Here is a 56,328-nt window from a genome sequence, read left to right on the forward strand (position 1 = left end):
GCAAAAGGAAATTAAAATGAGGACTTATAAAACAAAAAACAGAAGTAACCAAGAAGCTACTTCTGTCTAAAAAATTGTACTTTTATTATTATTAATCCTGTATCGTTATTTTAGGACTAGTCACTAATAGATAGAACACTTAGTCACCCAGGTGACATGAATATATCTACAACTGGTACTTCAGCAGCATCGCCACCGCTTCATGATACTCTTTTTCGGTTTCTAAAAAGCTGTTGAGGGCCGTATAGAAATAGCTGGTCTCCATAAAGTATTCCGTTGCCGAGATCTCGCCCAGGGCAAAAGCTTTGTTGAGCAGTACCCGGTTGCGGGACGATGTGTCGATCTTCGCGGCTTCGTAGGCTTCCATCATGTTCTTTTGGTTGGTATATTCCTCATACAAATGCTTGATGTGGAAAAAATGCTCGTTCACGTGGGCATCGATGTCCAGCTCGGCGGCGGTCACTTCGGCCTTGCGCTGCTGTATCACGTTCTTGTTTTCCCACAGCGGTATCGAAACACCGGTATGGATGCCATTATACGTCTGGCCTAATATTCCTTGGTAATGATAACCGACCTCAATCTTCGGCAGTGTCATCGACCGGCTTACCGAGAGGTTGCTTTGGGCCACCACTTTTTGCTGTTCCAATATCTTCCGGTTAGGGTCGCTTTCCTCATAAGCCTTTTCAAGTTCCTCAAAGGCCGGTATAGCAGGAATCATCGGATATAGCGTATCTTTAAACACGATCTCATTTCCCCCGTTCAGCTCTGTCAGCGTATAATTCAGCTGGTTGATCTGCGATACTGTATTGTGGTAGTCCCTCTTCAGTTCGATAAGCTGCAGGTTAGCTTTGTTGTAGTCCAGAATATTGCCGTCGCCTTTGTCTAATCGCACCTGGAAATTCTGTACCATTTTTTCGGCGTCCGCCAAACGCTTGGTCAGCTGTGTATGCCTTTTATTTTGGTAAACCAGCTGTATACAAGCTGTCTTTGCTTCCAAAAGGATGTCCTGCCTTGCCGAAGTAAGGTAGAAATCAGCCTGTTTCACCTGTTCATCGGCAAGGCGCTTTTTCCGCGAATATGCCGTGGGGAAATCAAACGCCTGAGATATCGTAAACACCGTTTGGTTTCCGGCACTTACCGGGTTCGAAAATAAATAATCGTACTCCACAGTAGGGTTGGGGGGCGTAAGCCCGGTATTGAATTCCAGTTTCCGCGCTTCCCATTCCTGCTTGCTGCCGGCCAGGGTCTTGTTGTTTTTGGCAATAGCCGAAAGCGTATTGTCCAGTGTCGACTGTGCCGCTGCCTGCAAAGCAAACAGGAGCACAGCTATGTGAAATACTGCTCTATATCGCATCTTCTTTCTTTTTTAGGTTAGACATGTAATACACCACCGGGACGATAAAGATGTTCAGCAGGGTAGAGGTAAGCAGCCCGCCCAGGATCACTTTCGCCATCGGGCTTTGTATCTCGTTGCCGGGGAGGTCACTCGCAACGGCCAGTGGTATCAGCGCCAGCCCTGCGGTCAGTGCCGTCATCAGGATGGGGCTAAGTCGGTCTTTAGAACCCTGTATTACCGTGTCGTAAAGCGAGTAGCCTTCTGCCTGCAATGTTTTATAATGCGATACGAGCAGGATGCCATTCCGTGTCGCTACGCCAAAAAGCGTAATGAACCCGATGATGGCCGGGATGCTCATGATGCCGCTCGTAAAGTAAATGCTGAGCACGCCGCCGATCAGCGCCAACGGAAGGTTTATTAAAATGATAGAGGCTGTCTTTATCTTTTTAAACTCCTGGAACAGTATCAGGAAGATGACCAACAGCGATAATAGTGATGCGATTACCAGTGTTTTGGACGCTTCAGCTTCCGCTTCAAACTGGCCGCCGTACTCTATGTGGTAGCCTTCGGGAAGGGTTATCTTATCGCCAATGGCTTTTTTGATATCTTCCACAACGCTCTTTTGGTCGCGTCCTGCCACGTTAGCCGAGACTACTGTTTTCCGCTGCACATTCTCCCGGCTGATGGTGTTCGGGCCGGAAGTGCTCACGATATCGGCTACATATTCCAACGGGATCTTCTGTCCGTCGTGGCTGTCTATTGTTGTATTGCGGATGTTCTCCAGCCTGCCGCGGTTCTCGTCATCAAATTTCAGGATGAGGTCGAAAGTGCGGTTGCCTTCGTATATTTCCGATACTTTTTCTCCTGCAAAAGCCACATCTACAAACTCATTGAATTGCCCAATAGTGATGCTGTAAAAATTCAGCATGTCGCGTTTTGGGCGTATCTGTATCTGCGGTATTTCTACTTGTTGTTCGGTACTTATATCAACAAGGCCTTCGATGTTCTGTATTTGGCTCTTCACCTGGTTGGATAAAGTGAACAGTTTATTGAGGTCCGAACCAAATATCTTGATGGCAATGTTCGCCCTGGTACCCGAAAGCATGTGGTCGATACGGTGGCTGATAGGCTGCCCAATTGTGATGTTAACACCGGATATCCCCGAAAGTTTTTCGCGTACGTCTTCCATGAATTCTTCACGGTCCCTCTTTTCCAAATGGAATGGCGCTTCGATCTCGGAGGAGTTCACGCCCTGGGTATGCTCATCCAGCTCTGCCCGCCCGGTCCTTCGTGTGGTCAGTTTTATTTCGGGTACCGAGAGCAATGCTTTTTCAACCTGCGTGCCTACCTTGTTGCTTTCGTCAAGCGATATTCCCGGAAGGGTCACTGCCGAAACAACGAGCGATCCCTCATTAAACTCAGGAAGGAAGCTGCGGCCCAACTGGGTCAGCAGGATCAATGCGATTATAAACAATCCGGTAGCAGTGCCAATAACGGTTTTCTTGTTGTGCATTACAAGGGTTAAGGCATTGCTATAACCGCGCTGCAGCTTTTCTACAAGCCAGCTTTCCTTCTCTTTCTTTTTCAGCATGGTGTCGCTTGTAAGCAGGTAGCTGCACAGTACAGGAGTCAGCGTGATAGAAACGATCAGTGAGGCAAACAGCGCGACGATAAACGCGATCCCAAGCGGGGCCAACAGCTTGCCTTCCATTCCTGTTAAGAAGAATAATGGTACGAAAGCCACAATGATTATGAAAGTCGCGTTGATGATGGATGTCCTTATCTCTAAAGAAGCATCGAATATCACGGTGAGCTTTTTCTTTTGCTGTTCTATGGGCAGGCGGGCATTTTCGCGAAGGCGTTTATAAACATTCTCCACGTCGATGATCGCATCGTCCACTAAGTCACCCACGGCGATTGCCATACCTCCTAAACTCATGGTGTTGATGGTAAGGCCAAGCCATTTCAATGTCAGGATGGCCACGATCAGCGAAAGCGGTATGGCGATCAGCGATATCACCGTTGCCCTCCAGTTCATAAGGAACAGGAATAGGATCACGACTACAAAGATCGTCCCTTCCATCAGTGTTTTCTGGATGTTGCTTATAGACGATTCAATAAAATCAGCCTGGCGGAATACATGTGTGTCCACCTCAATATCTTTCGGTATCGTTTTTTTCAGGTCGGCAATTACATCATCTATCTTTTGCGTAAGCTCCAGTGTATTTGTCGAAGGCTGCTTCTGGATGGTCATCACTACTGCAGACTTCCCGTTTTTCGAGGCATCCCCTATTTTCGGGGCGGCTGCGATCTTTATCTCCGCAATATCCTCGATCTTCACGCTGTTGCCTCCAACCACTTTTACCACCGATTTCCCGATCTCTGCAATATCACTGGTGCGGCCGGTGCCTTTGATGCTGTATTCATTCCCGAATTCGTTAATGAACCCGCCGGAAGAATTCCCATTAGCAGCCTTTGCCGCTTCCGATAATTCCGGCAGTGTGATGTTGTAGTAGCGCATCTTGTCCGGTGAGGCCAGTATCTGGTATTGCTTGTATTCCCCGCCATTCACCACTACCTGTGCCACCCCGCCGGTAGCGAGTAGCCTCGGGCGTATGGTCCAGTCGGCTATGGTGCGAAGGTCCATGGTCGATGTGGTATCTGCGGTTAGGGTAACGTACATTATCTCGCCCATGATGCTCGACTGCGGCGCCATGGTTGGGTTGCCCACGTTTTCGGGCAGGCGTTCGCTAACGGAGGCTATTTTTTCATTGATGATCTGTCGGGCGAGGTACACATCGGTATCCCACTCGAATTCAACCCATACAATTGAAAGTCCCGATGACGATGAGCTTCGTACCCTGCGTACATTGGTAGCACCATTCACTGAAGTCTCCAGCGGGAAGGTAACGAGTTTCTCCACTTCTTCAGGAGCCATTCCGTGCGCCTCGGTAAGGATGGCAACGGTAGGCGCTGTAAGGTCCGGGAACACATCCACCTCCATACGGGATGCTGTGACGGAACCAAATACGATAAGGAGTGTGCTTGCAATGACAACAATTAACCTGTTGTGCAATGCAAATTTGATTATTTTATTTAGCATGGCGTCCGGTTAATGTTCGTGTGAATGTGCCGGCATAGCGCCCGATGCAGCCGATAGCTTTATCTGGTAAGCCCCTTTCGAAACTACCCTTTCGCCTTCTGCCACCCCTTTGATTATCTGTACGTTTTTACCGTCATTGGCGCCAAGCTGCACTTCTCTTTTTACAAAGCTTTCGCCGCCGGTCTGCACATATACATAGTAAATGCCCTGTTCTTCCATCACTGCTGTAAATGGTATAACAAGCGCATTAGCGACGGCGCCCGACTTAAGGAATACCTGTACGGTCGAGCCTGAAATAAGTCCGCCCATGTTGTCGATCTCAAAGCTGATAGGAATGAATGCCGAATTAGCTGCCGCGCTCTTCCCGAACGATGCTACTTTGCCATTGAGGTCGCTGGTGTCGTAAGTCTTCCCGTCTGGCAGGGTAAAGTTGGCCGATGTAATGCCCGGCAGCTTGCTGAAATAGCGCTGCGAAACATTTGCCCTTAGCAATAATCGCTTGTTTTTAGATACGGTTGCCAATGGCATCCCGGCCTGTACGAATTGCCCATCGGTTACAGAAACCGAACTTATGAAGCCGCTCATCGGAGCCGCAACACCTAAGCCTTTGCCGGAATAGTTTTTCGAGACCGTATTATAGTCGTTACGTGCATTGTCATACGCAAGCTTTGTCGTTTGGAATTCCCTTTGCGAAATGATCTTGTCTTTAACCAACTCCGAAGCACGTTCGTAATCTGCTTTTAGCTTCAGGTACGTTGCACGCGATTCCCTGATAGAGGAGTCGACATTCTTTTGCGTGAGGTTGTCTCCCGAAATGACGAACAGCGGAGTTCCTTGCTGTACTGCCATACCGGCCTGTGCTTTGTTGCCCGAAAATCGCACGATACCGTCTGCATTTGCGGCAATGACCATTTCATCACCCGGCGCCGAAATCAGTTGCCCATTGGTCCGTATCACTTCATGGAACTCCTGCTTTGCTGCCGGGGCAGTTGCAAATTCGATCTTCCATGCCTGCTCTTTCGAGAAAGCAATGGCGCCCGCATCTTCGTCATGGTGACCCGCTTTCTGTGCCGCTTCTGCATTTGCGTAAACCACCACATTTTCAATAGTAATTTTATCAGTAAAATTTTTCGATTGTATATCCACTACCAAAGTCCCCTTGCCGGCGGCAGAAGGCTTCAGGTCGATAACGTACAGCCCTCCCGTTTTAGGGACGGTTGCCGTGTTTCGAACGCCTTTGCCGTTTACGATAAGGCTTACGGTGACTTTTGCATCGGTGAGCGGTTTAAAAATATCCCCAAGTTGGGTAAGGTGCGCGGCCAAAGTCGAAACTTCGCCAATAACCAACGGGTTGTACGCTACGAACAGTTCTGTCTTATCCGTATATAATGTCTGTGCTAAAGGTTCCGCTTCGGGACTTTTAGCTACGCTGGTGTTGTTGCTGTTGCAGCCCGCGAGGGTCAGCATAAGCAACAGCAGCGCTGTTATATGTCTTTGCATGTAACGGTTAGTGTTGGTGTCCGTCGTGAGAGTGCCCGTCATCGCTATGATCGTGGCCATCGTTATCAGTGTGCTTTACGGAATCGGTGCCCACGGTAAATTCTTCCTGGGAATGCGCGCCATCTCCTGACATGTCGTCTTTGCTATGGTCGTGGCCATCGCCTTCAAAATGTTCGTGGCCGCTGTGGTCGTGGCCTTCATGGTCGTGTGCGTCGGCTTTTTTGTTGCAGGCTGTCAGTAACGCCAAAGCAACTATCGATGGGATAAGTATTTTTTTCATTGTAATAAATATTGATTTATGCAAGTATTCGAATTCAGGGTTTATTAAACGCTGAATGCAGGCGGCCCCCGGAAATCAATATGTAGTAAATGAAAAGAGCTTGGCGTGTAATTACAGGAAATATAGTTTTTTGGCTTTGAAAAACTACTATTCTGAATAAAGGCAATATCATTAGCAAGTATCGCACTTTCTACATGCTTGTACTGCGACTGCTCTGTAGTGTGCTTTACCAGCGATGTAAAACAGTCGCTCGAATGGCAATGTGTAGTGAAAACACCTTTTAACCCGCCATCGGCTTCATGATCGTGATGGCCAACTATGCTATGTTCCTGCTCATGATGGTGCGGCACAAGCGCATGCGCAAGCAATATGGTGCTTGTAAGCAGGCAGACAAAATAGCTTAACAGTTTGTGGCGCATTTCGCAAATATAATGATTTTTGTTTTCGATACTTATTTTTATAAGCCTTTGGGAAATAAACATATCCGGATCGATTTATCGACTGGCATCATTCGGCAGTTTTTGTATTTCCGTAGAATGCAATTCTTCAAAAATAAAAGCAGGGTCGCTATAATCTATTGGTATATCGGGCATGTAAAAAGAAATGTTGAGGTAGCTGCTCTCCACGCCTTTCCCTAATAACAGCTTTCCATCCTTTTTCAATACTACAAACGGCGCCCTCTTTTTTTCGCCTCCCCCGTATGGCTTAAAATAGAATTCGCCCAACAGCGTGTCGCCTTTAATTTCACCCCTCACATCTCCTTTATCCCTACCGGATGCGCCATAGTGAATCTCATATTTTCCGTAAAAACGCTCTTCGCCCATAGAAAGGAATAAATAGGCGGTGTCTCTTTCCTTTATGGCCCGGTACTGGGTGCTGTTATCCTTAAATTCATTTTCTTTAGAATTACAGGCATATACCATAGGAATCAAAGTCAGCATATATAAGATGAAATGTCCTCTCCCTATTTGTTTCTTTATTTTTAAACGCTGCATTTTCGATGGTTTCAATGACTGGTTCTTATTCCTTTAAAATATTGTTGGTTGCATGAATTTTCTTATTTATAAACGGCATAGTATCTTAATTATTATGTTTATATCCCTGCGGTGGAAGTACGGACGAACAACAACTCTTGCCTCCCGGCATTTGCACCACACAAAATAGGTTGTGGTCAGGGTCGGCTAATACAATAAAATCGTCGGAGGGCTGGTACCGCCATGGGCAGCGTGTGGCTCCAAGCGTTACCAGCCTTTCCACTTCTTCCTGCTGGTTTTCGGTGTAAAGGTCAATGTGCAGCCTGCCCCTTTTTCCGTTACGCTTTTCGGGCACTTGCTGTAACGAGATATTGATGCCTTTTTCATTCGGATCTGTTAGCACCACCCAGCCATCACTTGCGGGTTCGCGCTCCGTATAATACAACGCTGCCGTCCAGAATTCAAGAATTTTTTTTCAAATTCAAACAGCGTATAACGATGGAGCCCGGCTTTATCATGGGGTAAATGATTTATAACTGAAATTACAAATATTAAAGGTTCTTTGCTATTTTTACAGGAATAAATTAATACATGAAGCATCTTACAATCCTGGTCGCAATACTTTTAACCACAGTTGCCAATGCCCAGCAGGTAATTCCGTTGTACGAAAAAGCCATACCCAACAGCAAGCCATCTCCCAATACAGAAAAATCTGAAGTGACAAGCGATGGTATCCTTATCGTCAGCAATGTCTCGATACCCACGCTGACCGTTTATAAACCCGGTACGCCTTCGCCAATGAAAAGCGCGGTGATCATTTGCCCCGGTGGTGGCTACGGCATACTCGCTTCCGGCCATGAAGGCACCGATGTAGCACGCGTGTTTAACAGCTGGGGCGTAACGGCTTTTGTCCTGAAATACCGCCTGCCGAACGATGCCATCATGAAAGATAAATCTATCGGGCCGTTACAGGATGTGCAGCGCGCTTTGCAAATGGTGCGCGAGCATGCGGCAGAATGGAATATCGATGCTTCTAAGATCGGCGTTATGGGTTTCTCGGCTGGAGGGCACCTGGCCGCAACAGCTTCTACCCATTTTGATAAAAGCGAAATCGACAACCCTAAAAATACATCGTTGCGCCCTGATTTTTCGATACTCATTTACCCGGTTATCAGTTTTTCCAACAGCCTGACTCATACGGGCAGCCGCGAAAACCTGCTGGGTAAATCTGCCAAGCCGGATCGGGCGATATATTACTCTAACGAGCTGGCGGTAACTGCCCAAACGCCTCCTGCCTTCCTGGTTCATTCTGCCGACGATGACCTGGTGCCTGTGGGCAACAGCATTGCTTATTATAAGGCGCTGCAGGAATATAAGATATTCAGCGAAATGATACTTTACCCTCATGGGGGCCATGGTTACGGAATGAATAATACGACCACGGAAGACAAATGGATGGACCGGCTTAAGGAATGGATGGTGGCTTCTAAACTCTTGTAGAACAAATTTTACACAAAACCCTTTAATGAGGATGCCAATAAGTTTTCCTTTTCAACCCCTTTAGCTTCTTTTACCTTATTCAGTTTATAATTCCCTTGCCTTTCATAATAGGCAAACCCAAGCCCGGGTATAAAGCAGTAGCTTTCGTTTTTGTCATTATCGATCCAGTCCAGTTCTATAGCGCCGCCAATTTCAGATTTAAACTCATAATCGCCGTTGGGGGTAAAGGCGATCCAGTTATTATGCATTGGCACAATATGAAGCAGTATGTTTCCTGACGTGATGTCACAAAAGCTAATGCCTGCGTTTGAGCATATACATAATAATTTATCGCTCAAGGGCTTAAATGTCCCTATATGGCCTGCATACACCGAAAAGTTTTTAATAAGATTGCCCGTGGCCCTGTCCCAAAGCTTAAGGGTTTTATTCCTGTAAGCATTGGTAAAAAACAGTTTATCATCTTTGCTGAAAGCCATAAGTACCACCTGTCCCGCGCCACTGAAAACTGTTTCTGCATCCATTTTCCATAATTCTTCAGGGAGTACGGCATCATCAATATCTTTTGTGTCAACTATTTTAAGTTGTTTTTTGTCTTTCCAATGTGATAATGCCAGCCATTTTCCACTACCTGAAAGTTCTTTCCGTATCAATTGGAACGGTGGATAGTCAGGTTCAAGCGCTACTTTGCCGGAGTTTTGTATTACTGCAAAACTTTCCAGGTCGATGGTCAAGGGGTAATATCCCGAGGTTGTACGGCTGAAATGCAGTTTGGTGCCTGCTTTTTCTATATGGTTATAATAGGCATTGGAGTTGGGGATAAGGTTTCGCACCCTGAAGTGTTCAAAGGCCGGATCGTCAATATATTTACCCGACTGCATATCCATGGCCCTGCTGCCGGTATGGTCGGCAATGTGCTGCACATAATCATAGTATGCCCCGGCATTGCCACAATCTTTTTTAATGTAGTCATAAGGAATATGAAAACTGATGTGGTTCACAAGGCCATGCTTTTCGGCATTTTCATAATCGCCCTTGTCAGTTACATGCTCGAGGTCAATTTCCATGTAATGGGACATACCCTTAATCATCCGAAGATTTGAAGCAGGTTCCAATTGTGTGTCGGGAAGTGTTTTGATGTGGTTTTTCAGCTCCTTATAATCTGTTGGTTTTAAAGAAATGGTAAGGTCGTAACTCATTAGTTGGATATTTGACGGCTAATTTATTAATTTCCGGATATATTGCTCCGCGAAATTAAAAATACTGAACATTTTCCTCGTCGGAACAAGATAATAAGGTTGCGGCAAACAGGTTCCCTGCCCAAAAGGCATACAATGTTTAGATCACTTACCGGGCTAGTTTTCCTGCCTGCTGTGGTCGCTATAAACGGCTAATACCTTTAAACGGCCGCTTTCAGCATCAAGTGCACGTTTAATGGAAGCCCGGTGCGCAGCAATCCATTTGTTAATAGACTCATGCTCGGTGTGGTGCGAGGTTGTTGTAAGGTGCACATCTCCCTGTGCCGTTACAACGGTGTAATCATAATTTGCCATGTAGTTAGTTTTAGTAAGGTTAGTGGTGTTAATGCTTTTTTAACATTTGGTAAATTTAACCGATGCAGTTGTAAGGATAACAGTGGTTTTTACCTGTTTTATTAAAACAGGTGTTTTTACCTACAATTAATGAACCACATAATCGCCTGCGCAAATGGGAATGCCGCGTAAACACTGTAAAATAAAGCTAAATCGTAAGGATGAAGTCAATAAGTTGATACTTGGAAGTAGTCAATTAATAGATATACGAAAGCGGATCATAATTAAAAATCTTAAAAGCCACCACCACACCTATAGCAAAAACGATGTGGCCTAAGAATAGCTGTATTCCGTACTCTTTCGAAGGGACATGTGGATTGCCATCCGGAAGGCGGTAGGTGAGCCGCCAGCAGGACACGCCTATGAATCCGCTGACGATACCGAAGACGATACCTGATACAAACCCGAATTCTACGTTCGTATAATGCCATATCGATTCATAAACGATTACAAATGCCACTACTATAAGGTAATGCGCGAACCAGCCGGAGAACTTTTTCACACCGCCTTTCAGGCTGATGCCCGCACCTTCCAATATAAAGTTCAGCATTACCGGTTCCTTAAACAGTTTCTTATAACTGATGGATACCAGATAGCTGAACGTCGTCATAATGTTGGTTGCCGAAAAGGCTGCTATAAGTATTTTATAGAAATTCATAGCTTTAGGGTTTAAATTCTCAAAAGAACGGTTCTAAACTTTCAGGCAGGGCTCATGTTATCCTTTAGGAATAAGTGCATCAATATATTTCAGCATAGTGCTCTTTACAGTTCCTTCGCTGAAATCCAGTTTTATTTCAAGGTTACGGTCACGTTCTGTAAATACGATTTCCTGACTGCTTATAAATTGTACATCTCCAACGACAAAAAAGCTGTAATTCTTTCCGAATGCGGCTTGGGATAATGCAATCTCCCACGGGTTTGACGGATTTACATTCAGCTCCCTGACCGGGAATATACTTTCGAGATTCAGTTTTGTTGTCCCGTCCGCTTCTTCCACAGAAATAAGTTTGCAGGCAGAGCGCTCTTTATTTCCTATTTCAATTATAGCATCCTTGTTTTCTAATTCTTTTAAAGTTTCTATCATTTGGTTTAATTTATTTATTATTTATTTCCCCTGCAACTTTCAGCAGCAATGCCTTCGTAGCCTTAATCCCGTCTTCTTCACTCAGCCTGCTTCCTTCGTATTCAATCCCGATGTGCCCGTTGTAACCTGCCTCTTTTACGATCTTTAGCATTTTTTTATAGTCGATGGTTGTCTCGTTGCCATTGGCACCAAAGTCGTAGGTCTTGGCGCTAACGCCATGGGCAAAGGGCATCAGTTCGAGTACGCCTTTGTATTTGTCATATTCGTCAATGCACGGGGCACCCCAACGTTCACCGCCTTCCCGCTTTACACAGAAATTCCCAAAATCCGGCAGCGTACCGCAGTTCTTCAGGTTGATGGTTTTGATTACATCTGTCAGTTTTTCTGCATCGGAAGATAATCCGCCATGATTCTCGACTATTACGTTGATCTGGCTTTTTTGGGCATATTCCGTAAGTCTGCCCAAACCGTCAACCGATGTTTCTTTCCATTTCGCAAAATCATTCTCAGCTCCTTTCCCGAAAAGGTTCACCCGTATCGAATGGCAGCCCATTTCCGCAGCCGCATCCACCCATTTGGAGTGCCTGGCAATGGCATCGTCCCTTTCGGCTTTTTCCAATGCGGCCAACTCTCCTTCGCCGTCTACCATGATCAATACATTTTTTACGCCCTGGTCGTGGCTGCGTTTTTTGAGTTCCGGTATAAGCTTGTCGATACCGTCCTTTTCGATCTCTTTATTATAAAGCTGGGTAACATATTCTACCGCTTCAAATCCAAGTTCGCGTGCTTTTTTGGCAAAGTCGAGAGCTGGCAACGTCTTGGTTTCGAGTATCGCTTTGTGTACCGACCATTGTGCCAAAGACAGTTTGAAGAAAGGTTTTAATGCTGTATTATTTTCGTTTTCCATAAGCCAGGAGAGTATCGGGTCGGCCATTCCAAGCGCGGCTCCTGCCATCCCCGTGTTTTTTATAAAAAGGCGTCTGTTCATTTCAGTTTGTTTTTTGGGAATTTAAAAATAGGAATAAATCTGTGCTATCGGTTATAATTACTTCGCAAAACTTTGCATCTTCTCCCACTTTTTAGCGCGGCAAGTTTAGCGTGGCTTTGCAGAATAGCTTTAAAATACTATTTTTAGGCTTCCAAAAACAAACCTATGGATCAAAAAATAATCCGCTGGGGAATAATCGGCTGCGGCGATGTGACCGAACGCAAAAGCGGCCCGGCCTATCAAAAAACAGAAGGTTTTGAGTTGCATGCCGTCATGCGCCGCGATGCTGAAAAAGCCGCTGACTATGCAAAAAGGCATGGCGTTCCAAAATATTATTCTGATGCGGATGCACTCATCAACGACCCTGAAGTGGATGCCGTGTATATCGCCACACCGCCCGACACGCATAAAATTTATGCACTAAAGGTTGCTGAGGCCGGTAAACCCTGCTGCATCGAAAAACCGATGGCGCCCACGTATGCTGAATGCGTCGCTATTTGCAATGCTTTTGAAAGTAAGGGATTGCCGTTGTTTGTGGCTTATTACCGCCGTTCGCTTCCTCGTTTTTTACAAATAAAGAATTGGATAGCGGCAGGTGAGATAGGTACAGTGCGGCATATCAGCTGGCACTTGGGGCGTACACCTTCGCCAAAAGATATTTCCGGTGAATACAACTGGCGAACCGATGCCAGAATTGCTGCAGGCGGTTATTTTGACGACCTCGCCAGCCATGGGCTTGACCTGTTTATATATTTGTTTGGAAATGTAAAAGAAGTTTCGGGAAGCAGCCTGAACCAGCAGGGATTGTATACTGCAAAAGATGCCGTTGCTGCATCCTGGCTTCATGATTCAGGTGTTACCGGTACCGGTAGCTGGAATTTTGGATTATCCGAAAGGGCCGACAGCGTAATTATCTACGGAAGTAAAGGCACGATAGCGTTTGCCGTTTTTGATGAGGTGCCAGTTGTACTAACCAACGACTCCGGCAGACAGGAAGTAATTATAGAGCATCCGGAAAACATCCAGCTGTACCACGTACGCAACATGCGGGAGCATCTTTTGGGAAATGCCGTCCATCCATCGACAGGGTTAACAGGGGCACATACAACTTTTATGCTTGACAAGATACTGGGGACATTAAAATAAAAAAAAGCAGCCCTAAAGCTGCTTCTTCATGTATGTAACCAAACAAACCATATTATTATCGTGCGGCAATAGTCTCAACGAACATTTTGTCATTGTAGGTCATAACAAGCGTTATTTTTTTTGCCGTAGTGCTGTTCATGTCAAACTTAGTTGTACGGGCAACTGTGCCGTTGTAAAGCTCCACATTGTTCTCGTCGTACATTTTAATGCCAACCGGTGTTTTACCTGCGGGCAGGGTCACGGTGACCATGCCGTCTTTGGCATTAAGCAAAGGCTTGTATACTTCAGCAACTGTTTTTTCCGAAACGATCACACCGTTGTTGGCGATAGTCACTTCATAGGTAGCTACTTCAGTGCCTGTTTCTGCCTCAAGGTAGTACGTTCCGTCAGGGAAAGCAGCCAGGTCATATGTCCTGTTGATCTTGCCCTCTTTGCTTTTCAGCCTTTCAGAAAAAAGAACTTCTTTATCTTTAGCTGAAATAGTTACGTTTACAGTTTTAATGTCGTTAACAGTGAAGTTTACCAGTTTACCCATACCAGTCCTTACATTTAAGGAAAGTTTGTTGTCGGCTGCATTAGCCACAAGGGCAGTAAGGAACAATGCCATTACCAAACCCATTTTCATTACTTTTTTCATACCTGTTTGATTTTTGATTGATGAATTTTTAATTGAATTTCTACAATGCTAAATTACTTCATTACACCGGGCAGGGTTACAGCAATATTTTCTTATATATGTGCTATATTAACTTTCAAAAACGTTGTATGATAAATTTGAGGAAATATTGTTGTGTTTTGAGTACTTTTGCACTGAGAAAAGCATTAGAAAATGAAAGTTGCCATTCCCACTTTTGAAGTCATCGAACCCACCTTTGGGAGTTCCTTCTATTATTCCAAATATGTGCAGAATGCCAATAGCAGGGCGCACGTGTGGCACTACCATCCGGAAGTGGAGTTGGTGTTTGTAAATGGCGGCGCCGGCAAAAGGCAGATAGGGAGCCATATCTCTTATTATACCGATGGCGACCTTATCCTCATTGGCAGCAACCTCCCGCATTGCGGCTTTACTGATGAGGCGACAGGGAATAAGAACGAGACCGTAATACAGATGAAGCCCGATTTTTTGGGTGATGCTTTTATGACGCTGCCGGAAACTACCGGATTGCAAAGCCTTTTCAATCGGGCGAGGGGAGGCATTGCTTTTAGTGGTGAAACAAAGAAACGTGTCGGGGAGAAGCTTGAGGCTATGGGAAGCCAGGATCCTTTTGAAAGACTGCTTTCGATGATAGCGGTGCTCAACGACCTGGAGCGCTCCGAAGAATATAAAGTGCTGAATGCCGAGGGCTTTGCCATGGAAACGCAGGTGCAGGACAACGACCGCATTAATATGGTCTTCAATTTTGTGAAGGATAGTTTCAGGCAGCCCATCGCGCTCGAAGCCATTGCCGGAATGGCGAGTATGACGGTTCCTTCTTTCTGCAGGTACTTTAAAAAGGTCACCAAGAAGACTTTTACACAATTCGTTAATGAGTACCGCATCGTGCATGCCTGTAAGCTCTTGGCCGAAAAGCATATTCCCATTTCGGACGTTTGCTACGAAAGCGGCTTTAATAACTTTAGCCATTTCAACAAAGCGTTTAAAGAATTTACCGGAAAAAGTGCGTCGCAGTATCGGAAGGAGTTGCGGGAGGTTGTTTCGTGAGGCTTTGCATTGGGACGAGGGTCGTGCGGATGTATATGCGTTTCTCTTTACAAAAATGGAATAGTTGTTCATATTATCCGGATGCACCAAATTATCTCCGTATTTCTATCGACAGAATTAAGAAAAAGCGCATAGTTCTAAAAAACAAGTTTTAAATTTGAATATTTATAAAATAAGGCATGAAAAAATTTATCTGTACTTTACTAATAGGGAGTTTTCTTTCGATAATGGTTTCCTGTGGAAGCGATGACAGCAAAGGTAGCAGCGACGGCGGCCCGGTGGCTGAAGACGATTTTATCCGCGGCGCAGATATGTCGTTCCTTCCTGAAATCGAAGGGACGGGATATGCATTTAAAAATAATGCAGGCCAGGCAGAAGATGCTTTGGTAACACTGAAAAATGCCGGTGTAAACACCATCCGGATACGCCTATGGAAAAACCCTTCAGGCCAACATTCAGGAATGGCTGAGGTAAAGGCGCTCGCTGCCAGGGTGAAAGCTGCCGGCATGAAAGTGTGGCTTACGGTGCATTATTCGGATACCTGGGCAGATCCGGGAGCGCAGGCGACCCCGGCAGAATGGACAGGCCTTAACCTTCAGCAGCTGACCGACCAGGCAATGCTTTACACTGCGAATATATTGGCAGAGATAAATCCCGACATCTTCCAGATAGGAAATGAAACCAATACCGGATTTATGTACCCGCTGGGTAACCTTACCGACAATGAAGCGGGTTACCTTCAATTGGTAAACGGCATCAGCGCTGTTATCCGCCAAAATGCACCTAATACAAAGATCATGATTCATTATGCGGGCATTGCCGACAGCGCCGACTGGTTCTTTAATAAAATTGCCGGTGTAGATTACGATTATATTGGCCTGTCTTATTATCCTGTTTGGCATGGAAAAAGCCTTGCAAATGTGCAGGCAAAAATGACGCAATTAGGCCAGGCGCACAACAAAAAAGTGATTATTGCCGAAACATCCTATCCGTTTACACTGGGATGGAACGACTGGACAAATAATTCGGTAGGGGCACAGGACCAGATCATTCCGGCTTATCCCGCTACACCTGAAGGACAGAAAAATTATATGATGGCGCTAAGGGGCGTTGTAAAGGACAGCGGTACCGGAATCGGCTTCTGCTATTGGGGTACCGAGTGGGTAGCCTTCAGGGGTGCAGAAGCTACCAATGGCTCAGCTGCGGAAAACCAGGCGCTGTGGGATTTTGATGGCAAAGCGCTTCCTGCAATGGATGTTTTTCATAAGTAGGCCTCACCATCCAGAAAAAACCTCAAATTAATTTTACAGACATCGCCCATTCCGTGAACCTCTCTCTTTTGGGTAGTTAACCCATGTCCACTAATAGCGTATAGCTGCACGGTAAGCGTATTTCTGTCATCCGTTTCAAGTCCGTTATAATCATAGTGCCATGTCTATTTGAAGCGCTTTTTTTATTTCCGACATACATACACATCCACTGTATTTTTAATAATTTTAAGTGCATAAAAAATGAGACATTATGGCTAAGAAAAAAGGCGACCAAAAGTCAAAGAACTATTTTGAGATATTCGCAGCGAAGGTTACTAAGGCATCCGGGAGTACGCCGGTATTTGTCACTGCATTCCTGATAGTCCTCACCTGGGGATTAAGCGGGCCCATATTTGACTATTCGGAAACATGGCAGCTGGTCATTAATACGGGCACCACGATCATCACGTTCCTGATGGTGTTCCTTATCCAGAAATCGCAAAATAAAGACTCACTTGCCATCCAGCTGAAACTGAACGAACTTGTGGCATGCAGCGAATATGCCAGCAACCGCCTAATCGATATAGAGGACATGACTGAGGAAGAAATGGAAGTTATTAAGAAATACTATAAAAAACTAGGCGACCTGAGTAAAAAGGCACAAAACCTGCATCAGTCACATTCACTCGATGAGGCTGAAGAAAAGCATGAAGAAAAGATAAAGCGGAATAAGAAAAAAGATAAAGGGGATGCCAAAAAGCCTGCTGCAAAATAGGACTTAGCCAGTAAGGCTGCAATCATGAGTGTTGGGAAGGCTATATCTTTCTGTTTTACAATAAATTAAAATCAGGCCTTACCAGTGATTTCTAATTGTTAGGACTCATAATATGCCCTCCGGAACTCTTTTACGTGTGAGCTATTGTTTGCTATAGCTATATCGTCCCTCCGGGACTTATGATCGTAGCCCAGCGGGGCGGTATGTTTATAGAAACATTGAATAGGAACGGTATGTAATTATACAAACTCTTCCCAACACTTATGGCTTGCAATCCTTTCATGCCAAAATAAAAAAACCTTCAGAATAAGTCCTGAAGGTTTTGCGGTTTATGCGGATTTTATCTTAGTAAGTGCGCATCTTATCGAAAGTGTGCTCTAAAAGGTGTTTCATTTTATCAGCAGCGCCTTTTATGGCAAGCTCTACCGATTCGGCATGATTTGTTACAGCTAAAGGGTTCATCCCGTTTACGCGCGCTTCAATCGTACAGCGTTTGTCGCCTCCTTTTGTTTTGTCTGCATTCTCGTCCCCAACATGTACCTCAAGGCTTGTTATTTTATCTTCAAAACGTTTCAGTGTGTTGTGTAATACTTCAGAGAAGTAGTTTTCGATTCTTCCGCTTCCCTCAATGTGGTTGTCGGTGTTTATGTTAATCTGCATAGTGTTTGAATTTTGTTATAAGTATAAAGTTACCCAATAAAAACCAATTTGAAGAAGGAATTAGCATAAGATTAGGATTTAAATTCGCGAAAATAAATACGATTTAATTTTGTATAGTATACCGATTGGTATAATTTTGCATTGTAAAATCATGATAATGACAAAGGCAGAAAAAACAAGGCAATTCATAATAGAGAAGACGGCCCCTTTGTTTAACAGAAAGGGCTATGCCGGTACTTCGCTTTCAGATATCACCGAGGCTACCGGGCTTACCAAAGGAAGTATCTACGGAAATTTTGCAGGCAAAGACGAAGTGGCGCTCGCAGCTTTTGACCATAACTTCGGATTGGTAGGTTCTATAGTTAAAAAGAGAATGGCAGAGAGGCCAAAGGCTGCTGACAAACTGAAGGTCTACCTGGATATCTATTCTGAATTTATGAAACTTCCCGCACTTAATGGCGGATGCCCCGTGCTTAATACATCTGTTGAAGCCGACGATACACACGATGCCCTGAAACAAAAAGCCAGTAATGCCATTGATGCCTGGTATAAAGCGATCCAGTCGGTTATAAAAGAAGGCAGGGAGAAAAAAGAGATCAGGCAGAAGTTTGATGAAAAAGAATTTGCCGGCGCGTTCATTGCATTAATTGAGGGCGGCGTGATGCTGGCAAAGGTAACGGGTAAGACGGGCGGGCTTAAAGCGGCGATGAAGCAGGCCGAAAAAATGATAGATGAAATAGCAAAATAAATTATTTGAAAGTAAATATACCAAATGGTATATGATAAAAAAATACCTTTAATTTAAAATATACCATTTGGTATTGAATTTATAAATATGAATCCAAACGCAAGAGCATTTTTAGAAAGTTATATTGGGAAAGAAGTGGAAAATTCACCTTCACCTTTTATGAATTGGCTGCGGCCAGTAATTGCAGCCGTAGAGGACGGTAGCCTCACATTTGAATATACGGTCAGGAAAGAAATGACCAATCCCTTTGGTACATTGCATGGCGGTGTAACAGCTGCCATGATTGACGATGCCATTGGCGCAACACTGATATCCTATGGCGAACCGTATTTCTACATGTCTATTAACCTCATAGTTGACTATTTTTCACCGGCACGCGAAGGCGATGTAGTAATAGCGAAAACGGACATACTAAAAAAAGGCAGCCAGATATCGAATGCGCAATGCGAGATTTGGAACAAGGACAGGACAAAACTGATCGCAAAAGGTTATACCAACCTGTTGAAAACACCCATTAAAGAATAATGATTATGAAAAGAGTAGCAGTTACAGGCCTCGGCGCGATAACACCGCTGGGCAATTCGGTGCCGGAATTCTGGAGTAATATCCTTGCCGGAAAAAGCGGGGCAGGACCCATCACTAAATTTGATGCATTAAAATTCAAGACACAGTTTGCCTGCGAGGTAAAGGATTTTGATATTGAAAAGTATGTCGACAGGAAAGAAGCGCGAAAGTACGACCTCTTCACCCAATATGCTATTGCCGCAACAGATGAAGCAGTGAGGGATGCCGGGCTTGATTTTGCCGTCATGCCACAATCGGAACGTTTTGAGGTCGGTGTTATCTGGGCATCGGGCAATGGCGGTATTGGTACCTTTGAAGAGCAGCTTAAAGAATTTTATGATGGTGATGGAACACCGCGTTTCAACCCGTTCTTTATCCCGAAAATGATCGTTGATATTGCTGCAGGTGCACTTTCCATCCGCTATGGCCTGCACGGACCCAATTATGCTACGGTATCAGCCTGTGCTTCATCCAATACGGCCATTATTTCTGCTTTCGATACCATACGGCTGGGCAAAGCGACTATCATGATCGCTGGTGGGAGCGAGGCCGCAATTACGCAATCGTCTATAGGCGGGTTCAACGCTTCGCACGCACTTTCAAAAAATAATGACGATCCACGATCGGCATCCAAACCTTTCGATGCCCAACGGGATGGTTTTGTAGCAGGAGAAGGCGCGGGTGCATTGGTGTTGGAGGAATGGGATCATGCCGTAGCCCGTGGCGCAACGATTTATGCCGAGATAGTGGGAGGTGGGATGGCTGCCGATGCCTATCATTTGACCGGTACTCCTGCCGACGGGCTTGGCGCTGCACTGGGGATGCGGAAAGCTTTGGCGGATGCCGGATTACAGCCTTCGGAAATTGATTATATCAATGCACATGCTACTTCAACGCCGCAGGGGGATTTGAGCGAACTGAATGCGATTGCCACGGTCTTTAAAAATATTCCCGTTCATGTTAGTGCGACAAAATCGATGACCGGGCATTTGCTGGGCGCGGCCGGAGCAATAGAAAGCATCATCAGCATACTGGCAATTAAAAATGATGTGATTCCGTCAACAATCAATACAAAAACACTGGACCCTCAAATACCGCAAGGACTGAATATACTACTTGGCAGTCCGGTGCACACGAGAGTCCGGTATGCTCTTAATAATACTTTTGGTTTTGGCGGGCATACTGCAAGTACCATCTTTAAAAAAGCGGAATAATTTAAAGTACCTGGATGTATGGTTTGAATTGTGGTAAGTTCGTGGAATTGGCAGCAGCCCGCTTTATCCTAAACACTGTCGGAACTCATAAAAATAGCGCAGCGGGCATACAAGTCTTGCTAAACTTTTGCATCTTTGTAGTATAACAATCCCGGTAAACCACATGATGCGGTACTTCTGTCTTTTAATAATGAATATTGTTTTCCTGACATCTTTTGCACAGGTGAACGAACGGCTGAAGGATTCTGTTGAAATTGACAGCGTTCCGGCCTTTGCTGATCCAAAATACAGGGAAGACCAGTTCTATACCACGATTACCTATAACATTATGCAGGGCAAGCCTGCGGGTTATTCTCAATATTCCTTTTCTACAGGGCTTTCTGCCGGTTTTTTAAGGGATATGCCCATCAACAAACGCAGGAACCACTCTATAGCGCTCGGGCTTGGCTATTCCTATAGCAATATCAAGCATAATCTGATTGTGGAAAAAGGAAGTGCGGGAAATATATATCATGTTGATGCAGAAGGCAGCTTTGACAAGAACAAGCTGGTATTGCATTACCTTGAGGTCCCGTTGGAACTTCGGTGGCGAAATTCCGATTCGATCAGCCATCAGTTCTGGCGTATTTATGCAGGGTTCAAGCTGAGTTACATGATCTATGATAAAGCGCAGTATGAGTCTGGTGAAGGTGGTACAATAAAGGTGAGGAAAGACGATAACATGAACCGCATTATCTACGGTGCCTATATTTCGGCAGGGTGGAATACATGGAATTTCTACGCCTATTATGGCCTGACACCCATATATAAAGATGCCCGCCTGGAAAGCGGCGATAAATTAAAACTTCAGTCGTTTAACCTGGGACTGATATTTTATATTTTATAAAGAAGGCATCAGCCAGAAATACCAAAGGCCAACCTGAGGAATGATCCCTATTATAGTGCCAAGTATAATTTGGCTCATACTTCCGTCATTGTCCTGCAGCCGCGAAGAGGCCACAAACCCCGAACAGACTATAAAGAAAGCGATAAGGTTTAGGAATTGTATATGATAATAGGCCGATATACCTATTATAAATAATGTAAGGGAAGAGATGGCGATCATGTGGAGGCTTACTTTACGGCCTGTCAATAATAAAGCAAGCGCAAGGACTATGCTTACCAGTATCCCGACAAAATAATAGTAAAGTTCCGGTATGACTACTACTGAAAAACTGTATTTTATCAATATGAACAGCAATAGGGAATAAAAGGCGAGTGGTAATTTGCGCTCTTTCTTGTCCACAAGCATTTTGGTCTTTACAAGGCTTAAGGATTTCAACAGGTAAAATACAGACATAGGCAGCAGGACCGTAAGGATGAGCACCTGTATGAAGACAAGGTAAATTTCCTGCTGGTAAAAAAAGTCTTTGGCGATTACGAAATAGAATAACGTGGCATACGCCGGTATAAAAAGCGGGTGGAAGAGATAAGAGAAAACAGGCAGCACCTTTTTCATGTGCTTATATTTTCTTCCTCATCCTGGCAACGGGAATATCGAGCTGTTCACGGTATTTGGCAATAGTACGGCGAGCAATAGGGTAGCCTTTGTCTTTGAGTATCTCGGCCAGCTTATCATCGGGAAGGGGTTTGCGCTTGTCCTCATCCTCGATCACCGTTTGCAATATTTTCTTGATCTCTATTGTCGATACATCTTCGCCCTGGTCATTTTTCATCGCTTCCGAGAAAAACTCCTTGATGAGTTTGGTGCCATAAGGCGTTTCCACATACTTACTATTGGCCACACGGGATACCGTTGAGATATCCAGTCCCACCATATCGGCAATATCTTTAAGGATCATTGGTTTCAGTTTGCCTTCGTCACCATCAAGGAAAAATTCTTCCTGGTAGTGCATAATCGCGTTCATGGTAACAAAAAGCGTTTCCTGGCGCTGGCGTATGGCATCGATAAACCACTTTGCCGAATCGAGCTTTTGCTTGATGAACTGCACGGCATCTTTCTGTTGAGAAGATTTATCCCTGCTGTCCTTATAGCTCTGCAGCATCTCCTGGTAGTCTTTAGAAACGTGAAGTTCAGGCGCATTACGGCCATTCAGGGTAAGTTCCAGTTCTCCGTCAACGATCTTTATAGCAAAATCGGGCACAACGTGTTCTACCGTTCTCGAGTTGCTTTCATAAGCGCCTCCCGGCTTCGGGTTAAGGTGCTCGATCTCATCAATGGCTTTACGAAGCTGTTCCTGCGAAATGTCGTATTTCTGGAGCAGTTTGTCATAATGCTTTTTGGTAAAAGCATCAAACTGGTGCTCTAATATGTCTATTGCAAGCTCTACAGAGCTTGTCGGGGTCTTACTTTTTAGCTGTAGCAAAAGGCATTCCTGAAGGTCGCGCGCACCAACTCCTGCCGGTTCCAGCTGGTGGATAATGTGCAGGATGCGCTCCACGGTCTTTTCATCGGTATAAATACCCTGCGTAAAGGCCATATCGTCCACAATGTCCGGTATGCTCCTGCGGATGTAGCCCATATCATCGATGCTGCCCACGAGGAATTCGGCAATATCCCTTTCGTTCTCACTAAGGATAAAAGTGTTAAGCTGGTCGGTAAGGTTTTGGTGGAAACTTACTGTGGCGGCAAATGGCATGCTGCGGTCCTCATCGTCGTCGCTGTAGTTGTTGGCCTGTAGCTTATAATCCGGGGTTTCGTCGTTGCTCAGGTATTCGTCGATATTTATTTCGTCGGCCTCAATGCGTTCGCCCTCAAAATCATCGTAGTCTTCGTAATCGTCGTTGTTGTCAAACTCATCATTCTCATAGTCAAACTCATCCTCCTTGCCGGTTTCAAGGGCAGGGTTTTCTACCATTTCTTCCTTTAAGCGCTGCTCAAAAGCCTGTGTAGGCAGCTGTATCAGCTTCATGAGCTGGATTTGCTGTGGTGATAGTTTTTGCGATAATTTTAATTGAAAATTCTGCTTGAGCATAATGAAGGCGATAATTTGTACAGGATAAAATTACAAAAAACAGGCATACTAATTGATGCGTTTTTGGATAAAATTATAAAAGAGTGGAATAAACTATTTAAGTTTCCTCTTAGGATCGTTTAAGCCTTTGGGGTTTTGGCGGGTATCAAAGACATCTGTTACGATTTCATTGTTTACAACACGGTAAACTATTTTATAATGTCCTTTAAGGAAATAACGGTGCTCCTGTAGTAAAGGTGAAAGTAATTGTTGCCTTTGCCCAGAGTGAGGGAAGTTGTTGATTTTTTTGGCTTCTGATACAATAGTTTTCCTGACTTTAGCGGCTATTTCAGGAGTTGCTATTTTATAGTAATAGTCATAAATATCCTTTATGCTTTCTATTGCAAATCTTGTCCATACAATTTTCATTGAAACTTACCAACTTTTCATTTCTTCTTCCAATTCTTCAGTCGTCAGCACACGACCAGCCTCATAATCCTCATTTGCTTTTTGAGCACGGGCTATCATTTCCTCCTGATTAAAAGGATCTTCAGTATCAACGTCTGATTTTATAAAAGATTCAATTTTATTAAAAATACTTTCATCAGTAACATGAAGAAGGTATTCAATTAAATTTAATTTTCGGCTCTTTAAGTCCATGGGAAAAGTATTTAAATCAAAATTACAAAAACTTTTGAATTGTAAATTTTCGGCGAAACATTTAACGTAAAATAAAAAACCTCCCGAAGGAGGCTTGTAATTCTTAAAACTCAGCGTTCTGCGGTGTCCTTGGGAAAGGGATCACGTCGCGGATGTTGCCCATACCGGTTACAAACAATACCAGGCGCTCAAATCCAAGCCCGAAGCCGCTATGCACTGCCGTCCCGAAACGGCGGGTATCAAGATACCACCATAATTCTTTTTCGTCAATGCCAAGGTCCGCTATCTTTTGCTGCAGCACGTCCAGGCGCTCTTCCCTTTGCGAACCGCCCACGATCTCGCCAATGCCTGGGAACAATATGTCCATCGCACGAACGGTTTGCCTGTTCTGTGGCGCATCATCGTTAAGCCTCATGTAGAAAGCCTTGATCTTTGCAGGGTAATCATAAAGGATCACCGGGCATTTGAAGTGTTTTTCAACAAGGAAACGCTCGTGCTCACTTTGCAGGTCGGCGCCCCATTCCTCAATGATATAGTTGAATTTCTTGTTCTTGTTCGGTTTGCTGTTCTTCAGGATGTCGATAGCCTCGGTATAGCTCACGCGTTTGAAGTTGTTCTCTAATACGAATTGCAGTTTTTCCAAAAGCCCCATTTCGCTGCGTTCGGCAGTAGGCTTTTGCTTCTCCTCATCGGCAAGGCGCTGGTTCAGGAAGGCAAGGTCGTCCTGGCAGCGGTCCATCGCATATTTTATAACGTATTGGATGAAATCTTCAGCAAGGTCCATGTTGGCATCCAGGTCGTTGAAAGCCACTTCCGGCTCTACCATCCAGAATTCAGCAAGGTGACGTGAGGTGTTACTGTTCTCCGCACGGAAAGTAGGGCCAAAAGTATATACCTGTCCAAGCGCCATAGCATACGTCTCTGCTTCAAGCTGCCCCGATACGGTAAGGTTAGTTTCCTTACCAAAGAAATCCTCTTTTTGTTTATTTAAATCAAATGAATTAAAAAAAGCAAAAGTTGTTAGTGTGATTGTCTTTGGTTTACGTTTTCTTTTAAAATTCCAATTATTCTGTTTACAAACGAATTTAATTTCACGTTCGAGTGAATTAAATACCTTATTGTATGAGTCAGAACTATCTAGTTTAGATACTATTTTTTTAAAAACATCCGAATTATTAATTTGATTTAATTGCGCTTTAGAAAATTTAAATTTTAAATCTTGAAGTTGATTAGGTTTTAAAATAAGAATATCTTCAAAACTAATGTTTTCAGAAAATTCATTTAATAAGGTATTTAAGGATTCTAAATGTTCAAAACCTACGATGTTTTTAAAATTGGTTATATATTGAGTAATTAATCCCTGAAATTTAGATAAATTAGTTTTTGATTCAAAATCAATCTTTTCGAACATTTTCCCGTGAAATATAGGTAAAGTTGTAACATGAAACATTTCCCCTGCGCCTTCAGCATCGCTACCAGTAATGATAGGTGTGTTCACGTATACGAAACCTTTTTCCTGGAAGTATTGGTGTATGGCAAATGACAGCACCGAACGCACCCTCATGATAGCTCCAAAAGCATTGGTACGTACACGGAGGTGTGCATTTTCCCTCAAAAATTCAAGGGAATGCTTTTTAGGCTGCATCGGAAATTTCTCCGGGTCGCTGTCGCCCAGGATCTCAAAGCTTTTTACCTGTATCTCATATTTCTGGCCTGCACCCTGGCTTGGTATTAAATTTCCTTTTATGGAAAGCGCAGCACCTGTAGTGATCCTTTTCAGTGTTTCGGCAGGTGTATTCTCAAAATCCACCACGCACTGTATAGTATTTATCGTTGAGCCATCGTTAAGGGCTATGAACTGGTTATTCCTGAAAGTCCTTACCCATCCTTTTACTAATACATCATCAAGCGGCTTTGCGCTGTTCAGCAGGTCTTTAACTTTGGTATGCTTCATTTTTAAAAAATTTAGTCTTTGTTTTTCGGAAACACAGCGCTATTTGCGCAAATGCCTGCAAATGTAGTAAAAAGCATAAAAAGAGCGAAATGTGTTTTGCCACGAATTGCACTAATTTTCACAAATTTCCTGTCCTCTCGCTAGATGATGGCTATCTTTGCAAAAATTATTAAAATGAACTGGACACTCCTCATTATAGCCGGATTATTCGAGGTTGGATTTGCTTCCTGCCTTGGTAAAGCCAAAGAAGCCACAGGTGCTGCCTATAACTATTGGATGGGGGGATTTCTCCTGTGCCTTACAATCAGCATGGCGTTGCTGTACAAGGCTACGCAGACATTGCCGATAGGTACGGCTTATGCAGTATGGACAGGCGTAGGCGCGGTGGGTACAGTACTTGTCGGTATCTTTATTTTTAAGGAGCCATCCGATTTCTGGAGGCTGTTTTTCCTGACTACATTAATTGCTTCAATTGTGGGATTGAAGTTTGTGACGCATTAAAACAAATTCAGCACGAACGATACCTTAACCGATATATTCCTGTCGAAATAGGGCAGGTGGTAAGGGCCGTACCGATAGAAAGCCGATAGCCCGAGTCCCTTAAATATCTCGTTGAATTCCAGCCCGCTTTCATAATAGCCTTTTTCGAGGGTGTTGTATTGCAGCCCAACATGATCTTCTTTATGGTTCATGTTACCCCACGCGAAACGGGTTACCAGCATGGGCGACAGCTTGAGGCTGCGGAAGATGGTAAATCTTGTAAGGCCATGCTTTAGCTGTACCATCATATATTGGCTGGAAAAGAATTCGTTGAAATACATGGTCTCGAAACTGTTTTTGCCGGCAAGGGTAATGCGTTCCAGTACACCGTCTTTATCCAGGTTGTTCGGCGAGGTACTGTACAGGTGTGTCAAAGGTGTATTTCCTACCGCAACCCCGGTTTGAATAAGTGCCGATGTCTTTTGGCCGTTAAGGTATTTCTGCTCAAATTCTCCCCTGAAGTCGATTTTGCCAAAAGTAAAGTCGCTATCAAGAAGCCCGGCAACCGACTGGGTATATTGGAATGCAAATTTCGGGAAGCGTTTTTCAATTTCAAGTCTTCCGTTCGGGGTTTGCATAAAATCACTGAAAGGGTTCCATTGCAATGCGACAGATGCCGTGGTGAGATGAAAAACAGAAAACGGATCGCCATTCGGGGCGTATGTATAGTTAAATTTCGGGTCGATACGGCTGCGGGTAAGCTGCCATACACTTTCGGTCTTCGGAATTATTTTTGTTTCAATATATCCCTGCCATGTTTGGTGGTTGTAGAAGGTGGAGATATTTATCGGGCGTGGATCGTATATTTTAAAGACCCTTTTATCAGTGGCAAAAGAGGTACTCGCAATTTCTTTTACATCATCTGTGTAGGAGCCGCCTATCCATGAATTCGAGAAGTTGCCCAGCCTTAAAGCTCCGCCCACGCTATATTTAAACTGGCCATCTTTCGTACCATAAGCACCATAACCGTTCATGCGGAAAATTTCGGAAAATTTATCATTGGTCACCCCGCCGAGGCCCACACGGAAGCCTTCGTAGTTGTTGTATTTAATAATCTGGCGAAGGTCGATATCAACAAAACCTACCGGCAAATAACCATTAACTATTTTCCTGCCAAGGATGATCCGCTGCTCCCAGTTGTCCTTTGCCACTATACTATCCAGGGCTACATAGGTCTTTATACTTCTGGCATCAAGAGTATCACGGCGGAAAGTATTCCAGTATTCCTCCGGTCGGTTGGTGGCCTGGTCCTGTATTTCGATGGCTACTGCAGTGCGTCTTATCGTAAGTGGTATGTTGAATTCCTTATCAAAGTTAGACGATTCAGAAAGCAGGTACACAAAATCCGAAGGCTCTTTTTCACGCCCTTTTTTGCTGCTGGTTACCGCGTCAAACTTTATGGTTTCGCCCAATATCTTAATGTCTTCTTTGTTGTTGCCCTTTACAATCTGCAATATCTTTTTATCAGGGAACCAAAGCTGTTGGTCTTTTTCGTAGGTAAAATAATGTGTTGAGGTAATATCTAGCATATTCCTTACCCGAAGCACTGCCTTTGCCACACCATACGTTTCGCTGTCTATATAGAGAATCCCTTTCAGTTTCTTTTTGCTGTTGCGCTTAGGGATGAAATAAACCATATAGGTGCTCCGGTTATCAATAGTAACCGTATCGAGTATCCTGTAGTTGTATTGTAACAGTGCATCTTTCGCAAGGGGCCCGGCATATTTTGTTTCGAAAAGGTCGATCTTGTCAGTATACACCGAATAGGATTGCAGCTTGAGGCCAATGAATTCGTACAGTGGTTTTTTAAAGCCTGCCATACGTGTCGCCAAAACCTCTTCTTTAAGGCCCTGCTCTTTATTGAATTTAAATTCAGATACCTTCTCAGTTTGGTAAAGGTGCTGCTTGTCGATTATCTTTTTGAATTTGAAACCTGCCGAATCGACTTTTTCAAACCGGCGCCCGATTCTTTCATAGGTAAATATAGAATCGATCTTCCCGCTTATTGAGTCGGGATTGGCGGTAATAATCAGCCTGTCGTAGGATTTGTATTTAAAGCTGCTGAGCTTTTGCTGCGGGTCGTTAATAGATTTCCGCCTGATAGCCCTGCCTATGATATCATTGGCAGGATTTGAAAAGTTTATTACAACTTCTTTCAGCTGCTCAGCATGCGGCTGTAGTTTTATCGTGTAAAATTTACGTTCAGCTGTGGGAGTAATTTTTTGCGATGTGAACCCTGTATAGCTTATGGTAACTACACCCGGCTGTGTGACTACAACTATGCCATCTATATCAGCGATCAAGCTTTTACCATTGGATTCGACGGTAGCAAAAGGGAGGGGGCTATTGTTTTCGGCATCTTTTACCGTAACCGTAATAGCGGTTTGAGCGCCAACGGATAAAGTGAAAAAGAAAAATAATAGTGTAAGGGTTTTCATGTGTTTTCCTAAAGAATTGTTCTTTAGTTTGGAAATCTTAGGATTACCAGGTTTCCATATCTTTTAGTAATTCTTCATGGGTCATGTAGCGTCCTTCTTCAATATCACTCATACCTTTATCGGCTTTTGCTTTATATTGTTCAAGGGTTAGCGGTTCTCCCAAAACAGTATAGGCAACTATTTCATCGGATTTCACTTCATCAAGAAAATCATCGTGTGATGTAGTGCGCCCTTCTCTTGCACCTTTCAGGCCTTCATTTACATGAGCCCTGTATGCATTTGCATCCAACGGTTCGGCAACACTACTATAGGCTGCCGTCCCATCTTCCGACTCCGCCTTCAAAGCAAGCAGTTTCTCAAACATAGCATTATCCCTAAGGTGCATTATCCAGTCCAGCAATTCCAGTTTTTTTGCGGCTATATCCATCGTGATTTGAATTGATATGTAAATATAACGACTTTTCCCATACTTTATGATATGAAAAAACCCCGATTTATCGGGGCTTGCATTATACTTTCATGATCTCTGCCTCTTTGTGAACCAGCAGTTCATCAATCTTTTTGATAAAGTTATCGGTAAGCTTCTGCACATCATCTTCTGCGCTTTTACAAACGTCCTCGCTCATGCCGTCCTTCTCCAGTTTTTTGATATCTGTGTTGGCATCCTTACGGGCGTTTCTTACGCCGACTTTAGCATCTTCCGCTTCGCCTTTAGCCTGTTTTACAAGGTCGCGCCTTCTTTCTTCGGTAAGTGCCGGAACGCTGATAATAATGTTATCACCATTGTTCATCGGGTTAAAACCCAGGTTAGCTATCATAATAGCCTTCTCTATTGGGTGGAGCATACTCTTTTCCCATGGGGTGATGGTTATGGTCCTTGCATCGGGAACATTGATGTTGGCCACCTGCGAAAGTGGTGTGGCCGCCCCATAATAATCTACCTTCACGCCACCCAGCATAGCAGGGCTTGCCTTGCCTGCACGGATGTTAAGGAATTCTTTTTCAAGGTGGGCCAAAGAGCCTTCCATTGATTCTTTTGTGCTGTCTAAAATAAAATCGATCTCTTCCATGATAATTCTTATCGGTAAAAATTAAACATTTACAGTAGTACCTACCAGTTCGCCTTCGCATATCCTTACCAGGTTGCCTGCTTTATTCATGTCGAAAACAATGATCGGCAGCTCGTTTTCCTGGCTAAGGGTGAAGGCTGTAGTGTCCATTACATTAAGGCCTTTTTTCAATACATCGTCAAAAGTGAGCGTATCATACTTTGTGGCAGTTGCGTCTTTTTCCGGGTCGGCGGTATAAATACCGTCCACACGCGTGCCTTTCAATATTACATCGGCATGCACTTCAACGCCTCTCAAAACGGCAGCGGTATCTGTAGTAAAGTACGGATTTCCGGTACCTGCGCCAAAGATTACGATGCGGCCTTTTTCAAGATGGCGCACAGCTCTTCTTTTAATATAAGGTTCGGCTATAGCTTCAATTTTTAAAGCGGTCTGCAGGCGGGTCGGCATACCGGCATCCTCAAGGGCGCCCTGTAGTGCCATGCCGTTTATCACGGTAGCCAGCATCCCCATATAATCGCCCTGTACCCTGTCCATACCGTTGCTCGCACCGGCCACACCCCTAAAGATGTTCCCGCCGCCTATCACAACTGCGATCTCTACGCCTTTATCGTGTATCTGCTTTATCTCGTTGGCATATTCGGCAAGCCTCTTTGGGTCAATGCCATATTGCCTGTCTCCCATAAGGGCTTCGCCGCTTAACTTCAACAGGATTCTCTTATATTTCATAGGGTGTATTTTGAATGGTGCAAATATAGTAATTAAAGTTTTTCGTAAAATAGAAATTTAACAATATGAAAAGTTGACCTCACCCCGGCCCTCTCCAAAGGAGAGGGAGGAGCTTCACTCGATTTCACTTGCCGATTTGACTCATTTTCTTTCGAAAGAATTTCGTATGAGTAAGCGCGTCATCGTTCCCCCTCTTTTGGAGGGGGATAGGGGGAAGCCTATATCAAATCTCCATACGACTTCTTTGCCGACTCATATCCGATATTGAATATTTCATCCATCTTGGCTTTGTTGGTCTCGAAAGTACTGTACAATGCCAGTTCGTCAGGACTAATAACCCAGTCGCACAGCGTAAATTTCTGCATGTTGCTATTGGCCGAAAGCAGGTCGTATGCCCTTGTGGTGACTGATTTTATGGATTTCAGGTCGGCTGCCTCAATCTTTTGGATGGGGCTCACATAGATACCGATTAGCGTTTCGCACCTGCCCTGTAGTATATCAGTAGGGAAGTGGTTGATAATCCCTCCGTCGCTATACAGTTTGCCATCAATCTCGTAAGGCGATATGATACCTGGAAATGCCGAAGAGGCTAATACGGCATCGGCAATTTTTGTCTCGGCACCAAATATCTTCAGTTTTCCCGATACAAGGTCGGTTGCGGTAAGGTGCATTTTATAGGGCATATCGCCAAGGGTGGCATCTTTGAATATAGTGGTGAAGTAGTCCCGGAAAGCCTCTGAATCAATGAAGCCTGCCTTGCGGAAAGTGAAGTGCTTCCAATGAAAAAAATAAATGGACTTGAAGAATTCCAGTATCTCTTCGGGCTTTTTGCCCCAGGCATACAGAGCCGACACTATGGCACCCGAACTGGTTCCTGCTATCTGGGTTGGGACAATGCCCGCTTCATCAAAAAATTTAAGTACACCCGCATGGGCAATGCCTTTAGAGCCGCCCCCCGAAAGAATGAGGCCTATAGTGCTTCCGTCAAATTTCATTTGTAAGGTATTAACCTGACTAAATTACAGTTTTTTGCCGTATGGCTCTCTTTTTGCAGGAATAAAGTATCGTTAATTTGACACATAACTATGAATGTACGAATCGAACAAAGCTTAGCAAACAGCTATAGCTACGCCGAATATAGAAACCATGTATCGCAACTGCTTCTCGAAGGGCTTTCTACAGGCGCTACCCAAAGCGAAGACCTTACCCACTACAGCACACTGAATGAGGTGCGCATGAACCGTCTCGATAAGACCATTAAGATACCGCAGGAGGTACAGGAGAAACTCGGTGATCTAAAAAAAGAGCAGACCCTTTTGGTGATTTCCGAAGGCTGGTGTGGCGATGCAGCCCAGATACTGCCTGTACTAAACAAGCTTGCCGAAGCCACTGATAAATTGGAATTGCGCATTGTATTGCGTGATGATAATACGGAACTGATGGATAATTTCCTTACCAATGGTTCGCGCTCGATTCCAAAACTAATCCTGATCGAACCGGAAACAACTACTGTAAGGGGAAGCTGGGGGCCGAGGCCGCATGGTGCAGTACAGCTTATTTTGGATGCCAAAGAAAAGTTCGGGCATATCACCCCAGAAACCAAAGCCGACCTGCAAAAATGGTATTTACAGGACAAAGGAATAAGTACAATGGAGGAGGTTGTATTATTGCTGAACAATACCGAGAATATGTAAAGCTTTTAGCCACAGTCATATTTCGTCCCGCTCGGACTCAGCAGTGGAAGCCCCAGCGGGGCGGTATGTTTATAGAAATATTAAAAATGAGTGGCGTAGAACTCCGGAGGAGTGGTATGTGAATTATTCACAACTCTTCCGAATACTTATGTTTTAAATCTTTGGGGTCTTTTTATAAGAAGACACGAGGCCTGAAAACTGCGACTGTGACTTAAAACTATAAACTCCCTACCAGCTCAATCTTATCCGATACCGACATCCCACCCGGATTACACCCCGGCAGTCCTTCCGGAATCGGTTTGCTGATTGATTTATAGTATTCCACCCAGGCAGGGAAAAATTCATCAGTGCCGGGTTGTTTATACGTCATAGGGAAAAGTTCGAAGAAAGGCTTGTTTTTATTTGCCAATTTAAAAGCATCGTAAATAAGTTCGGAGCAATAATAGCTTCCGTTATCATATACATACTCATCGTCATAAGGCACGCCAACCTGCTTTAGCGAAAAAGTGATTGCTGTAGGTATCAGCTTCCTGTATTTATTTTTCAGGCGAAAAACCGGCATTGGCTTGTTGGTGTTCTTAGAGAATTTTTCAAGCGTTGAAAGCCTTACCGCGCTGCCTGCAGCCTCAATAATATATAAGGTGTCGTTGCGGAAATATACCATTCCCATGTGGCTGAAGTCATTGCCATTATAACCTTCGGTCACCGCTTCAATCGCATCACACAGCGCGCCGCAATCCATATCCTGGAAAATGAGGTCGCCGTCTTTCAGGAAATTTATGGAATCGCCTTCCGATTTTTGCGCGGAAACAACTGTTGTGAAAACTAAAAAAAGTAGTGCAAGATATCTCATAATCCAAAATTAGTAATTGCGACTCCAATACTAATGCTGCCCACATACTTATATTCATACAACGGAAAATCACTCGAACTGAAATCAAGGAAAATGGAACCTGTATTGTCAAAAATCAGCCCAAGCCTGTATTTTTGGTATGCTCCTGAAAGGTTGCCCCTGCCGAGCGCGTAGCTCCATCCATATCCCACCTGCATATATACATTGGTTTCCTCCCATATCTGCGGGGTAAAAAGGATGCTGCCATATACAGGTGCATACACTATTTTTTCGGTAGCGATCCAGTCAATGCCTGTGTTTGCGCTGACGCCTATCCACGATTTAAGGTGTACACCGAAGCCTATATTGGCGCTGAGCCCATCCGGAATTACATAATCCAGTACAGATGGTTTATATTCTTCACCTCTGGCTGCATAATCTTCCTGTATTTCATCACTATATGGATTGGCACGTACAGGTACAGATATAGAGATTTGCCCGAACAAGAATTCCGGTGCCACTTTATCGTCAGGATTGGAGTGGGTAATAAATACGGTTTCCTTTTTTTCATCGTCCTGCGCACTGCAGTAAAAAGATACTATAAGTAAAAGACAGCTAACAACAGTTTTGAAGTTATATGCCATTGACGGTCAGTTTAAGCAGGGTGGTTTTCAATGCCATTTTCAAAAGCTTCAGGTGATATAGCATCTTCAACGGAAAATGCACCAATTTTCGTACGTCGCAATGCTGTTAAATGCGCTCCTGATTTAAGTGCCAATCCAAAGTCGTACGCCAGTGACCTTATATAAGTTCCTTTGCTGCACACCACCCTGAAATCCACTTCGGGTAATGCAATGCGGGTAATTTCAAATTCATGAATGGTGGTCTTGCGGAATGCAATCTCTACTTCTTCGCCTTTTCGGGCATGTTCGTACAGGCGTTTGCCGTCTTTTTTAATGGCCGAAAACACAGGAGGCTTTTGGTCAATTTCACCTATAAATTGCGGGAGCGTATCGTGGATAAGCTTTTCATCAATATGATCGGTTGGGAAGGTTGCATTCACTTCGGTCTCCAGGTCGTAGGATGGGGTAGTAGCACCCAGGTAAAATGTGCCGGTATATTCTTTTTCCATGCCCTGCAATTCAGAGATGCGCTTTGTGAATTTCCCTGTGCAGACAATCAGGAGGCCGGTAGCCAACGGATCCAGCGTGCCGGCGTGGCCCACCTTTATTTTTTTGAGGCCAAGGTGCTTTTTCAGGCTCCACTTGACTTTATTCACTGCCTGGAAAGAGCTCCAGTGCAATGGCTTATCTATAAGGACTACTTTTCCTTCCTGGAAATCTTCGGGTGTGGCCAATGGGATCTTATTTATACATTGTAAAATAGGCCAATAGTGCCGATCCTGCTACGATCCTGTACCAGCCCCACGGTTTGAAGCCGTATTTTTTGATAACGCCAATAAAGCCTTTGATAGCAATAATAGCGACTACAAACGCGATGATATTGCCTATAGCGAACATCTTTAAGTTATCGCCCTGCATTAAAAGCTCATAGCCTTTTTCGCTGGCTTTTCCGTATTCTTTCAGGAAAATGGAATAAGTGGTCACGGCAAGCATGGTAGGCACGGCAAGGAAAAAGGAGAATTCGGCTGCTGCCTTGCGGGTAAGCCCCTGCTGCATACCCCCGATGATGGAAGCTGCCGCACGGCTGGTGCCCGGCATCATGGCAAGGCATTGCCAAAACCCGATAGTGATCGCTTTTTTAACCGAAATATCTTCTTCTTTAAAGACTTTTGGTTCTTTAAAATAATTGTCGACAAACAACAGCACAATTCCGCCTACAATAAGCACTATCGCAATAGGTATAGGGTTGCCTAGTACTTCTTCAATCATATCGTCGAACAGTTTGCCTAACAGCAATGCCGGAATTACGGCAAGGGCAAGCTTTAAATAAAAGCTGAATTTGCTAAAATCAAAAAACTTACGCCAGTATAACGCTACTACCGCAAGGATGGCACCGAATTGTATGGATACCTGGAACAGCTTTACAAAAGGATCGTCCTGTATGCCATAGTAGGAGCTGGCAAAAACCATATGTGCGGTGGAAGAAATAGGCAGGTATTCAGTAAGGCCCTCAATAATGGCAATAATGATCGACTGGATAAAATCCATTTATTTTTTCTTTTTGGTGGTAAAATTCTTGATCGGCTGGTCTTCTACAAGCCTGTCGTTAGACGGTGCAGGCTGTCCGGCTTTACTGTCTTCTTTTAAAATAGCGGTTGGAGTACCTGCCGGATTTTTCAGTATCGCATAAATGGTAATACCGAATCCAATAAGTACAACCGTTGGCGCAAGCCGTATCCTCCTGAAGTTGAAAATAGCATCGCTGAACACTTTCGGGTCATCGCTGCCGCCGCCCGCCATCAGGATAAAACCAAGGGCAATAACGCCAATGCCTATAAGCAGTATCGTATAATTTACCTTCTCAAAAAGGAAATGGGTTTTTATTTCGTTGTTATTCATTGTTTCAGGTTTAAAGTTTCAGGGTTTTTGACCGTTCCCTGCGTTTGTTATTTGATGCTTGTCATTTGGAATTTTAATAAAGGTCATCTGTTCTCAAGTTCAAAAACCTTTGCGTGGCAAAAAACGTGCTTATCGCGGCAATGATGATCCCAAAAACCAGTACGCCTGCCAGCACGATTGCCGTAGGGATCCAGTCTTCCCAGATATGCAGCGCCGGGAATTCTCCATCAAGCCAGTAAACGATATACACTAAAGCGAGGATAGCAAGGATAGACCCTATAAAGCCCAGCCTCATGCCTTTCCAAACATAAGGCTTACGGATAAACGATTTTGTTGCGCCCACCATTTGCATGGTTTTGATGGTAAAACGGTGCGAGTAGATAGATAGCCTTAGTGCGCTGTTGATAAGCAGCATCGCAATGATGGCCAGCACCCCGCTGACGATCAGTATCCAAAACGTGATCTTCTGTATGTTCTCGTTGGCCATGCCTACCAGTGTGCTGTCGTAACTCACATCACCCACGATCGGGTTGGTACGCAGTTTTATTTCAATTTCCTTGATGCTGTCGGGCTGCACATAGCCGCCTTTCAGGTGGATGTCGTAGGAGTCAAGCAAGGGGTTGTTATCCAGAAGGGTTTCGTAGTCGCCTACGATATCCGGATTGTTTTTGGCAGCCTCTTCCTTGGAAACATATACCTGGTCTTTGATGAATGCCGAGTTTTTCAGTTCGGTGCCAAAAATCTGTTTGAGGCTGTCGGGCACATCCCTTTTAAAATAGACCGTTAGCGGAATGTTCTCCTTTACATGGCTCGATATCTTATCGGTATTGATCACGAAAAGTCCCAGTGTACCCAAAAGGGTAAGCACGATGAAAATGCAGAGTATTACCGAAAAATAAGAGGTGATAACGCGCCTTTTCTGGAATTTTTCAAAAGATGATGCCATAGGTTCTATTTTAGCGGTAAAAATAAATAAAGAATTTGTAACTATCTGCATTTTTTAAGAATAACTGACCGTCTAAAAGCACTATATAAGGACAATTTTTTAACCACATAGAAACATAGGTTTTTAATGGCCCAGTAATTAGGTGCTAATAGCACACAGAGTTTGAAGCGTCGCTTCGCTATGTGCAGTTATGTTTCTTCAAAGTCTAAATTCAAGGCTAAGAGCTATGTTTCTATATGGTTAAATTAATAATAGTTTATAACGGGCAAAGTTTTGACTTTCGTACAATAAGCGTAAATTTGCGTTCCGCAAGGTGCTTAGGCACTGAGGTGCTGAGGTGATTAGACACAACCCTGTCCTAAGTCACTAAGGTACTCAGAAACTAAGAACCTCAGAACCTAAGAACCTTTTCAGAAAAAATGAGATACAACCCGAATGAAATTGAAGCCCGCTGGCAAAAATACTGGGCAGAGAACGGCACTTTCCGCGCCGAAGACACAAGCGATAAACCCAAGTACTATGTGCTTGATATGTTCCCGTACCCATCAGGAGCGGGGCTGCATGTCGGCCACCCGCTGGGCTACATTGCCAGTGATATTTATACCCGCTACAAACGCCACAAAGGCTTTAACGTACTCCATCCGCAGGGCTACGACAGCTTTGGCCTTCCGGCAGAGCAGTATGCTATCCAGACCGGACAGCACCCTGCCATCACCACCGAAGCGAACATTGCCCGCTACAGGCAGCAGCTCGACCGCATCGGCTTCTCATTCGACTGGGACCGTGAAGTGCGCACCTCCAACCCCGAATACTACAAATGGACACAATGGATATTCATCCAATTGTTCAACTCATGGTACAATAAAGATACCGACAAAGCCGAGAGCATCTGCACACTTATCGCAGAATTTGAAGCCAACGGCAATGCTAGTGTCAATGCCGTTAGCGATGACAATATTGCCGTCTTCACTCCCGATGCCTGGAAAGGGTACAGCAAAGAAGAGCAGGAGCGCATCCTGTTAAAATACCGCCTTACGTACCTTGCGGAAACAGAAGTGAACTGGTGCCCGCAACTCGGAACCGTACTTGCCAACGACGAAATAGTAAACGGCGTTTCCGAACGTGGCGGCTACCCCGTTATCCGCAAGAAAATGACGCAATGGAGCATGAGGATATCGGCCTACGCCGAAAGGCTATTGCAAGGCCTCGAAACCATCGACTGGACGGAATCTTTGAAAGAAAGCCAAAGGAACTGGATAGGGAAATCGGTGGGGGCGAGTGTGGTGTTTGATGTTATTCCATCAGACCTCACCCCCAGCCCCTCTCCGAATCATATCCTCCCCCCGGCCCCCTCCGAAGGAGGGGGAGACGGAACGCGTACTCACTCAGATTTGAAAGAAAGCCCAAAATATTTGACCGGAAATAGCGCTAATATCGTAGACCTATTGCACAATGCAAAGGTTATGCGTAAAGAATATACTGTTGCTGAAGGAGCTTTATGGGAAGAACTACGAAGGAATAATTTAGGTGTCAGATTCAGGAGACAACATCCGGTTGGGAACTTTATTCCTGATTTTGTTGCTCTTGAAAAGAGGCTTATTGTTGAGGTTGACGGCGGATACCATTACGAAGCGGAACAAGCCGAATTGGATGAAGCAAGGACACTCGAACTAGAACAAAAGCATTTATTTAAGGTACTTCGATTCTCGAATGAAGATGTGATGTATCATGTAAGTGATGTTATATCACAAATAAGGATAGCGCTGTCAAATCGCAAATCCTATAAAAATGCTGATAACGCAGAAGATATTTCAGATAACGATTTGCCTTCCCAGTCTCCCCCTCCTTCGGAGGGGGCCGGGGGGAGGATTCAAACCCCGGAGGTAAGGATTCAAGAGCCAGACGGCCTCGGCATCCGCGCTTTTTTCCGCGACATCTTTTCCGAAGTAGGCGAGGAAGAAGAAAGCCAATATAAAATAGAAGTATTCACGACCCGTCCTGATACCATATTTGGTGTGACATTCATGACACTGGCACCGGAGCATGAACTGGTAGCCAAAATAACAACCCCGGAGCAAAAAGCAGCTGTTGATGCCTATGTAGAAGCCACTGCAAAACGCAGCGAGCGCGACCGGATGTCTGATGTGAAGACGATATCGGGCGTGTTTACAGGGGCGTATGCCGAACATCCGTTTACAAAAGAACCGATACCCGTTTGGATAGGCGACTACGTACTGGCCGGTTACGGAACAGGCGCTGTTATGGCCGTGCCTGCGGGTGACCAACGGGATTACGACTTTGCAAAACATTTCGGGATCGAAATAAAAAATATCTTCGATGATGTGGATATTTCCGAAGAGGCCTATGGTTCCAAGGACAATGTCAAGCTGATGAATTCCGATTTCCTTGATGGAATGGGTTATAAGGAGGCGACCAAAAAAGCCATTGCGGCATTAGAAGGCATCCAGCAGGGAAAGGGCAAAACCAATTACCGCCTGCGCGATGCGGTGTTCAGCCGCCAGAGGTATTGGGGCGAACCGTTCCCGGTATATTACGTGAACGGTATGCCGCAGATGATCGACAAAGCACACTTACCGATACGCCTTCCCGAAGTGGAAAAATATCTCCCAACAGAAGACGGGCAGCCGCCATTAGGGAATTCCCGCGAATGGGCGTGGAGCACTGCTGAAAACAAAGTGGTTTCGAATGACCTGATTGATGATATAACGGTATTCCCATTAGAACTCAACACCATGCCGGGCTGGGCGGGAAGCTCATGGTACTGGCTGCGGTATATGGACCCGCACAATGATGATGAGATGGTGTCGGATAAAGCAGAAGCCTACTGGCAGGACGTCGATTTATATATTGGCGGAAGCGAGCACGCCACAGGCCACTTATTGTACAGCCGTTTCTGGAACAAGTTCTTAAAAGACAGGGGTTTTATTACTAAGGAAGAACCGTTTAAAAAGCTGATCAACCAGGGAATGATATTGGGGATGAGTGCAATCGTGTATCGAATTTCGGGAACTAATAAATATGTATCTAAAGGACTTAAAAAAGATTATGAAACAGAAGATTTGCATATTGATGTGAACATGGTAAATTCTTACGATGAAATAAATATTGAGGAATTAAGGCAATGGCAACCCCAGTTCAATGATGCAGAATTCATATTGGAGAATGGTAAATATATTGTAGGGCGCGAGGTTGAAAAAATGTCAAAGCGTTGGTATAATGTTGTCAACCCAGACGACATCTGTGAACAATATGGTGCCGATACACTTCGCCTGTACGAAATGTTCCTTGGTCCGTTAGAACAGGCCAAGCCATGGAACACTGCCGGTATTACGGGTGTTTCCGGGTTCCTGAAAAAGCTTTGGAAGTTGTATTTTGATGATAATGGACTTATCGTGACCGCTAACCCGGCCAGCGCTGACGCCCTGAAAATACTGCACCGTACCATCAAGAAAACACAGGAGGATATCGAGAACTTCTCGTTCAATACTTCGGTGAGTTCGTTTATGATTGCGGTGAATGAGCTTACAGCCATTAACTGCCATGAGCGTTCGATACTCGAGCCACTTGCTATCCTTATATCGCCCTATGCGCCGCATATTGCCGAGGAGCTTTGGCACCGACTTGGGCATCAGGGCAGCATTTCACAGGTGCCATTCCCGAAATTTAACCCGGAGCATTTGGTGGAAAGCAGCAAGGAATACCCGGTGTCGTTCAACGGCAAGATGCGCTTTAAGATCGAACTGCCGATGGACCTGTCGGTTGCCGAGATCGAAGCCGCGGTTATGGCCGACGAAAGGACCGTGCAGCACCTGAACGGCCAGCAGCCTAAGAAAGTGATCATAGTGCCCGGCAAGATTATAAATTTGGTGGGGTAACGTAATTCTATGTCATTCTGAACGGAATGCAATGAAGTGAAGAATCTCATTTATAAGAGATTCTTCCTTCGTCAGAATGACAACCCGATAAACTCCGGAGAGATGATTCTTTCCGGAGTTTTTGTTTTATAACGTTTCCGATCTCCACGATTACATATGCTATTTCGGCAGCAAAACCGTCAAATTGGCATTAACTATTCCTTATGAAACATTGGCGTACAATTTGATGATTCTATACTAAATCAATAAACGAGAAGAAAATGTACGGAGATATTTTGTATTGGATTATCCTGGGCGCTATTGCCCTGGTAAGTTTTGCCGTCAGCTCAAAGCTGAAAAGCAAATTTGAATATTACTCGAAAGTCCACCTGCGCAATAATATGAGCGGGGCAGAGATCGCACAGAAGATGTTGCAGGATAACGGTATTTATGACGTGCGGGTTATCTCAACTGCCGGGCGTTTGACCGACCACTACAACCCGGTCGATAAAACCGTAAACCTTAGCGAGGCAGTGTATAACCAACGGAATGCAGCGGCTGCAGCAGTTGCGGCCCACGAGGTAGGCCATGCGGTACAGCACGCCACCGCTTATAATATGCTGGCCTTTCGCTCTAAACTGGTGCCTGCAGTGAATGTGGCTTCTAACTTATCGCAGATACTTTTAGTATTAGGTATTGTGCTTGCAGCGGGCTCCGGGCTTGGCTTCGGGTTTTATATGGCTGTGGCGGGACTGGCGCTGTATGCTTTGACCACCGTGTTTACTTTCATTACCCTGCCTGTAGAATATGATGCCAGCAACCGTGCCCTGGCGTGGCTGAAGGGTAAAAATATGCTTACCCAACAGGAATATGCCGGCGCAGAAGATTCACTTAAATGGGCCGCGCGTACGTATGTTGTAGCTGCGATTGGTTCGCTTGCGATGCTTGTGTATTTTGGACTAAGGATATTCGGAGGTTCAAGGAATTAATTTCCGCAGCCCCCTAACCCCCGAAGGGGGAATTCCACGATTGCTAAATCGTTTTGAGTGGAGTTCCCCCTTCGGGGGTTAGGGGGCCTACAACTGTATCTGCCTTTCTATCTGCTGTTCCAGCGAGATAAAGGTTTCCGTGCGCGATACCCCGCTGATGGGCTGTATCTTGTGGTTGAGTAGCTGCATAAGGTGCTCGTTGTCACGGCATATAATCTTGATGAGGATAGACCAGTCTCCTGTAGTATAGTGGGATTCCAACACCTCGGGGATCTTGCGGAGCTCTTTCACAACTTCCGGATTGTTGGATGCTTTTTCGAGGTAAATGCCAACAAAGGCCATTGTGCTGTAACCTAACACTTTTGTATTGACGATAAACCGTGATCCTGCTATAACGCCGGCCTGTTCCAATTTACGCAACCGCTGGTGAATGGCTGCTCCGGATATGCCTATTTTAGCCGCTATCTGGAGGATAGGCTTCCGTGCATCTTCCATCAGGTAACGGAGTATTTCTTTGTCGATGCCGTCTATTTCTATTTGAAGGGAATTGATCTTCATGGGTTTTAATTTGTAACCAAATATAGAAATTCAATTTTAATATGAAATAAAGGCTTCTGTTTTAAATTTCACGCAAAGGCGCAAAGCCGCCAAGACTCAGGCCGGAAATTGTATGCGTTAAGGCGCAAAGTCTTGCGATGCAATATTTATTGGGTTCTGAACTTTGCGTCTTTGCGCCTTTGCGTGAAAATCTACTCATTTGCCTGCAAAAAAATCCTGCGCTCTTATATAAATTATGGTTAATTGGTCAGGAATATAAAAAGTGAAACCTCCCGTAGTTGGCGGGAGGTTTCGGAGTTTGGGTTAGTTAAGTGAGGTTAGCTTGCTACATTATTTGGGTTGTAACCCATATACGGAACATGCTTTTCATTGAAGACAACCCCAAATTCTTCGAGTTCTTTTAATATCGGTAAGTACACTTCGCGATTAATCGGAAGCTGTACTCCCGGAGTGGTTATATTTCCGTTGAGTATCTGCAGTGCAGCCATCGCTACGGGCAGGCCTACTGTTTTTGCCATCGCAGTGTAGGTCTGGTCGTCGCCAATGCATACCATGGTAGCATCAATCTGCTGCTGGTGGCCGTCAAGTACGTAGCCTATTTTGTGGTACATCACGATCATGTCTTTGTCGTCCTGGTTCAGTGTCCATTTGTCTGACAGTATCTTTTCGAGTATCTGGGCCGGGGTCGCATCGCGCAGTCCGACAATCTTCGTATCGTCAAAGAGATCGAGTTCTACCAGTTTATCCCACTGGATATCGTCATGATCTATTTTCAGGATATGCCTTAACTTAAGCTCAACCGAATCCGTCGGGTGATACGGCAGGAAAGAGTTGGTGAACTCGCGGTAGCTCATGTTCTCAGAGTCCTCCATTACATACGTATCATCGGTCATACCGAGCTGGATGAACATATTCCACGACTTGGAATAGCCCACTCTTCTTAAGGTTCCCCGGTAAAGAGTCAGTGCATCGTCAAGGCCGTAAATACTACGGTATTTAAGTGAATCGCGGTTGGCATAACCTTCGAATCGACCATAGCCTTCTACATCCATAAACTCCGTCCTGCGGAAAAGTTTATTGTACGGTATATATTTATATGTGCCTTCCTGAATGAATTTTGCTGCCCCTCCCTGTCCGGCAAGGACTACGTTTCGAGGATTCCAGGTAAATTTATAATTCCATAGGTTGTTATCACTTTCCGGGGCAACAAGGCCGCCGCAAAACGATTCAAACAACAGTACTTTGCCACCTTTGTCCCTTATATCCTCAATGATTTTCATGGCGCTCATGTGGTCGATGCCGGGATCGAGCCCAATCTCGTTCATGAAAATAAGGTTGTTCGCCTTCACCTGTTCGTCAAGGTCCTGCATGGCCGGGCTGATGTAGGAAGCCGTAACCATGTGCTTTTTGTAGGTAATGCAGTCTTTGGCTACCTCATAATGCAGATGTGCGGGCAGCATGGATATTACGACATCAGCCTTGCTTATCTCTTCTTTTCGTTGGTTCTCGTCAAAAATGTCAAACGTAATGGCCGAAGCCCTTGGATGCCCTTTGGTCTTGCGCTGCGCAAGCTCTGCCGAAAGGTCGCCTATCGTTATATGAAGGTTTTCAGTCTCCGATTTGTTCAACAGGTATTCTATTAATGACGAAGCGGAACGGCCTGCGCCAATAATCAAAATATTCCTCATAGTAGTGTTTTCCCAATTATAACACGAAAGTAGTCAAATGTTGTTTTTCTGAAAACTTTTTCGGTGTTAATTATGCTAAACTTTTTAACTTTACATTCTAATCAAAATAAAATGGACAGGAAAATCGTAGCAATTGCAGGGGTTTTAGGTGCAATCGGAATTATACTTGGCGCTTTTGGGGCCCACAGCCTCAAAGAGTTGCTGGCTCCGGAACAGCTGGCTGTGTTTGAAACCGGTGTCCGCTACCAGATGTACCACGCGCTGTTTTTACTTTTTGTAGGGATGACCCCAATGGTGTCTCAAAAAGCAAAAAGGCTGATTTTAGGATTGGTATTGAGCGGTGTGCTGTTTTTTTCCTTTTCGATCTATTTTTTAGCGTGCAAATCACTTTTTTCAGTCGACGTTACGATAATCGGGCCTGTCACGCCAATTGGAGGATTATTACTTATAGCGGCATGGGTTGTATTAATTTTAAATATAATGAGGCGAAAAGGATAAAAATTTTTCAAATTCTTATTTTGTAACAATTTATTTTTTACTTTTGCCCTTTGAAACAACTCAACTTATTCTAAAAAGTATGGATAATTACGGCCTTTTTACGAAAACGATTTCGTTAGAAAACTTAGGGATTAAAGATGCTAATGTAAGATATCAGTTGTCTCCGGACGAGCTGCATGATATTACAATTGAAAAAGGTCAGGGCGTTGAAAGCGCTACAGGTGCCCTTGCCATCAATACGGGTGAATTTACAGGAAGGTCTCCTCAGGATCGTTTTATAGTAAAAGATAGTATTACCGAAGATAAAGTGTGGTGGGGGAATGTGAACATTCCGTTTGACAGCGCTAAATTTGATGCACTTCATAAAAAAGTAGCAGCCTATTTATCCGGTAAAGAAATATTTGTACGCGACAGCTATGTTTGTGCCGATGAGAATTACAGGCTTAATGTAAGGGTGGTTACCGAAACTGCCTGGTCGAACCTGTTTTGCTACAATATGTTCCTTCGTCCTGAAGAATCAGAACTGGAGGATTTCACAGCCGACTGGCATGTAGTGTGCGCTCCGGGCTTTATGGCAGATCCTGCTGTAGACGGGACACGCTCGCACAACTTTGCAATACTTGATTTCACAAGGAAGATTGCCCTAATAGGCGGTACAGGTTACACAGGCGAAATGAAAAAAGGCATATTCTCTGCGCTTAACTTCATACTTCCTGTATTTAAGGATACCTTCCCGATGCACTGTAGTGCGAATGTGGGTAAAGATGGTGATACCGCTATTTTCTTCGGGCTTTCGGGTACAGGCAAGACTACGTTGTCTGCCGATCCGGAACGCAAGCTGATAGGTGACGATGAGCACGGATGGACCAATGAGAATACAGTATTTAACTTTGAAGGCGGCTGCTATGCCAAGGTAATTAACCTTACCGAGGAGAACGAGCCGGATATCTTCAGGGCTATCAAAAGGGGCGCGATACTGGAGAATGTAATCTTCAAGCCGGGTACGAACGAGGTGGATTATACTGATATCTCTATTACTCAGAACACCCGCGTTAGTTACCCGATATATCATATTGACAACATACAGCCGGGTTCTATAGGGTACAATCCTAAAAATATATTTTTCCTGAGCGCCGACTCGTTCGGTATCCTGCCTCCGATCTCTAAACTGACACCGGGACAGGCTGCTTATTACTTCATTTCGGGCTATACCGCTAAAGTTGCCGGAACCGAAGCAGGTGTAAACGAGCCTCAGCCTAACTTCTCTGCATGCTTTGGTGCGCCGTTCATGCCGCTGCATCCTGCAAAATATGCAGAGATGCTTATCAAAAAAATGAAAGATGCCGGCGTAAACGTTTGGCTTATCAATACCGGATGGTCTGGTGGCGCTTATGGCACCGGCCAAAGGATGAAATTAAAATATACCAGGGCAATGATCACCGCTGCCCTGAATGGCAAACTTGACAATGTAGCGTACAAAGACCATACGGTTTTTGGCCTTGCGAAGCCGCAAAGCTGCCCTAACGTGCCTGCTGAGATCCTTAATCCAAGGAACACATGGGAAGATAAGGAAGCTTATGATGCCAAAGCCCTTGAGCTGGCTGAGGCGTTCAGGAAAAACTTTGCAAAATTCGAGGAATTTGCCAATGAAGAGATTATGGCCGGCGGACCGTTGGCATAATGTGAATTTTAGAATAGATGTTTTTTGGAAAGAAAGGCTGCCCCGTAAAAAGGGCAGCTTTTTGTTTTGGGATTTTTGCTACTTTTATGCCAATAAATAATAAACCGATTATGAGAAATATATATTTAGGACTTACTGCTTTATCATTTTGCCTTTTTCTTGCTGGCTGTAGATTTAACGCAACGCGCACAGGCCAGCTAAGCGATAAGTCAGATGGTGATGCTGTTGCCAATAAATTGTTTAGTGCGCTTAGCGACCATGATTACAGCCGGGCAGATAAACTGTTTGGAGAGGAGTTTTTTAAAGCGACCCCTTTAGATTCATTGCATCATATTTTTGATATGACCACGAAGAAACTGGGTGGGTTCAAAAGTAATAAACTTCTTGACTGGAACACAAGTGAAATATCCGGGACCGATGAAAGGACAGAATACCTGTTTGTTTATGAGGTTGAATATGAAAAATATTCCGCAAAAGAAACGATACGTATGCTCAAGAAAGCAGATGAAGATGACATAAAAATTTTAAGATACGATATAGACTCGCAGGGTTTTATTAAATAAGGTGTGTGTTGTTCTAATTTGCAAAAGTTCAATATTCCTGCAATATGTTTTCCGGAACTATTTATGACCGTAAAGACTTAAAATTGTACAGAATTCCTGTAAATTTGTATATAAATGAAAATGAAATGGATATTCAAACCAGAAAAATAAACTTTGTACAGGAATTTCTCAAATTGCAAAATGAGGAATTGATTACGCATTTGGAAGATATCTTAAGTAAGGCAAAAACGGTTAAACAGCGTTCGCCCATGTCGATCGATGAATTCAACGCAAGGATAGACCAGTCACTGGAAGATTCTGATAACGACAGGGTTATTCATGTAGATGACCTGCTTAGTGAGATTGAAAAATGGGAGTAGGGATTTATTGGACTGTCTTTTCAAGAAAACAGTTAAGGGATATTTTTTATTACTACCGTGACAATGCCAGTTTTCCAGTCGCTCAAAAACTTATTTCAGGGATTGTTCAGGAGACGAAAAAGTTGGGTGAAGGTTATGAAATTGGGCAACGGGAAGAACTACTTATTGAGAGAAATAAAGATTTCAGGTATTTAGTTTTCAGGAATTATAAAATTGTCTACAGGTACAATCCTGAAAAGGAAAGGATTGATATTGCAGACGTTTTTGATACCAGGCAAAATCCAGTTAAGATAACACGTAAAAAATAACAGTTCTTATATTCCGTCTCTGCATATACATTTTTTATATATGAAACCCGTGTACTTTATGTTTTTAATAATCTTTGTTTTAATAAACCTCTTTGCCTTATATCTTTATATAGATGGATATATTATAAATAAAGGGATTAAAACCTTGAGTTTAGTCGACACGATCTGTCTGTTGTCATTTGATGTGGTCGTTATTTCGGTAGTATTTAGCTTTAGAAAATATATTCGAAAATAAAAACCGCCCAATAAATCAGGCGGTTTTTGTATTTATAAAGTAATATTCTCTATTTTTCCTTATTTGCTTTAATTATATATTTTTCCAGTGCCATTGTCATAGACGGCGTTTCAGGTGTAGGAGCCATGATGTCAACCCTAAGGCCGTGTTCCAGCGCTTCTTTTTGCGTGGTAAGGCCGAAAACTGCTATACGTGTGTTGTTCTGTTCGAAATCCGGGAAGTTCATAAATAATGACTTGATTCCGGTAGGGCTGAAGAAAGCCAGTACATCATAGTACACATCCTTCAGGTCGCTCAGGTCGCTCATAACTGTTTTGTAGAAGGTACCCGGTGTCCAGTCCACTTTAAGGCTGTTGAGTGTTTGTGGCACATCAAAGTTCAATTGATCCGATGCCGGGAGCAGGAATTTTTCGTCCTTATACTTTTTGATAAGCGGGGAAAGATCGGTGAAATCTTTCTGTCCTACATAGATTTTCCTTTTTCGGTATACCACATATTTTTGCAGATAAAAGGCAATAGCCTCACTTTGGCAAAAATACTTCAGGGTTTCAGGAACTTTAAAGCGCATTTCTTCGGCCACACGAAAAAAGTGGTCGATGGAGTTCTTGCTGGTAAGTATTATCGCGGTATAGTTATTAAGGTCTATTTTTTGCGCCCTAACATCTTTTGCGCTTACACCCTCAACGTGAATAAATGGCCTGAAGTCAACCTTTACTTTTAATTTTTGCTGAATTTCAAAGTAGGGGGAATTATCTACTTTAGGCTCAGGCTGCGAAACCAAAATCGTTTTCACTTTCATATACTGCAATTCTTTACTAACTTTTTGTAAACCAATAATACATGAAATAATAGGGTGCTATTTCAAGTGCGCAAAGATACAAAATAAAATAAAACAATTTGCCCAGTATCAAATTTTGATATAGCCTTAACGATAAGAGGTAAGAAATAATGCTTGCAACCAGTATAATCGCAATGATTCCGTACAAAACATACGGATGGATGTCGTCATTATAAAATAACACAATGTTAACAGGGAGCAGCAAAAGGCCGATATAAGTCCTGTAATTTACCTTATGGAGGTTGAACTGCTCATTAAATTCTTCGATATTGAACGATGTGGCGATTATTTTTTCAATCAGGTATTTTGCCAGTATAAATACGGCTATAAGGGTAAATAACTGTATAAACGATATCCAGTTCGTTTTTTCGGCCAGGTCAAAGTAATGCAGCAGGAACTGAAGCAGGAAGGTGAACGAAATAACCTGGATAAAAAAGAAAGATATGGTAAACCAGCTCAGAAGGTTGCCCCCGTCTTTATATATCTTCGTATATTTGTCTGATACGGCAAGCTTTATAAATTCGGTAAAGCGGGTTTCAAACACAGCCCTGTTGATGGCAATAAGGCCAAAACAAACCACAAACAGGATGGTGGCCCAATCCTTGCCGCCTACTGCCCTAATGTCTAAAACCAGTTCTGTCATAGCTGCAAAATTACTATTTTTTGCATTCGGTTATTTTAATTATACTTTAATTATGCTTCAGACGTTAGAAATACATTATTTTTGCACAAAAATTCAGCGGACCAGATGAGTGATGGGATAGTTATAATTCCGACTTATAACGAAATTGAAAATATAGAACCTATCATAAGGGCAGTATTATCGCTTGATACCGCTTTTGATGTACTGATAGTGGACGATAATTCGCCGGATGGCACCGCACAAAAGGTAAGGGAACTGCAGCAGGAGTATGCCGGAAAACTTTTTCTTGAAGTAAGAGCGGGAAAATCCGGATTGGGTACTGCTTATGTGCATGGTTTCAAATGGGCCATCAGCAGGAAGTATGAATATATTTTTGAGATGGATGCCGATTTTTCGCATAATCCCAATGATCTTGTACGATTGTACGATGCCTGCAAAAAAGGCGCTGATATGGCTATAGGATCACGGTATGTCACCGGGGTAAATGTGGTGAACTGGCCGCTAAGCCGTGTGCTTATGTCCTATTATGCCTCGGCTTATGTGAGAACAATCACTGGGATGACGATACGCGATGCAACTGCCGGCTTCATCTGCTATAAGCGAAAGGTGCTGGAAAGCGTTAACCTCGACAGGATAAAATTTGTGGGGTATGCCTTCCAGATCGAAATGAAATACAGGGCTTATGCCAATGGCTTTAATATTACAGAGGTGCCGATCATATTTACCGATCGCACCATGGGCGAATCAAAAATGAGCGGTGCCATATTCAAGGAAGCTATTTTTGGGGTAATATCGCTGAGAATGAAAAAAATGCTAAACAGACTATAAGAGATAAATGAACAGGATTTTAATTAAGAATGCCAAAATTGTAAATGAAGGAGCCATTTTTGAAGGCGATCTTTTAATTGAAGACAAGTTTATTAAAGAAATTGCCGAGAGCATCAGTGCGAAATTTTCGGATGTAAAGATCATCGATGCCGAGGGTAGCTTTTTGATCCCCGGGGCTATTGATGACCAGGTGCATTTCCGTGAACCGGGGCTAACGCATAAAGGCACCATTGAAACCGAGTCGCGTGCAGCGGTTGCCGGCGGAATCACTTCGTTCATAGAACAGCCGAACACAGTGCCGAATGCCGTTACTCAGGAGCTGCTTGAGGAGAAATACCAGAGGGCTTCGGAAACATCGTATGCTAATTATGGCTTTATGATGGGTGGTACCAATGACAACCTTGAGGAGCTATTGAAAACCAATCCGAAGAATGTACCAGGGATCAAATTATTCCTTGGGTCATCTACCGGAAATATGCTGGTTGACGATGAGGCCGTGCTCGAAAAGATATTCAGCAGCACCCAGATGCTCATAGCAGCGCATTGCGAGGATGAAACGACGATACGACAGAACCTTGAAAAATATAAAGAAGAGTATGGCGATGATATCCCTGTAAAATTCCACCCGCTGATACGCAGTGCCGAGGCATGCTATATCTCGTCTTCCAGAGCTGTGGCGCTTGCCAAAAAAACAGGGGCAAGGCTGCATGTTTTCCATGTGTCTACTGCAAAAGAGCTTGAACTGTTTACCAATAAGATTCCACTCGAGGATAAAAAGATAACCGCCGAAGTGTGCATTCACCACCTTTGGTTCAGCGATGCCGATTACGAAAAGAAGGGCGCGCTCATAAAATGGAACCCGGCTGTTAAGACAGCTGAAGACCGCCAGGCGCTTTGGGATGCGTTGCTTGACGACAGGATCGATGTTGTTGCGACCGACCATGCCCCACATACATTAGACGAAAAGAAAAACCCTTACACAAGCTCGCCTTCGGGAGGGCCATTGGTGCAGCATGCCGTTGTGGCAATGTTTGAGGCCTACCACCAAAAGAAGATATCTGTAGAAAAGATCGTGGAGAAAATGGCGCATAACCCCGCCAAATTATTCCGTGTAGAAAAGCGTGGTTTCGTCAAGGAAGGTTATTATGCCGACCTTGTTATTGTAAATCCAGGGCTTCCGTGGAATGTGAAAAAAGAAAATATTTTATACAAATGTGGCTGGTCTCCGTTCGAAGGGGTTAACTTTAAATCAAGGATTACCCATACCTTTGTAAACGGCAGCCTTGTATATAATAACTTTAAGGTGAAAGATATCCGCTGCGGCGAAAGGCTTTTATTTGACAGGTAACCTATGAGAAATATAGCATACATATTACTATCAGTACTTCTTGTTTCCTGCGGGGAAGAAAAAGCGGAAAAGCCGAAACACCTGCTGCAGGAAGATGAAATGGTGAATATACTGTATGATATTACCCTCTTGCAGGCTATAAGCTCGTATACCCCAAAAGCGCTTGAAGACAGCAAGATTGATAACAGGAACTACATCTATAAAAAGTATAAGACCGACAGCCTGACGTTTGCCCTAAGCAACGAATATTATGCCTCTGACCTGGATGTTTATGACGGTATACAAAAGAAAGTTGCTGCAAAAATAGAGCAGGATAAAATAAAATACGGATTAAAAAAGAATACGGTTACACCAACAGCAAATGTTACCGGCACCGGGCCAAAGATACGGCCAAGGACAAGGACTATAAAAGCTGATTAGAGTACTGCGCAGCCAGTTCCTTCAAATAAGGTTTCATAGGAGTAAATACGTAACCCAGTTTTGAATTTAGTTTTTCGCTGGTATATTTATCTGTGGCGTAGGAAGATCTTGCCATGCCTTTTGTAAGCATCCGTTTCCGCATAAGCACTTTTGAGATAAGCCAGTCTATGCGCCATCCAAAAGCAGCCATAAGCTTTGTTGCATAAACCGAAGGGCGTTTCTTTTTCATCCCATCGGCAATGGTGTCAAGGATTTTCTTGTAAGAAAGATTGTCAGATGCCACGATGTAACGCTCCCCGGAAATATCGGAAGCCATAAGGTGTATCATAACATTTACCACATCTTCCACTGCAACAATGCCGCAGGTGCCATGGGTATAAAAATACTGGCCTTTGTCAACGGTACGCAGCACTGCGCCGCTTCCCTGTTCCCAAAAGCCATAGCCAAATATGAGCCCGGGATTTACAACTACCACGCTCAGGCCTTCCTGCCACGCACGCCACACTTCCATTTCCGCGCCATATTTCGCGATGGCATAATCGCCGTGCTTTATTTCCGGGTTCCACTCGGTTTCTTCGGTAATGGTTTCGCCGTCCTCTTTGGTGTCGCCCAACGCGGCAATAGAGCTGATGTGGCAGAATTTTTTTATACCATAGGCCAGGGCAATGTTCACCATATTGGCAGTACCCTCAATATTTACTTTTCGTAATTGCTCTTCATCGCGGGGATCGAAAGAGATGAAAGCGGCGCAGTGATACACGTATGCAACACCTTCAAAAGCATCCTCAAGCGAAGGCACATCAATAATATCGCCCTTAACCCATTCGATTGTATCGAACAGTTCCTGCTTTTTATAATGAGTAAAAAGATTCTTTGTTTTTGCAAGGGATTCGGCGCTGCGGTACAAAGCACGAGCCCGCTCGCCATTGGCTGTAAGTTGCAACAGCAAATGGGCGCCTACCAATCCTGTACCGCCGGTTACTAAAATCATAGATGCAAATGTAATTTTTACTGCGCATTTATCCTTATTTGTTCCCGTTTTTTCACACAGGTTTGTATTTTTGCAGCTTATTAAAACCAAACATGAAAAATTTTGTAGAAGAACTGAGATGGAGGGGCATGGTACACGACATTATGCCGGGAACTGAAGAGCAACTGAATAAGGAAATGACTACGGCCTATATTGGCTTTGACCCGACTTCCGATTCACTGCACATCGGCAGCCTTGTTCCTATAATCATTTTGGTGCATCTGCAAAAATGCGGACATAAGCCTATCGCATTAGTTGGCGGCGCTACCGGGATGATAGGCGACCCATCGGGCAAATCAGATGAGCGTAACCTGCTTGACGAAGCTGCGTTGGAGAAAAACGTTGCCGGCATCAAAGGTGTGCTGTCGCGCTTCCTTGACTTTAATTCGGCTGATGCCAATGCCCCTGTACTTGTGAACAACTACGACTGGATGAAAGAGTTCTCGTTCATCGGGTTTGTGCGCGATGTGGGCAAGCGTATCACGGTGAACTATATGATGGCAAAAGATTCGGTAAAGAAGCGCCTTACAGGTGAAGCCGGGTCGGGGATGTCATTTACCGAATTCACCTACCAACTGATACAGGGTTACGATTTTTACCACCTGCACAAAGAATACAACTGCCTGCTGCAACTGGGCGGTAGCGACCAATGGGGCAACATAACAACAGGGACGGAACTGGTACGCAGGATGAACGATGAAGGCGCGAAAGCCTATGCCATGACCTGTCCACTTATAACGAAAGCAGATGGCTCTAAATTCGGGAAGTCCGAAGGCGGCAATATCTGGCTGGATGCCGACAAGACTTCGGTATATAAATTCTACCAGTTTTGGCTGAATACAAGCGATGCCGATGCTGAAAAATACATAAAGATATTCACGTTCCTTCCTAAAGAAGAGATCGATACCCTGATAGAAGAGCACAACACAGCGCCACACGTAAGGGTGCTGCAAAAAAGGCTGGCCGAAGAAGTAACGACTTTCGTCCATTCAAAAGAGGATTTTGAAGAGGCCGCTAAAAAATCGGTTTTTGCTTTTTCGAACTTCAGCCGTGAGGATCTGGAAAGCCAAAATGAAGAATTTTTTACCGATATCTTCGGTGAATTCATGGGTGCTGAAATTACACGCGAGCAGCTACAGGAAGGTGTTGATATTGTACTTGCCCTGGCTGATACGACCAATATATTCCCGTCACGCGGAAAGGCAAGGGAAGCGGTATTAGCTAGTGCTATTGCTATTAATAAAGAGAAAGTAGCTGAAGGTTACCTGCTTTCAGATAAAGATATCATACTTGGAAAATATATCCTGGTACAGCATGGTAAAAAGAAATACTTTGTGATCACAGTAAGATAATGAAAGGAGCTGAAAGGCTCCTTTTTTATTGTGAATCAGTTCATTGTTAGCGATGAACGACGAAGTAATATTTATGCTTACGTAAATTCAAAGATCGCCACGCTCCGTTCCTCCGCTCGCGATGACAGTCTGTATGTTTAGGTTCCGAGTGAAGCTCAATCTAAAATCTACGATCTGAAATCTGAAATTAGACAACCATCAGGTTACATCCCCGGATATCCGAATTGTCGAAGCGTCCCAGTACCTCAAACGATTGGTTGGGGTATTTCTTGCCAAGGTCCTGAGTGGCGATAAAGGAGCAGGAATTGATATTAGCAAGATCGATCACGTTGATGCCGCCGGTCTTTCCATAATCTACATAGGTAAGAGCATCTTCCGTATCACGGATAAAGATATCCATCCACGGCGGGCATTCGAAAATGCCATTGCCAAGGGAATATGCCTGCGAAAGCAATTCCGTCATTCCGTATTCGGAATGGATCTCGCCTACGCCAAAGCCTTTACACAACACCTCGTGAAGTTCTTCGCGTATCATTTCGCGGCGGCGGCCTTTCATGCCCCCGGTTTCCATAATGATGGTATTCTTTAAGTTGAAATCCTGTTTCTCAATAAGGTCGAGCAGGGCATAGGTGACGCCTATCAGCAATACATTCTGACCTTCGGAATCAAGTTTTATTAGCTTCGTAATAAGCTCGTCGTAATTGTGGAGGTAAAAGCCGCTGTCAGGATTATTAGAACCCTGTATCAGGTCTTCAACCATGTAGATAAGGGAAGATCCCTCACGTTCCAGATAGGAGGGCAGGAGGGCCAGGACAGCATAATTTTCGATGTTGCCATAAAACTGCGAGAACGCCAGGCGAAAACTCTGCTCGTAATAATTGAGGTCGGTAACCAAATGGCGGCTGGTTGTCATTCCGGTAGTGCCGCTACTGGTAAATGTTGCCTGTACAGGTTCCGGAGAGCTCACAACATCATGCGTCTTAAAAAACTGGATCGGGAGAAAAGGTATGTCCCTAACCGACTTCACGTTTTGCTTATCCTTATTCAAAAAGCCGCAAAAGTCACGATAAACGGTATTGTTATCGTACTGGTAGCGGAAAACCTTTAAGGTGATTTTCTCGAACTCTTTTTTGGAAGAAATGGCAAATATGTCGGGGGCGGTAATCACTATAGAAGTTTTAGCAAAAATACAAAATAAAAAAGCACCGCCGTAGCAGTGCTTTTCCAAATATGGTTTAATAAGATTATTGTACTACTAATTTCTTAGTAGCAGTTTTGCCTTCTTCAGTGATCTTTACCATGTAAACACCGCTTGTAAGGTTGCTTGCATTGATGCTTGTGTTAGCAGTTGTAGTATTTAGAACTTGTTTTCCAAGTACATCATATATTGCAACTGTTTTTACAGCGTTAGCATCTGTACTAATATTAAGTACATTGCCTGTAAGTGGGTTAGGGTATAATTTAAGACCTGCAATCATGTTGTCTTTTACGCCTGCAACAGAATTATCCACAAATGAAAGGTCATCATAGTAAATAAGCCCTGAATCCTGGCCTGTAGTTTCCTGATAAATCCTGAAATCTATCCTGAAATGAGTTGCAGCAGCAGGAGCTGATAATGTATAAGTAACCAATTGCCATCCTGTTGAATTCGGGTAATAATCCGGCCTTAAAACGTCTGCATTGTTGTCTAATTGTGGAGATGTGGTATTGTTATTATCCCTCCATGCAGCCCAATGCCTTCCTCTTGCATTGTCACTTTCGTCTTTAAACCAGTAAGAGAAGGTGTAGCTGTGTCCGCCTGTTACAGGGATATCAGTTACTGCCATCCTTACGTGTCCTGTACCTGCAGGAGCCATAACTTTAGCAGAGCTTGCTCCGCCATGTACATTGGCAGCGCCGCTTTCCTGTGTAACAGATCCGGTAGTAGCATTCTGCTGAGTGATAGTGAACCCTTCAGGAGCACCTGCGGTCCAGGCCTCAAATGTGCCGTTTGGCACAAGGTTTTGTGCATTAGCAGAGATAGCGGTAAGTGCTATAACTGATAATAAAGAGTAGATTTTTTTCATGTCGTTAGTTTTTAATTTTTGATATTTTGTCCTGTACAAATATAGAAACATTTTATTTCAATCAGAAAGCTGCGTAATAAAATTAAGACATTTTTATCAGCAAGTTAAGTTCGTGTTAAGTAGCCTAAATTACTTAACAATCAGCTTGCGGGTGGCAGTAGCATCGCCTTCCTTAACTTTGATAATGTAAACTCCGGGTGTAAGGCTGTTGATGTTCAGTTCTTTACCGGAAAGTGTGGTTTGCAGTATTTTCTTACCAAGCACATCGTAAATTTCCACATCTTTGCTTTGAGACGA

Annotated in this window: 59 protein-coding genes and 1 pseudogene (1 of these 60 only partly in view); 22 read left to right on the plus strand and 38 right to left on the minus strand. The window is 44.1% G+C overall.

Going from position 1 to position 56,328, the window contains the following annotated elements:
• Positions 1–166: 166 nt before the first annotated feature.
• The 7 genes from AAEO56_RS14845 to AAEO56_RS14875 all read right to left on the minus strand — a co-directional run bounded on the left by AAEO56_RS14845 (position 167) and on the right by AAEO56_RS14875 (position 7,662).
• A complete protein-coding gene (locus tag AAEO56_RS14845; RefSeq protein ID WP_341697848.1) occupies positions 167–1,354 on the minus strand; it encodes a TolC family protein in 1,188 nt (395 codons plus the stop codon).
• Positions 1,344–4,439 (minus strand): efflux RND transporter permease subunit, encoded by a 3,096-nt coding sequence (locus tag AAEO56_RS14850; RefSeq protein ID WP_341697849.1) that lies wholly within the window; start codon positions 4,437–4,439, stop codon positions 1,344–1,346. The genes AAEO56_RS14845 and AAEO56_RS14850 overlap by 11 nt, the downstream gene beginning before the upstream one ends.
• Positions 4,440–4,448: 9 nt before the next feature.
• Positions 4,449–5,939, minus strand: a complete 1,491-nt coding sequence (locus AAEO56_RS14855; protein ID WP_341697850.1) for an efflux RND transporter periplasmic adaptor subunit — start codon at positions 5,937–5,939, stop codon at positions 4,449–4,451.
• Between the two features lie 7 nt (positions 5,940–5,946).
• Complete coding sequence (locus AAEO56_RS14860) at positions 5,947–6,219, minus strand: hypothetical protein (protein WP_341697851.1); 273 nt, start codon at positions 6,217–6,219, stop codon at positions 5,947–5,949.
• A gap of 44 nt (positions 6,220–6,263) precedes the next feature.
• The gene (locus AAEO56_RS14865; protein ID WP_341697852.1) at positions 6,264–6,701 is read right to left on the minus strand and encodes a hypothetical protein; all 438 of its coding nucleotides are present in this window, start codon (positions 6,699–6,701) and stop codon (positions 6,264–6,266) included.
• Between the two features lie 12 nt (positions 6,702–6,713).
• Positions 6,714–7,160: a hypothetical protein gene (locus AAEO56_RS14870; protein WP_341697853.1), complete on the minus strand. Its 447-nt coding sequence runs from the start codon at positions 7,158–7,160 to the stop codon at positions 6,714–6,716.
• 139 nt (positions 7,161–7,299) lie between these two features.
• A complete protein-coding gene (locus AAEO56_RS14875; protein WP_341698065.1) occupies positions 7,300–7,662 on the minus strand; it encodes a VOC family protein in 363 nt (120 codons plus the stop codon).
• Positions 7,663–7,784: 122 nt separating this feature from the next.
• On the opposite strand from AAEO56_RS14875, the gene AAEO56_RS14880 reads away from it, so the two are divergent.
• The gene (locus AAEO56_RS14880) at positions 7,785–8,693 is read left to right on the plus strand and encodes an alpha/beta hydrolase (protein WP_341697854.1); all 909 of its coding nucleotides are present in this window, start codon (positions 7,785–7,787) and stop codon (positions 8,691–8,693) included.
• 8 nt (positions 8,694–8,701) lie between these two features.
• On the opposite strand, the gene AAEO56_RS14885 is transcribed toward AAEO56_RS14880, so the two are convergent.
• The 5 genes from AAEO56_RS14885 to AAEO56_RS14905 form a co-directional block, all read right to left on the minus strand.
• Complete coding sequence (locus AAEO56_RS14885) at positions 8,702–9,889, minus strand: WD40 repeat domain-containing protein (RefSeq protein WP_341697855.1); 1,188 nt, start codon at positions 9,887–9,889, stop codon at positions 8,702–8,704.
• A gap of 156 nt (positions 9,890–10,045) precedes the next feature.
• Positions 10,046–10,243 carry a hypothetical protein gene (locus AAEO56_RS14890; protein ID WP_341697856.1) on the minus strand — a complete coding sequence of 66 codons (198 nt, stop codon included), beginning with the start codon at positions 10,241–10,243 and terminating at the stop codon, positions 10,046–10,048.
• A 235-nt stretch (positions 10,244–10,478) separates the two neighbouring features.
• Positions 10,479–10,940 (minus strand): hypothetical protein, encoded by a 462-nt coding sequence (locus AAEO56_RS14895; RefSeq protein WP_341697857.1) that lies wholly within the window; start codon positions 10,938–10,940, stop codon positions 10,479–10,481.
• A 57-nt stretch (positions 10,941–10,997) separates the two neighbouring features.
• The gene (locus AAEO56_RS14900) at positions 10,998–11,366 is read right to left on the minus strand and encodes a hypothetical protein (RefSeq protein ID WP_341697858.1); all 369 of its coding nucleotides are present in this window, start codon (positions 11,364–11,366) and stop codon (positions 10,998–11,000) included.
• A 10-nt stretch (positions 11,367–11,376) separates the two neighbouring features.
• Complete coding sequence (locus AAEO56_RS14905; protein ID WP_341697859.1) at positions 11,377–12,354, minus strand: sugar phosphate isomerase/epimerase family protein; 978 nt, start codon at positions 12,352–12,354, stop codon at positions 11,377–11,379.
• Positions 12,355–12,519: 165 nt separating this feature from the next.
• Here AAEO56_RS14905 and AAEO56_RS14910 point away from each other — a divergent pair, with 165 nt between their 5' ends.
• Complete coding sequence (locus tag AAEO56_RS14910; protein ID WP_341697860.1) at positions 12,520–13,500, plus strand: Gfo/Idh/MocA family protein; 981 nt, start codon at positions 12,520–12,522, stop codon at positions 13,498–13,500.
• A 55-nt stretch (positions 13,501–13,555) separates the two neighbouring features.
• Here AAEO56_RS14910 and AAEO56_RS14915 read toward each other — a convergent pair whose 3' ends face one another.
• Positions 13,556–14,137 (minus strand): hypothetical protein, encoded by a 582-nt coding sequence (locus AAEO56_RS14915; RefSeq protein WP_341697861.1) that lies wholly within the window; start codon positions 14,135–14,137, stop codon positions 13,556–13,558.
• 192 nt (positions 14,138–14,329) lie between these two features.
• On the opposite strand from AAEO56_RS14915, the gene AAEO56_RS14920 reads away from it, so the two are divergent.
• From AAEO56_RS14920 to AAEO56_RS14930, 3 genes are all read left to right on the plus strand, one after another.
• Positions 14,330–15,202 (plus strand): AraC family transcriptional regulator, encoded by an 873-nt coding sequence (locus AAEO56_RS14920; protein ID WP_341697862.1) that lies wholly within the window; start codon positions 14,330–14,332, stop codon positions 15,200–15,202.
• 179 nt (positions 15,203–15,381) lie between these two features.
• Positions 15,382–16,473 (plus strand): glycoside hydrolase family 53 protein, encoded by a 1,092-nt coding sequence (locus AAEO56_RS14925; protein ID WP_341697863.1) that lies wholly within the window; start codon positions 15,382–15,384, stop codon positions 16,471–16,473.
• Positions 16,474–16,723: 250 nt separating this feature from the next.
• The gene (locus AAEO56_RS14930) at positions 16,724–17,227 is read left to right on the plus strand and encodes a low affinity iron permease family protein (protein ID WP_341697864.1); all 504 of its coding nucleotides are present in this window, start codon (positions 16,724–16,726) and stop codon (positions 17,225–17,227) included.
• A gap of 345 nt (positions 17,228–17,572) precedes the next feature.
• Here AAEO56_RS14930 and AAEO56_RS14935 read toward each other — a convergent pair whose 3' ends face one another.
• Positions 17,573–17,887, minus strand: coding sequence for an HPF/RaiA family ribosome-associated protein (locus AAEO56_RS14935; RefSeq protein ID WP_341697865.1), 315 nt, complete (start codon positions 17,885–17,887; stop codon positions 17,573–17,575).
• A 157-nt stretch (positions 17,888–18,044) separates the two neighbouring features.
• On the opposite strand from AAEO56_RS14935, the gene AAEO56_RS14940 reads away from it, so the two are divergent.
• The 4 genes from AAEO56_RS14940 to AAEO56_RS14955 all read left to right on the plus strand — a co-directional run bounded on the left by AAEO56_RS14940 (position 18,045) and on the right by AAEO56_RS14955 (position 21,299).
• Positions 18,045–18,635: a TetR/AcrR family transcriptional regulator gene (locus AAEO56_RS14940; protein WP_341697866.1), complete on the plus strand. Its 591-nt coding sequence runs from the start codon at positions 18,045–18,047 to the stop codon at positions 18,633–18,635.
• Positions 18,636–18,722: 87 nt separating this feature from the next.
• Positions 18,723–19,160: a PaaI family thioesterase gene (locus tag AAEO56_RS14945; RefSeq protein WP_341697867.1), complete on the plus strand. Its 438-nt coding sequence runs from the start codon at positions 18,723–18,725 to the stop codon at positions 19,158–19,160.
• Complete coding sequence (gene fabF, locus AAEO56_RS14950; protein WP_341697868.1) at positions 19,160–20,413, plus strand: beta-ketoacyl-ACP synthase II; 1,254 nt, start codon at positions 19,160–19,162, stop codon at positions 20,411–20,413. The genes AAEO56_RS14945 and fabF overlap by 1 nt, the downstream gene beginning before the upstream one ends.
• A 190-nt stretch (positions 20,414–20,603) precedes the next feature.
• Positions 20,604–21,299 (plus strand): porin family protein, encoded by a 696-nt coding sequence (locus tag AAEO56_RS14955; RefSeq protein WP_341697869.1) that lies wholly within the window; start codon positions 20,604–20,606, stop codon positions 21,297–21,299.
• On the opposite strand, the gene AAEO56_RS14960 is transcribed toward AAEO56_RS14955, so the two are convergent.
• From AAEO56_RS14960 to asnS, 5 genes are all read right to left on the minus strand, one after another.
• Positions 21,294–21,911 carry a hypothetical protein gene (locus AAEO56_RS14960; protein ID WP_341697870.1) on the minus strand — a complete coding sequence of 206 codons (618 nt, stop codon included), beginning with the start codon at positions 21,909–21,911 and terminating at the stop codon, positions 21,294–21,296. The genes AAEO56_RS14955 and AAEO56_RS14960 overlap by 6 nt on opposite strands.
• 4 nt (positions 21,912–21,915) lie before the next feature.
• On the minus strand, positions 21,916–23,388 hold the full coding sequence (gene rpoN, locus AAEO56_RS14965) for an RNA polymerase factor sigma-54 (RefSeq protein WP_341697871.1): 1,473 nt from the start codon (positions 23,386–23,388) through the stop codon (positions 21,916–21,918).
• Positions 23,389–23,481: 93 nt separating this feature from the next.
• A complete protein-coding gene (locus AAEO56_RS14970) occupies positions 23,482–23,796 on the minus strand; it encodes a type II toxin-antitoxin system RelE/ParE family toxin (RefSeq protein WP_341697872.1) in 315 nt (104 codons plus the stop codon).
• A gap of 6 nt (positions 23,797–23,802) precedes the next feature.
• Positions 23,803–24,027, minus strand: coding sequence for a hypothetical protein (locus tag AAEO56_RS14975; protein WP_341697873.1), 225 nt, complete (start codon positions 24,025–24,027; stop codon positions 23,803–23,805).
• A 103-nt stretch (positions 24,028–24,130) separates the two neighbouring features.
• Complete coding sequence (gene asnS, locus AAEO56_RS14980; protein ID WP_341697874.1) at positions 24,131–25,981, minus strand: asparagine--tRNA ligase; 1,851 nt, start codon at positions 25,979–25,981, stop codon at positions 24,131–24,133.
• Positions 25,982–26,155: 174 nt separating this feature from the next.
• On the opposite strand from asnS, the gene AAEO56_RS14985 reads away from it, so the two are divergent.
• Positions 26,156–26,482 (plus strand): DMT family transporter, encoded by a 327-nt coding sequence (locus AAEO56_RS14985; RefSeq protein ID WP_341697875.1) that lies wholly within the window; start codon positions 26,156–26,158, stop codon positions 26,480–26,482.
• Here AAEO56_RS14985 and AAEO56_RS14990 read toward each other — a convergent pair.
• The 5 genes from AAEO56_RS14990 to AAEO56_RS15010 all read right to left on the minus strand — a co-directional run bounded on the left by AAEO56_RS14990 (position 26,479) and on the right by AAEO56_RS15010 (position 31,753).
• Positions 26,479–28,959, minus strand: a complete 2,481-nt coding sequence (locus tag AAEO56_RS14990; RefSeq protein ID WP_341697876.1) for a DUF5686 family protein — start codon at positions 28,957–28,959, stop codon at positions 26,479–26,481. The genes AAEO56_RS14985 and AAEO56_RS14990 overlap by 4 nt on opposite strands.
• Before the next feature lie 43 nt (positions 28,960–29,002).
• Positions 29,003–29,386 carry a hypothetical protein gene (locus AAEO56_RS14995; protein WP_341697877.1) on the minus strand — a complete coding sequence of 128 codons (384 nt, stop codon included), beginning with the start codon at positions 29,384–29,386 and terminating at the stop codon, positions 29,003–29,005.
• Between the two features lie 82 nt (positions 29,387–29,468).
• Positions 29,469–30,032 (minus strand): ribosome recycling factor, encoded by a 564-nt coding sequence (gene frr, locus AAEO56_RS15000; RefSeq protein WP_341698066.1) that lies wholly within the window; start codon positions 30,030–30,032, stop codon positions 29,469–29,471.
• A gap of 18 nt (positions 30,033–30,050) precedes the next feature.
• Positions 30,051–30,758 (minus strand): UMP kinase, encoded by a 708-nt coding sequence (gene pyrH, locus AAEO56_RS15005; protein ID WP_341697878.1) that lies wholly within the window; start codon positions 30,756–30,758, stop codon positions 30,051–30,053.
• A 218-nt stretch (positions 30,759–30,976) separates the two neighbouring features.
• Positions 30,977–31,753 carry a patatin-like phospholipase family protein gene (locus AAEO56_RS15010; protein ID WP_341697879.1) on the minus strand — a complete coding sequence of 259 codons (777 nt, stop codon included), beginning with the start codon at positions 31,751–31,753 and terminating at the stop codon, positions 30,977–30,979.
• A 90-nt stretch (positions 31,754–31,843) separates the two neighbouring features.
• Between AAEO56_RS15010 and AAEO56_RS15015 the strand changes: the two genes are divergently transcribed.
• The gene (locus AAEO56_RS15015; RefSeq protein ID WP_341697880.1) at positions 31,844–32,452 is read left to right on the plus strand and encodes a thioredoxin family protein; all 609 of its coding nucleotides are present in this window, start codon (positions 31,844–31,846) and stop codon (positions 32,450–32,452) included.
• 217 nt (positions 32,453–32,669) lie between these two features.
• On the opposite strand, the gene AAEO56_RS15020 is transcribed toward AAEO56_RS15015, so the two are convergent.
• From AAEO56_RS15020 to AAEO56_RS15045, 6 genes and pseudogenes are all read right to left on the minus strand, one after another.
• The gene (locus AAEO56_RS15020; RefSeq protein WP_341697881.1) at positions 32,670–33,305 is read right to left on the minus strand and encodes a YiiX/YebB-like N1pC/P60 family cysteine hydrolase; all 636 of its coding nucleotides are present in this window, start codon (positions 33,303–33,305) and stop codon (positions 32,670–32,672) included.
• Positions 33,302–33,928, minus strand: a complete 627-nt coding sequence (locus AAEO56_RS15025; protein ID WP_341697882.1) for a hypothetical protein — start codon at positions 33,926–33,928, stop codon at positions 33,302–33,304. Before AAEO56_RS15025 ends, AAEO56_RS15020 begins: the two co-directional genes overlap by 4 nt.
• Positions 33,929–33,939: 11 nt before the next feature.
• The gene (gene truB / locus AAEO56_RS15030) at positions 33,940–34,641 is read right to left on the minus strand and encodes a tRNA pseudouridine(55) synthase TruB (RefSeq protein ID WP_407934967.1); all 702 of its coding nucleotides are present in this window, start codon (positions 34,639–34,641) and stop codon (positions 33,940–33,942) included.
• 7 nt (positions 34,642–34,648) lie between these two features.
• A complete protein-coding gene (locus AAEO56_RS15035; protein ID WP_341697883.1) occupies positions 34,649–35,455 on the minus strand; it encodes an undecaprenyl-diphosphate phosphatase in 807 nt (268 codons plus the stop codon).
• Between the two features lie 120 nt (positions 35,456–35,575).
• A pseudogene (locus AAEO56_RS15040) lies at positions 35,576–35,806 on the minus strand (DUF3098 domain-containing protein); the annotation flags it as partial.
• Positions 35,807–35,879: 73 nt separating this feature from the next.
• The gene (locus AAEO56_RS15045) at positions 35,880–36,752 is read right to left on the minus strand and encodes a cell division protein FtsX (protein ID WP_341697884.1); all 873 of its coding nucleotides are present in this window, start codon (positions 36,750–36,752) and stop codon (positions 35,880–35,882) included.
• A gap of 419 nt (positions 36,753–37,171) precedes the next feature.
• Here AAEO56_RS15045 and leuS point away from each other — a divergent pair, with 419 nt between their 5' ends.
• Positions 37,172–40,648 carry a leucine--tRNA ligase gene (leuS, locus tag AAEO56_RS15050; RefSeq protein ID WP_341697885.1) on the plus strand — a complete coding sequence of 1,159 codons (3,477 nt, stop codon included), beginning with the start codon at positions 37,172–37,174 and terminating at the stop codon, positions 40,646–40,648.
• A gap of 260 nt (positions 40,649–40,908) precedes the next feature.
• Positions 40,909–41,616, plus strand: a complete 708-nt coding sequence (locus AAEO56_RS15055; protein WP_341697886.1) for a zinc metallopeptidase — start codon at positions 40,909–40,911, stop codon at positions 41,614–41,616.
• Positions 41,617–41,703: 87 nt separating this feature from the next.
• Here AAEO56_RS15055 and AAEO56_RS15060 read toward each other — a convergent pair whose 3' ends face one another.
• Both AAEO56_RS15060 and AAEO56_RS15065 read right to left on the minus strand, forming a co-directional pair.
• The gene (locus AAEO56_RS15060; protein WP_341697887.1) at positions 41,704–42,174 is read right to left on the minus strand and encodes an Lrp/AsnC ligand binding domain-containing protein; all 471 of its coding nucleotides are present in this window, start codon (positions 42,172–42,174) and stop codon (positions 41,704–41,706) included.
• A 317-nt stretch (positions 42,175–42,491) separates the two neighbouring features.
• Complete coding sequence (locus tag AAEO56_RS15065; protein ID WP_341697888.1) at positions 42,492–43,862, minus strand: saccharopine dehydrogenase family protein; 1,371 nt, start codon at positions 43,860–43,862, stop codon at positions 42,492–42,494.
• A gap of 111 nt (positions 43,863–43,973) precedes the next feature.
• On the opposite strand from AAEO56_RS15065, the gene AAEO56_RS15070 reads away from it, so the two are divergent.
• The 5 genes from AAEO56_RS15070 (at position 43,974) to AAEO56_RS15090 (ending at position 47,271) form a co-directional block, all read left to right on the plus strand.
• Entirely contained in the window at positions 43,974–44,360 is a 387-nt protein-coding gene (locus tag AAEO56_RS15070; RefSeq protein WP_341697889.1) for a DUF423 domain-containing protein, read from the plus strand.
• Positions 44,361–44,439: 79 nt separating this feature from the next.
• Positions 44,440–46,041 (plus strand): phosphoenolpyruvate carboxykinase (ATP), encoded by a 1,602-nt coding sequence (gene pckA, locus AAEO56_RS15075; RefSeq protein ID WP_341697890.1) that lies wholly within the window; start codon positions 44,440–44,442, stop codon positions 46,039–46,041.
• Between the two features lie 110 nt (positions 46,042–46,151).
• A complete protein-coding gene (locus tag AAEO56_RS15080; protein ID WP_341697891.1) occupies positions 46,152–46,604 on the plus strand; it encodes a hypothetical protein in 453 nt (150 codons plus the stop codon).
• A gap of 125 nt (positions 46,605–46,729) precedes the next feature.
• Positions 46,730–46,963, plus strand: coding sequence for a hypothetical protein (locus AAEO56_RS15085; RefSeq protein ID WP_341697892.1), 234 nt, complete (start codon positions 46,730–46,732; stop codon positions 46,961–46,963).
• A complete protein-coding gene (locus AAEO56_RS15090; RefSeq protein ID WP_341697893.1) occupies positions 46,954–47,271 on the plus strand; it encodes a type II toxin-antitoxin system RelE/ParE family toxin in 318 nt (105 codons plus the stop codon). Before AAEO56_RS15085 ends, AAEO56_RS15090 begins: the two co-directional genes overlap by 10 nt.
• A 284-nt stretch (positions 47,272–47,555) precedes the next feature.
• Here AAEO56_RS15090 and AAEO56_RS15095 read toward each other — a convergent pair whose 3' ends face one another.
• Together AAEO56_RS15095 and AAEO56_RS15100 are read right to left on the minus strand one after the other, a co-directional pair.
• Positions 47,556–48,305, minus strand: coding sequence for a uroporphyrinogen-III synthase (locus AAEO56_RS15095; RefSeq protein WP_341697894.1), 750 nt, complete (start codon positions 48,303–48,305; stop codon positions 47,556–47,558).
• Between the two features lie 16 nt (positions 48,306–48,321).
• Complete coding sequence (locus AAEO56_RS15100; RefSeq protein ID WP_341697895.1) at positions 48,322–48,987, minus strand: DUF4271 domain-containing protein; 666 nt, start codon at positions 48,985–48,987, stop codon at positions 48,322–48,324.
• A gap of 105 nt (positions 48,988–49,092) precedes the next feature.
• Here AAEO56_RS15100 and AAEO56_RS15105 point away from each other — a divergent pair, with 105 nt between their 5' ends.
• Genes AAEO56_RS15105 through AAEO56_RS15115 form a run of 3 tightly spaced genes read left to right on the plus strand, consistent with a single transcriptional unit; the run spans position 49,093 to position 51,583 of the window.
• The gene (locus tag AAEO56_RS15105) at positions 49,093–49,815 is read left to right on the plus strand and encodes a polyprenol monophosphomannose synthase (protein ID WP_341697896.1); all 723 of its coding nucleotides are present in this window, start codon (positions 49,093–49,095) and stop codon (positions 49,813–49,815) included.
• A gap of 7 nt (positions 49,816–49,822) precedes the next feature.
• Positions 49,823–51,163 (plus strand): dihydroorotase, encoded by a 1,341-nt coding sequence (locus tag AAEO56_RS15110; RefSeq protein WP_341697897.1) that lies wholly within the window; start codon positions 49,823–49,825, stop codon positions 51,161–51,163.
• 3 nt (positions 51,164–51,166) lie between these two features.
• Entirely contained in the window at positions 51,167–51,583 is a 417-nt protein-coding gene (locus tag AAEO56_RS15115; RefSeq protein ID WP_341697898.1) for a DUF4296 domain-containing protein, read from the plus strand.
• Here the strand turns inward: AAEO56_RS15115 and AAEO56_RS15120 are convergent.
• Positions 51,567–52,574, minus strand: coding sequence for an NAD-dependent epimerase/dehydratase family protein (locus AAEO56_RS15120; protein ID WP_341697899.1), 1,008 nt, complete (start codon positions 52,572–52,574; stop codon positions 51,567–51,569). The two genes, AAEO56_RS15115 and AAEO56_RS15120, sit on opposite strands and share 17 nt — an antisense overlap.
• Before the next feature lie 92 nt (positions 52,575–52,666).
• On the opposite strand from AAEO56_RS15120, the gene tyrS reads away from it, so the two are divergent.
• A complete protein-coding gene (gene tyrS / locus AAEO56_RS15125; RefSeq protein ID WP_341697900.1) occupies positions 52,667–53,965 on the plus strand; it encodes a tyrosine--tRNA ligase in 1,299 nt (432 codons plus the stop codon).
• 187 nt (positions 53,966–54,152) lie between these two features.
• Here tyrS and AAEO56_RS15130 read toward each other — a convergent pair whose 3' ends face one another.
• The 3 genes from AAEO56_RS15130 to AAEO56_RS15140 form a co-directional block, all read right to left on the minus strand.
• A complete protein-coding gene (locus AAEO56_RS15130) occupies positions 54,153–55,133 on the minus strand; it encodes a LuxE/PaaK family acyltransferase (protein ID WP_341697901.1) in 981 nt (326 codons plus the stop codon).
• 76 nt (positions 55,134–55,209) lie between these two features.
• A complete protein-coding gene (locus tag AAEO56_RS15135; protein ID WP_341697902.1) occupies positions 55,210–56,031 on the minus strand; it encodes a T9SS type A sorting domain-containing protein in 822 nt (273 codons plus the stop codon).
• A 129-nt stretch (positions 56,032–56,160) separates the two neighbouring features.
• A protein-coding gene (locus tag AAEO56_RS15140) for a T9SS type A sorting domain-containing protein (protein ID WP_341697903.1) crosses the window boundary here: on the minus strand, positions 56,161–56,328 show its final stretch. It continues 168 nt past the right edge of the window; 168 of the gene's 336 nt are visible here — the last part of the coding sequence; the start codon falls outside the window, past its right edge; it ends in the stop codon at positions 56,161–56,163.

This window comes from Flavobacterium arundinis, from assembly GCF_038289855.1.
GTDB lineage: Bacteria > Bacteroidota > Bacteroidia > Flavobacteriales > Flavobacteriaceae > Flavobacterium > Flavobacterium arundinis.

Excerpts from the sequence above, each read along its gene's own strand:
- AAEO56_RS14845 (WP_341697848.1), bottom strand. The coding sequence starts at position 1,354 with ATGCGATATAGAGCAGTATTTCACATAGCTGTGCTCCTGTTTGCTTTG.
- AAEO56_RS14850 (WP_341697849.1), bottom strand. The coding sequence starts at position 4,439 with ATGCTAAATAAAATAATCAAATTTGCATTGCACAACAGGTTAATTGTT.
- AAEO56_RS14855 (WP_341697850.1), bottom strand. The coding sequence starts at position 5,939 with ATGCAAAGACATATAACAGCGCTGCTGTTGCTTATGCTGACCCTCGCG.
- AAEO56_RS14860 (WP_341697851.1), bottom strand. The coding sequence starts at position 6,219 with ATGAAAAAAATACTTATCCCATCGATAGTTGCTTTGGCGTTACTGACA.
- AAEO56_RS14865 (WP_341697852.1), bottom strand. The coding sequence starts at position 6,701 with ATGTTTATTTCCCAAAGGCTTATAAAAATAAGTATCGAAAACAAAAAT.
- AAEO56_RS14870 (WP_341697853.1), bottom strand. The coding sequence starts at position 7,160 with ATGCTGACTTTGATTCCTATGGTATATGCCTGTAATTCTAAAGAAAAT.
- AAEO56_RS14880 (WP_341697854.1), top strand. The coding sequence starts at position 7,785 with ATGAAGCATCTTACAATCCTGGTCGCAATACTTTTAACCACAGTTGCC.
- AAEO56_RS14885 (WP_341697855.1), bottom strand. The coding sequence starts at position 9,889 with ATGAGTTACGACCTTACCATTTCTTTAAAACCAACAGATTATAAGGAG.
- AAEO56_RS14890 (WP_341697856.1), bottom strand. The coding sequence starts at position 10,243 with ATGGCAAATTATGATTACACCGTTGTAACGGCACAGGGAGATGTGCAC.
- AAEO56_RS14895 (WP_341697857.1), bottom strand. The coding sequence starts at position 10,940 with ATGAATTTCTATAAAATACTTATAGCAGCCTTTTCGGCAACCAACATT.
- AAEO56_RS14900 (WP_341697858.1), bottom strand. The coding sequence starts at position 11,366 with ATGATAGAAACTTTAAAAGAATTAGAAAACAAGGATGCTATAATTGAA.
- AAEO56_RS14905 (WP_341697859.1), bottom strand. The coding sequence starts at position 12,354 with ATGAACAGACGCCTTTTTATAAAAAACACGGGGATGGCAGGAGCCGCG.
- AAEO56_RS14910 (WP_341697860.1), top strand. The coding sequence starts at position 12,520 with ATGGATCAAAAAATAATCCGCTGGGGAATAATCGGCTGCGGCGATGTG.
- AAEO56_RS14915 (WP_341697861.1), bottom strand. The coding sequence starts at position 14,137 with ATGAAAAAAGTAATGAAAATGGGTTTGGTAATGGCATTGTTCCTTACT.
- AAEO56_RS14920 (WP_341697862.1), top strand. The coding sequence starts at position 14,330 with ATGAAAGTTGCCATTCCCACTTTTGAAGTCATCGAACCCACCTTTGGG.
- AAEO56_RS14925 (WP_341697863.1), top strand. The coding sequence starts at position 15,382 with ATGAAAAAATTTATCTGTACTTTACTAATAGGGAGTTTTCTTTCGATA.
- AAEO56_RS14930 (WP_341697864.1), top strand. The coding sequence starts at position 16,724 with ATGGCTAAGAAAAAAGGCGACCAAAAGTCAAAGAACTATTTTGAGATA.
- AAEO56_RS14935 (WP_341697865.1), bottom strand. The coding sequence starts at position 17,887 with ATGCAGATTAACATAAACACCGACAACCACATTGAGGGAAGCGGAAGA.
- AAEO56_RS14940 (WP_341697866.1), top strand. The coding sequence starts at position 18,045 with ATGACAAAGGCAGAAAAAACAAGGCAATTCATAATAGAGAAGACGGCC.
- AAEO56_RS14945 (WP_341697867.1), top strand. The coding sequence starts at position 18,723 with ATGAATCCAAACGCAAGAGCATTTTTAGAAAGTTATATTGGGAAAGAA.
- fabF (WP_341697868.1), top strand. The coding sequence starts at position 19,160 with ATGATTATGAAAAGAGTAGCAGTTACAGGCCTCGGCGCGATAACACCG.
- AAEO56_RS14955 (WP_341697869.1), top strand. The coding sequence starts at position 20,604 with ATGAATATTGTTTTCCTGACATCTTTTGCACAGGTGAACGAACGGCTG.
- AAEO56_RS14960 (WP_341697870.1), bottom strand. The coding sequence starts at position 21,911 with ATGAAAAAGGTGCTGCCTGTTTTCTCTTATCTCTTCCACCCGCTTTTT.
- rpoN (WP_341697871.1), bottom strand. The coding sequence starts at position 23,388 with ATGCTCAAGCAGAATTTTCAATTAAAATTATCGCAAAAACTATCACCA.
- AAEO56_RS14970 (WP_341697872.1), bottom strand. The coding sequence starts at position 23,796 with ATGAAAATTGTATGGACAAGATTTGCAATAGAAAGCATAAAGGATATT.
- AAEO56_RS14975 (WP_341697873.1), bottom strand. The coding sequence starts at position 24,027 with ATGGACTTAAAGAGCCGAAAATTAAATTTAATTGAATACCTTCTTCAT.
- asnS (WP_341697874.1), bottom strand. The coding sequence starts at position 25,981 with ATGAAGCATACCAAAGTTAAAGACCTGCTGAACAGCGCAAAGCCGCTT.
- AAEO56_RS14985 (WP_341697875.1), top strand. The coding sequence starts at position 26,156 with ATGAACTGGACACTCCTCATTATAGCCGGATTATTCGAGGTTGGATTT.
- AAEO56_RS14990 (WP_341697876.1), bottom strand. The coding sequence starts at position 28,959 with ATGAAAACCCTTACACTATTATTTTTCTTTTTCACTTTATCCGTTGGC.
- AAEO56_RS14995 (WP_341697877.1), bottom strand. The coding sequence starts at position 29,386 with ATGGATATAGCCGCAAAAAAACTGGAATTGCTGGACTGGATAATGCAC.
- pyrH (WP_341697878.1), bottom strand. The coding sequence starts at position 30,758 with ATGAAATATAAGAGAATCCTGTTGAAGTTAAGCGGCGAAGCCCTTATG.
- AAEO56_RS15010 (WP_341697879.1), bottom strand. The coding sequence starts at position 31,753 with ATGAAATTTGACGGAAGCACTATAGGCCTCATTCTTTCGGGGGGCGGC.
- AAEO56_RS15015 (WP_341697880.1), top strand. The coding sequence starts at position 31,844 with ATGAATGTACGAATCGAACAAAGCTTAGCAAACAGCTATAGCTACGCC.
- AAEO56_RS15020 (WP_341697881.1), bottom strand. The coding sequence starts at position 33,305 with ATGAGATATCTTGCACTACTTTTTTTAGTTTTCACAACAGTTGTTTCC.
- AAEO56_RS15025 (WP_341697882.1), bottom strand. The coding sequence starts at position 33,928 with ATGGCATATAACTTCAAAACTGTTGTTAGCTGTCTTTTACTTATAGTA.
- AAEO56_RS15035 (WP_341697883.1), bottom strand. The coding sequence starts at position 35,455 with ATGGATTTTATCCAGTCGATCATTATTGCCATTATTGAGGGCCTTACT.
- AAEO56_RS15045 (WP_341697884.1), bottom strand. The coding sequence starts at position 36,752 with ATGGCATCATCTTTTGAAAAATTCCAGAAAAGGCGCGTTATCACCTCT.
- leuS (WP_341697885.1), top strand. The coding sequence starts at position 37,172 with ATGAGATACAACCCGAATGAAATTGAAGCCCGCTGGCAAAAATACTGG.
- AAEO56_RS15055 (WP_341697886.1), top strand. The coding sequence starts at position 40,909 with ATGTACGGAGATATTTTGTATTGGATTATCCTGGGCGCTATTGCCCTG.
- AAEO56_RS15060 (WP_341697887.1), bottom strand. The coding sequence starts at position 42,174 with ATGAAGATCAATTCCCTTCAAATAGAAATAGACGGCATCGACAAAGAA.
- AAEO56_RS15065 (WP_341697888.1), bottom strand. The coding sequence starts at position 43,862 with ATGAGGAATATTTTGATTATTGGCGCAGGCCGTTCCGCTTCGTCATTA.
- AAEO56_RS15070 (WP_341697889.1), top strand. The coding sequence starts at position 43,974 with ATGGACAGGAAAATCGTAGCAATTGCAGGGGTTTTAGGTGCAATCGGA.
- pckA (WP_341697890.1), top strand. The coding sequence starts at position 44,440 with ATGGATAATTACGGCCTTTTTACGAAAACGATTTCGTTAGAAAACTTA.
- AAEO56_RS15080 (WP_341697891.1), top strand. The coding sequence starts at position 46,152 with ATGAGAAATATATATTTAGGACTTACTGCTTTATCATTTTGCCTTTTT.
- AAEO56_RS15085 (WP_341697892.1), top strand. The coding sequence starts at position 46,730 with ATGGATATTCAAACCAGAAAAATAAACTTTGTACAGGAATTTCTCAAA.
- AAEO56_RS15090 (WP_341697893.1), top strand. The coding sequence starts at position 46,954 with ATGGGAGTAGGGATTTATTGGACTGTCTTTTCAAGAAAACAGTTAAGG.
- AAEO56_RS15095 (WP_341697894.1), bottom strand. The coding sequence starts at position 48,305 with ATGAAAGTGAAAACGATTTTGGTTTCGCAGCCTGAGCCTAAAGTAGAT.
- AAEO56_RS15100 (WP_341697895.1), bottom strand. The coding sequence starts at position 48,987 with ATGACAGAACTGGTTTTAGACATTAGGGCAGTAGGCGGCAAGGATTGG.
- AAEO56_RS15105 (WP_341697896.1), top strand. The coding sequence starts at position 49,093 with ATGAGTGATGGGATAGTTATAATTCCGACTTATAACGAAATTGAAAAT.
- AAEO56_RS15110 (WP_341697897.1), top strand. The coding sequence starts at position 49,823 with ATGAACAGGATTTTAATTAAGAATGCCAAAATTGTAAATGAAGGAGCC.
- AAEO56_RS15115 (WP_341697898.1), top strand. The coding sequence starts at position 51,167 with ATGAGAAATATAGCATACATATTACTATCAGTACTTCTTGTTTCCTGC.
- AAEO56_RS15120 (WP_341697899.1), bottom strand. The coding sequence starts at position 52,574 with ATGATTTTAGTAACCGGCGGTACAGGATTGGTAGGCGCCCATTTGCTG.
- tyrS (WP_341697900.1), top strand. The coding sequence starts at position 52,667 with ATGAAAAATTTTGTAGAAGAACTGAGATGGAGGGGCATGGTACACGAC.
- AAEO56_RS15135 (WP_341697902.1), bottom strand. The coding sequence starts at position 56,031 with ATGAAAAAAATCTACTCTTTATTATCAGTTATAGCACTTACCGCTATC.